General features: G+C 69.6%; 52 protein-coding genes, 1 tRNA gene and 4 pseudogenes (1 of these 57 only partly in view). 28 read left to right on the top strand and 29 right to left on the bottom strand.

Annotated elements, in window-relative coordinates:
- The 4 genes from ribD to GRI72_RS00235 form a co-directional block, all read left to right on the top strand.
- A protein-coding gene (gene ribD / locus GRI72_RS00250; protein WP_337191096.1) for a bifunctional diaminohydroxyphosphoribosylaminopyrimidine deaminase/5-amino-6-(5-phosphoribosylamino)uracil reductase RibD crosses the window boundary here: on the top strand, window positions 1-519 show its 3' portion. Its footprint begins 489 nt before the window's first position; 519 of the gene's 1008 nt are visible here — the last part of the coding sequence; its start codon lies off the left edge, out of view; its stop codon occupies window positions 517-519.
- Between the two features lie 5 nt (window positions 520-524).
- Complete coding sequence (locus GRI72_RS00245; RefSeq protein WP_160731949.1) at window positions 525-1142, top strand: riboflavin synthase; 618 nt, start codon at window positions 525-527, stop codon at window positions 1140-1142.
- A 209-nt stretch (window positions 1143-1351) separates the two neighbouring features.
- Window positions 1352-3721: a TonB-dependent receptor domain-containing protein gene (locus GRI72_RS00240; protein ID WP_160731948.1), complete on the top strand. Its 2370-nt coding sequence runs from the start codon at window positions 1352-1354 to the stop codon at window positions 3719-3721.
- Between the two features lie 137 nt (window positions 3722-3858).
- Window positions 3859-4344, top strand: a complete 486-nt coding sequence (locus GRI72_RS00235; protein ID WP_160731947.1) for a hypothetical protein — start codon at window positions 3859-3861, stop codon at window positions 4342-4344.
- A gap of 80 nt (window positions 4345-4424) precedes the next feature.
- On the opposite strand, the gene GRI72_RS00230 is transcribed toward GRI72_RS00235, so the two are convergent.
- Window positions 4425-5600 (bottom strand): amino acid aminotransferase, encoded by a 1176-nt coding sequence (locus GRI72_RS00230; RefSeq protein WP_160731946.1) that lies wholly within the window; start codon window positions 5598-5600, stop codon window positions 4425-4427.
- A gap of 90 nt (window positions 5601-5690) precedes the next feature.
- Window positions 5691-6542, bottom strand: coding sequence for a DUF1134 domain-containing protein (locus GRI72_RS00225; protein ID WP_160731945.1), 852 nt, complete (start codon window positions 6540-6542; stop codon window positions 5691-5693).
- A gap of 229 nt (window positions 6543-6771) precedes the next feature.
- On the opposite strand from GRI72_RS00225, the gene GRI72_RS00220 reads away from it, so the two are divergent.
- Window positions 6772-6863, top strand: a tRNA-Ser gene (locus GRI72_RS00220).
- 40 nt (window positions 6864-6903) lie between these two features.
- On the opposite strand, the gene GRI72_RS00215 is transcribed toward GRI72_RS00220, so the two are convergent.
- From GRI72_RS00215 to GRI72_RS00205, 3 genes are all read right to left on the bottom strand, one after another.
- On the bottom strand, window positions 6904-8403 hold the full coding sequence (locus GRI72_RS00215) for a methyl-accepting chemotaxis protein (RefSeq protein WP_160731944.1): 1500 nt from the start codon (window positions 8401-8403) through the stop codon (window positions 6904-6906).
- Window positions 8400-8720 carry a hypothetical protein gene (locus GRI72_RS00210; RefSeq protein ID WP_160731943.1) on the bottom strand — a complete coding sequence of 107 codons (321 nt, stop codon included), beginning with the start codon at window positions 8718-8720 and terminating at the stop codon, window positions 8400-8402. The genes GRI72_RS00215 and GRI72_RS00210 overlap by 4 nt, the downstream gene beginning before the upstream one ends.
- Before the next feature lie 100 nt (window positions 8721-8820).
- Window positions 8821-11244, bottom strand: a complete 2424-nt coding sequence (locus tag GRI72_RS00205; protein ID WP_160731942.1) for a PAS domain-containing protein — start codon at window positions 11242-11244, stop codon at window positions 8821-8823.
- A 206-nt stretch (window positions 11245-11450) separates the two neighbouring features.
- Between GRI72_RS00205 and GRI72_RS00200 the strand changes: the two genes are divergently transcribed.
- Both GRI72_RS00200 and GRI72_RS14975 read left to right on the top strand, forming a co-directional pair.
- Entirely contained in the window at window positions 11451-13358 is a 1908-nt protein-coding gene (locus GRI72_RS00200) for a cellulose biosynthesis cyclic di-GMP-binding regulatory protein BcsB (protein WP_160731941.1), read from the top strand.
- Window positions 13268-13738, top strand: a pseudogene (locus tag GRI72_RS14975) (GspE/PulE/PilB domain-containing protein); the annotation flags it as partial. The gene GRI72_RS00200 and the pseudogene GRI72_RS14975, both read left to right, overlap by 91 nt.
- Window positions 13739-13792: 54 nt before the next feature.
- Here the strand turns inward: GRI72_RS14975 and GRI72_RS14650 are convergent.
- Entirely contained in the window at window positions 13793-14038 is a 246-nt protein-coding gene (locus GRI72_RS14650; protein ID WP_237486625.1) for a hypothetical protein, read from the bottom strand.
- Between GRI72_RS14650 and GRI72_RS14970 the strand changes: the two are divergent.
- The 4 genes and pseudogenes from GRI72_RS14970 to GRI72_RS00185 form a co-directional block, all read left to right on the top strand.
- Window positions 13967-14875, top strand: a pseudogene (locus GRI72_RS14970) (glycosyltransferase family 2 protein); the annotation flags it as partial. The gene GRI72_RS14650 and the pseudogene GRI72_RS14970 sit on opposite strands and share 72 nt — an antisense overlap.
- 367 nt (window positions 14876-15242) lie before the next feature.
- Entirely contained in the window at window positions 15243-16706 is a 1464-nt protein-coding gene (locus GRI72_RS14640; RefSeq protein WP_237486612.1) for a hypothetical protein, read from the top strand.
- Window positions 16703-17674, top strand: coding sequence for a response regulator (locus GRI72_RS00190; RefSeq protein WP_160731940.1), 972 nt, complete (start codon window positions 16703-16705; stop codon window positions 17672-17674). The genes GRI72_RS14640 and GRI72_RS00190 overlap by 4 nt, the downstream gene beginning before the upstream one ends.
- Window positions 17671-18477, top strand: a complete 807-nt coding sequence (locus GRI72_RS00185; protein ID WP_160731939.1) for a transporter — start codon at window positions 17671-17673, stop codon at window positions 18475-18477. The genes GRI72_RS00190 and GRI72_RS00185 overlap by 4 nt, the downstream gene beginning before the upstream one ends.
- Window positions 18478-18480: 3 nt before the next feature.
- Here the strand turns inward: GRI72_RS00185 and GRI72_RS00180 are convergent, their stop codons facing one another.
- The 5 genes from GRI72_RS00180 to GRI72_RS00160 all read right to left on the bottom strand — a co-directional run bounded on the left by GRI72_RS00180 (window position 18481) and on the right by GRI72_RS00160 (window position 25597).
- A complete protein-coding gene (locus GRI72_RS00180; protein WP_160731938.1) occupies window positions 18481-19389 on the bottom strand; it encodes a glycoside hydrolase family 113 in 909 nt (302 codons plus the stop codon).
- Between the two features lie 199 nt (window positions 19390-19588).
- Window positions 19589-21247, bottom strand: coding sequence for an alkaline phosphatase D family protein (locus GRI72_RS00175; protein WP_160731937.1), 1659 nt, complete (start codon window positions 21245-21247; stop codon window positions 19589-19591).
- Between the two features lie 14 nt (window positions 21248-21261).
- Complete coding sequence (locus GRI72_RS00170) at window positions 21262-23589, bottom strand: TonB-dependent receptor (protein WP_160731936.1); 2328 nt, start codon at window positions 23587-23589, stop codon at window positions 21262-21264.
- Window positions 23590-23694: 105 nt separating this feature from the next.
- Complete coding sequence (locus GRI72_RS00165) at window positions 23695-24363, bottom strand: NHL repeat-containing protein (RefSeq protein WP_160731935.1); 669 nt, start codon at window positions 24361-24363, stop codon at window positions 23695-23697.
- Window positions 24364-24373: 10 nt separating this feature from the next.
- Window positions 24374-25597 (bottom strand): helix-turn-helix domain-containing protein, encoded by a 1224-nt coding sequence (locus GRI72_RS00160; RefSeq protein WP_160731934.1) that lies wholly within the window; start codon window positions 25595-25597, stop codon window positions 24374-24376.
- A 192-nt stretch (window positions 25598-25789) separates the two neighbouring features.
- On the opposite strand from GRI72_RS00160, the gene GRI72_RS00155 reads away from it, so the two are divergent.
- The 10 genes from GRI72_RS00155 to GRI72_RS00110 all read left to right on the top strand — a co-directional run bounded on the left by GRI72_RS00155 (window position 25790) and on the right by GRI72_RS00110 (window position 37437).
- The gene (locus GRI72_RS00155) at window positions 25790-26449 is read left to right on the top strand and encodes a glutathione S-transferase family protein (RefSeq protein WP_160731933.1); all 660 of its coding nucleotides are present in this window, start codon (window positions 25790-25792) and stop codon (window positions 26447-26449) included.
- A 134-nt stretch (window positions 26450-26583) separates the two neighbouring features.
- Window positions 26584-27018 (top strand): EF-hand domain-containing protein, encoded by a 435-nt coding sequence (locus GRI72_RS00150; protein ID WP_160731932.1) that lies wholly within the window; start codon window positions 26584-26586, stop codon window positions 27016-27018.
- Window positions 27019-27296: 278 nt separating this feature from the next.
- Window positions 27297-27701, top strand: a complete 405-nt coding sequence (locus GRI72_RS00145) for a DUF2946 family protein (protein ID WP_160731931.1) — start codon at window positions 27297-27299, stop codon at window positions 27699-27701.
- A gap of 75 nt (window positions 27702-27776) precedes the next feature.
- Window positions 27777-28340, top strand: coding sequence for a copper chaperone PCu(A)C (locus GRI72_RS00140; protein ID WP_160731930.1), 564 nt, complete (start codon window positions 27777-27779; stop codon window positions 28338-28340).
- A complete protein-coding gene (locus GRI72_RS00135; protein ID WP_160731929.1) occupies window positions 28333-28950 on the top strand; it encodes an SCO family protein in 618 nt (205 codons plus the stop codon). Before GRI72_RS00140 ends, GRI72_RS00135 begins: the two co-directional genes overlap by 8 nt.
- A 33-nt stretch (window positions 28951-28983) precedes the next feature.
- Window positions 28984-31002 (top strand): TonB-dependent receptor family protein, encoded by a 2019-nt coding sequence (locus tag GRI72_RS00130; RefSeq protein WP_160731928.1) that lies wholly within the window; start codon window positions 28984-28986, stop codon window positions 31000-31002.
- A gap of 14 nt (window positions 31003-31016) precedes the next feature.
- Window positions 31017-32375, top strand: a complete 1359-nt coding sequence (locus GRI72_RS00125) for a PepSY-associated TM helix domain-containing protein (RefSeq protein ID WP_160731927.1) — start codon at window positions 31017-31019, stop codon at window positions 32373-32375.
- A gap of 328 nt (window positions 32376-32703) precedes the next feature.
- A complete protein-coding gene (locus tag GRI72_RS00120; RefSeq protein ID WP_202388867.1) occupies window positions 32704-34086 on the top strand; it encodes a glycoside hydrolase family 140 protein in 1383 nt (460 codons plus the stop codon).
- Between the two features lie 121 nt (window positions 34087-34207).
- Window positions 34208-36397 (top strand): thiamine pyrophosphate-dependent enzyme, encoded by a 2190-nt coding sequence (locus tag GRI72_RS00115; RefSeq protein ID WP_160731926.1) that lies wholly within the window; start codon window positions 34208-34210, stop codon window positions 36395-36397.
- Window positions 36394-37437, top strand: a complete 1044-nt coding sequence (locus tag GRI72_RS00110) for an ACP S-malonyltransferase (RefSeq protein ID WP_160731925.1) — start codon at window positions 36394-36396, stop codon at window positions 37435-37437. Before GRI72_RS00115 ends, GRI72_RS00110 begins: the two co-directional genes overlap by 4 nt.
- Here GRI72_RS00110 and GRI72_RS00105 read toward each other — a convergent pair.
- Window positions 37431-39521, bottom strand: coding sequence for a TonB-dependent receptor (locus GRI72_RS00105; protein ID WP_160731924.1), 2091 nt, complete (start codon window positions 39519-39521; stop codon window positions 37431-37433). The genes GRI72_RS00110 and GRI72_RS00105 overlap by 7 nt on opposite strands.
- 110 nt (window positions 39522-39631) lie before the next feature.
- Between GRI72_RS00105 and GRI72_RS00100 the strand changes: the two genes are divergently transcribed.
- The 4 genes from GRI72_RS00100 to GRI72_RS00085 are packed head-to-tail and all read left to right on the top strand — an operon-like array spanning window position 39632 to window position 43866.
- Entirely contained in the window at window positions 39632-41146 is a 1515-nt protein-coding gene (locus tag GRI72_RS00100) for a flavin-containing monooxygenase (RefSeq protein ID WP_160731923.1), read from the top strand.
- A gap of 58 nt (window positions 41147-41204) precedes the next feature.
- Window positions 41205-41960, top strand: coding sequence for a competence/damage-inducible protein A (locus GRI72_RS00095; RefSeq protein ID WP_160731922.1), 756 nt, complete (start codon window positions 41205-41207; stop codon window positions 41958-41960).
- 35 nt (window positions 41961-41995) lie between these two features.
- The gene (locus GRI72_RS00090; RefSeq protein ID WP_160731921.1) at window positions 41996-42955 is read left to right on the top strand and encodes a polysaccharide deacetylase family protein; all 960 of its coding nucleotides are present in this window, start codon (window positions 41996-41998) and stop codon (window positions 42953-42955) included.
- Window positions 42955-43866: a GNAT family N-acetyltransferase gene (locus GRI72_RS00085; RefSeq protein WP_160731920.1), complete on the top strand. Its 912-nt coding sequence runs from the start codon at window positions 42955-42957 to the stop codon at window positions 43864-43866. Before GRI72_RS00090 ends, GRI72_RS00085 begins: the two co-directional genes overlap by 1 nt.
- Window positions 43867-43902: 36 nt before the next feature.
- Here GRI72_RS00085 and GRI72_RS00080 read toward each other — a convergent pair whose 3' ends face one another.
- From GRI72_RS00080 to secE, 5 genes are all read right to left on the bottom strand, one after another.
- Window positions 43903-44082, bottom strand: a complete 180-nt coding sequence (locus GRI72_RS00080; protein WP_160731919.1) for a hypothetical protein — start codon at window positions 44080-44082, stop codon at window positions 43903-43905.
- A gap of 168 nt (window positions 44083-44250) precedes the next feature.
- Window positions 44251-44946: a 50S ribosomal protein L1 gene (rplA, locus tag GRI72_RS00075; protein ID WP_160731918.1), complete on the bottom strand. Its 696-nt coding sequence runs from the start codon at window positions 44944-44946 to the stop codon at window positions 44251-44253.
- A 4-nt stretch (window positions 44947-44950) separates the two neighbouring features.
- Window positions 44951-45382: a 50S ribosomal protein L11 gene (gene rplK / locus GRI72_RS00070; RefSeq protein ID WP_160731917.1), complete on the bottom strand. Its 432-nt coding sequence runs from the start codon at window positions 45380-45382 to the stop codon at window positions 44951-44953.
- 218 nt (window positions 45383-45600) lie between these two features.
- Window positions 45601-46137, bottom strand: coding sequence for a transcription termination/antitermination protein NusG (gene nusG, locus GRI72_RS00065; RefSeq protein WP_160731916.1), 537 nt, complete (start codon window positions 46135-46137; stop codon window positions 45601-45603).
- A gap of 70 nt (window positions 46138-46207) precedes the next feature.
- Window positions 46208-46402: a preprotein translocase subunit SecE gene (gene secE / locus GRI72_RS00060; RefSeq protein ID WP_160731915.1), complete on the bottom strand. Its 195-nt coding sequence runs from the start codon at window positions 46400-46402 to the stop codon at window positions 46208-46210.
- Between the two features lie 260 nt (window positions 46403-46662).
- On the opposite strand from secE, the gene GRI72_RS00055 reads away from it, so the two are divergent.
- Window positions 46663-48201, top strand: coding sequence for an alanine/glycine:cation symporter family protein (locus GRI72_RS00055; protein WP_160731914.1), 1539 nt, complete (start codon window positions 46663-46665; stop codon window positions 48199-48201).
- Between the two features lie 84 nt (window positions 48202-48285).
- Here the strand turns inward: GRI72_RS00055 and GRI72_RS14505 are convergent, their stop codons facing one another.
- Together GRI72_RS14505 and GRI72_RS00050 are read right to left on the bottom strand one after the other, a co-directional pair.
- Window positions 48286-48435 carry a hypothetical protein gene (locus GRI72_RS14505; RefSeq protein WP_202388866.1) on the bottom strand — a complete coding sequence of 50 codons (150 nt, stop codon included), beginning with the start codon at window positions 48433-48435 and terminating at the stop codon, window positions 48286-48288.
- A gap of 155 nt (window positions 48436-48590) precedes the next feature.
- Window positions 48591-49334, bottom strand: coding sequence for an SDR family oxidoreductase (locus tag GRI72_RS00050; protein ID WP_160731913.1), 744 nt, complete (start codon window positions 49332-49334; stop codon window positions 48591-48593).
- A 102-nt stretch (window positions 49335-49436) separates the two neighbouring features.
- Between GRI72_RS00050 and GRI72_RS00045 the strand changes: the two genes are divergently transcribed.
- Window positions 49437-50054, top strand: coding sequence for a TetR/AcrR family transcriptional regulator (locus GRI72_RS00045; protein WP_160731912.1), 618 nt, complete (start codon window positions 49437-49439; stop codon window positions 50052-50054).
- A gap of 23 nt (window positions 50055-50077) precedes the next feature.
- On the opposite strand, the gene GRI72_RS00040 is transcribed toward GRI72_RS00045, so the two are convergent.
- A complete protein-coding gene (locus tag GRI72_RS00040) occupies window positions 50078-50497 on the bottom strand; it encodes a winged helix-turn-helix transcriptional regulator (protein WP_202388865.1) in 420 nt (139 codons plus the stop codon).
- An 88-nt stretch (window positions 50498-50585) separates the two neighbouring features.
- Between GRI72_RS00040 and GRI72_RS00035 the strand changes: the two genes are divergently transcribed.
- Entirely contained in the window at window positions 50586-51452 is an 867-nt protein-coding gene (locus GRI72_RS00035) for a pirin family protein (protein ID WP_160731911.1), read from the top strand.
- 74 nt (window positions 51453-51526) lie between these two features.
- Here GRI72_RS00035 and GRI72_RS00030 read toward each other — a convergent pair whose 3' ends face one another.
- The 9 genes and pseudogenes from GRI72_RS00030 to GRI72_RS00005 all read right to left on the bottom strand — a co-directional run.
- On the bottom strand, window positions 51527-51826 hold the full coding sequence (locus GRI72_RS00030; RefSeq protein WP_160731910.1) for a hypothetical protein: 300 nt from the start codon (window positions 51824-51826) through the stop codon (window positions 51527-51529).
- Window positions 51827-51839: 13 nt separating this feature from the next.
- Entirely contained in the window at window positions 51840-52907 is a 1068-nt protein-coding gene (locus GRI72_RS00025; RefSeq protein WP_160731909.1) for a Leu/Phe/Val dehydrogenase, read from the bottom strand.
- Window positions 52908-53058: 151 nt separating this feature from the next.
- Window positions 53059-53535, bottom strand: a complete 477-nt coding sequence (locus GRI72_RS00020) for an Lrp/AsnC family transcriptional regulator (RefSeq protein WP_160731908.1) — start codon at window positions 53533-53535, stop codon at window positions 53059-53061.
- A 381-nt stretch (window positions 53536-53916) separates the two neighbouring features.
- Window positions 53917-54168: an ATP-binding protein gene (locus GRI72_RS14965; RefSeq protein WP_419880232.1), complete on the bottom strand. Its 252-nt coding sequence runs from the start codon at window positions 54166-54168 to the stop codon at window positions 53917-53919.
- A 141-nt stretch (window positions 54169-54309) separates the two neighbouring features.
- Window positions 54310-54525: pseudogene (locus tag GRI72_RS14960) on the bottom strand (ATP-binding protein); the annotation flags it as partial.
- Window positions 54526-54645: 120 nt separating this feature from the next.
- Window positions 54646-54789, bottom strand: a complete 144-nt coding sequence (locus tag GRI72_RS14810; protein WP_199698831.1) for a hypothetical protein — start codon at window positions 54787-54789, stop codon at window positions 54646-54648.
- Between the two features lie 60 nt (window positions 54790-54849).
- Window positions 54850-55162 (bottom strand): annotated as a pseudogene (locus GRI72_RS14630) (hypothetical protein); the annotation flags it as partial.
- Window positions 55131-55511, bottom strand: coding sequence for a zinc-binding dehydrogenase (locus GRI72_RS14955; protein ID WP_160731907.1), 381 nt, complete (start codon window positions 55509-55511; stop codon window positions 55131-55133). The pseudogene GRI72_RS14630 and the gene GRI72_RS14955, both read right to left, overlap by 32 nt.
- On the bottom strand, window positions 55424-55848 hold a 425-nt coding region (locus GRI72_RS00005), incomplete at its 5' end, for an integrase core domain-containing protein (protein ID WP_237486609.1). The genes GRI72_RS00005 and GRI72_RS14955, both read right to left, overlap by 88 nt.

Below are 55848 nucleotides of genomic sequence, written 5' to 3'. Positions count from 1 at the left end.
CTCGACGGGGCGATCGCCACCGCCGGCGGGGAGAGCCGCTGGATCACCGGGCCGGCCGCGCGCGCCCATGTCCATTCGCGCCGCGCGATGGCCGACGCGATCCTGGTCGGCGGCGGGACCTGGCGCGCCGACGCCCCGCGGCTCGACGTGCGCCTGCCGGGGCTGGAAGCGCGCAGCCCGCGCCGCCTCGTCCTCTCGCGCAGTATCGCCGCGCCGGGGGTCGAGACCCTGCCCGCGCCCGCGGCGATCGCGGGGCTGGAGGCGGTGCAGTACCTCTACGTCGAAGGCGGGGCCGGGGCCGCGGCGGCCTTCCTCGCCGCCGACCTGGTCGACCGGATCGAGCTCTACCGCGCACCGATCGTCATCGGCGGGGGCGCGGGGGCGATCGGCGACATCGGCCTCTCCTCGCTCGCCGCCGCGCACGGCCGCTGGCGCCTCGCCGAACGCCGGCAGCTTGGCAGCGACACGTTCGAAGCCTATCGGCGGCAAGGGCAAGGCCAGCCGCAAGACGGGGATTAGCGACAATGTTCACCGGTATAGTCAGCGCCATCGGCACGATCGAGGATGTCCGCGAGGGCGGCGACCTGCGGCTGAAAGTGGCCTGCCCCTACGACCCGGCGCAGATCGCGATCGGGGCATCGATCGCCTGTTCGGGCGTCTGCCTGACGGTTGTCGAGCGCGGGGGCGAGCCGGGCAAGGCCTGGTTCGCGGTGGACGTTTCGGGCGAAACCGTCTCGCGCACGGTGCGCGGCATGTGGAGCAAGGGCCGCCGCCTCAACCTGGAAACCGCGCTGCGGCTGGGTGACGAGCTGGGCGGCCACATCGTCACCGGACACGTCGACACCGTCGGCGAAGTCCGGCTCGCCCGCCCCGAAGGCGGATCGACGCTGATCGCGATCCGCACCAGCGCCGCCTTCGCGCCCTTCGTCGCGCCCAAGGGATCGATCACCGTCGACGGCGTCTCGCTGACCGTCAATGACGTGCGCGACCGCGACGACGGGGCCTGCGATTTCCTGCTCAACGTGATTCCGCACACGGCCGAAGTGACCACGCTCGGCGCGCTTGCCGAAGGGGACCAGGTCAACCTCGAGATCGACGTGCTCGCGCGCTATCTCAAGCGGATGCAGAGCCTCCAGCGCTAGCGCGCCACGAACTTCTCCGAACCCGGCTTCCCCGCACCCGCCCCCTCCGCACCGGCCGCGGGCGCGGCCTCGCGGGGTCGCGTCCGGTCGCGTCGCCCCCCGGACCGACTTCGCTTGACGATACAGTATATCATTTCCTATCGGGCCCGCGCAGGCCGCAACGCGCGTTCGCCGCGCGGCCTTCCAACGGACAAGGGGTTACCGACAGCATGACATTCCCGATTTCCTCCCCCGCACGCGGGCGCTGGCTGGCCACGGCCGCCGCGATCGCGCTGCTTGCCCCGGCGAGCGCCCTGGCCGCGGACACGACCGAAGATGCGGACGCGGATACGGCTGAAGAAACGGCTGAAGAAACGGCCACCGGAACCGCCGAGGCCCGCACCGCGCGCGCCGATATCGTCGTCACTGGCCGTTCGCTGGGCAGCGACCAGGCGACCCAGCCGCTGCCGGTCCAGGTCCTGTCGGGCGACGAACTGGCCCACCGCCGGCGCGGCACGCTGGGCGAAACGCTGGACGGGTTGCCGGGCGTGCACATGGACAATTTCGGCGCCGGCGCCTCGCGCCCCGTCATTCGCGGGCAGACGATGCCGCGGATCGCGATTCTGACCGACGGGGCCGACCTGTTCGACGTCGCCTCCGTCTCCCCCGACCATGCGATCGTGACCGATCCCCTGCTGCTCGACGCGATCGAGATCCAGCGCGGCCCCGCCGCGATCCGTTACGGCGGCGGCGCAGTCAACGGCGCGATCAACCTGATCGACGGCAAAGTGCCCAAGGCCCTGCCCGAAGGCGGCGTCGACGGCGCGTACGAATTGCGTTACGGCACCGGCGACCAGGAAATGACCACCGCCGGGCGCGTCACGGCGGCCATCGGCCCGATCGCCTTCCACGCCGAAGGCTCCTATTCCGACCGCGAGAACTACGAGGTGCCCGACGCCTTCGGAACCGACAGGCTGCGCGATTCCTTCGGCGAAAGTTCGAGCTATGCCTTCGGTGCCTCGTGGATCACCGACAGCGGCTATATCGGTGCGTCCTACACCCGCAACGAGGCCGAATACGGCCTGCCGGGACACAGCCATCTGAACGGCGTGTGCCATACCCACGGCCGCGACCTGCACTGCGCCGCGCACGGCGGCTACGGCGATCCGTTCGGCTCGCCCGACGACCACACCGCCTATATCGACCTGAAAAGCGAGCGCGTGGACCTGCGCGGCGATTTCGCCGACCTGCTGCCCGGCATCGCCAATATCCGCCTGCGCGGTTCCTACACCGATTATGTCCATTCGGAGATCGACGGGCCTGCTCTGTTCAGCCGCTACACGAACGAGGTCTGGGATGGCCGGATCGAGCTGACGCACAAGCCACTGTTCGGTTTCACCGGCACGCTGGGCCTGCAATATACCGACGGAACTTTCTCCGGTCTCAACGTCAGCGACCTTCACCAGGTCGGACCGGGGCCCGACGACGCCCTGGCAATCGGCTTTCTGCCACCGTTCGAATACGTCACCGAGAATATCGGACTGTTTCTTGTCGAAAGGCGATCCTTCGGCCCGGTCGACATCGAACTGGCAGCGCGCAAGGACTGGCGCGAGATAACGCTTCCGACGCCGGAACTTTACTTCTGGGTCGACCCGGAGCGTGAAGCGATCTTTGACCGCATTTTCGAGCCCCTTTACGGGCCCGACTGGAAAAACGTCATGCGCGAACGCCGGATCGAGGCCTATCACGAGGACAGCCCGGATTCGCAGCACAACCCGTTCTCGGCCTCGATCGGGGCGACGTGGAACATCGCGAACGGCTATTCCGCGGCGCTGTCGCTGGCCCGCACCGAACGCGCGCCCAATGTCCGCGAGCTCTATGCCTATGGCAACAACCTCGCGACCAACAGCTACGAGGTGGGCCTGGCGCAAAGTTCGCGCGCGTCGATGTATTTCCCCGAATCGCGCACCGACGTCATGGAAACCGCGAAGACGGTCAACCTCACCTTCCGCAAGGCGGGCGGCCCGCTGGAATTCGAAGTGGGCCTGTTCCACCAGGACGTGGACGATTACATCTTCGCCCGGCTGGTGGAGACCGAGACCGAAACCGGCGTCCCGCACCACTACCTGCTCTACACCGCGTCCGATGCCAGCTTCACCGGGATCGACGGGCAGGTCAGCTATGCCTTCTCGCCCGAAGTGCGCGTCACCGTGTTCGGCGACTATGTCGGCACCGACCTGACGAGCGAGGAAGTGGACGTCGATCTCGACGCGTCGGGCGACAACCTGCCCCGCATCCCCCCGGGCCGGCTGGGCGCGCGGCTCGACCTCGCGGGCGGCCCGCTCAGCGCCGATATCGAGTATTACCACACGTTCGCGCAGGACAAGGTCGCGCTCTACGAAACGCCGACCGATGGCTACGGCATGCTCAACGCCACGTTCGCCTATCGCTTCGAAATTCCGGGCGGCGGCGATCTGGAAGTCTATGCCCGCGGCACCAACCTGACGAACCAGCTTGCCTACGTGCACACCTCGTTCGTCAAGGACCAGTCGCCGCTGCGCGGGCGCAGCGTCGTGCTGGGGCTGCGGCACAGCTTCTGATGGCTGACGGTGGGCGGCGCGGCAGGGGGCCGCGTCGTCCGCCGCCATCGGTGTCGCGCCCTGCCTCGCGGTCGAGGTTGCGGTCGAGGCGCGAAAACACTTTCCTACAGGCGGGCGCCTGTGCCTTATCCTGCGGGATGAAGCGTTATTTCCCTTCCCCGCCGCGCCGCTGGGTTCGCCCGCGCGGGCGCATTCCGCTGTTCCACGCGGTGCCCACGCGCCAGCGCGCCGATGGCTGGACGCCCGAGCGGCAGGCGCGTTTCATCGGATTCCTGGCGGAAACCCGCTCGGTTACCGAGGCGGCCCGGCGCGTTTCGATGGCGCGCGAAACCGCCTATCGACTGCGCGAGCGGCCCTGTGCCGAAAGCTTTGCCCGCGCGTGGGATGCGGCGCTGGGCAGGCCGGCGGGGGCGCAGGCGCGCGGAAAGTCACACCCGCCCGCGGCGCCCGGAAAGAGGCCGCGAAAGGTCACGAACGAAGAACTCGGCTGGCGCGTCGGCACCGGCCTGTGGCAAGTGCGGATCTATCGCGGGCGGTTCGTCGGGGTGATGCGGAAACCCGACAATACCGCGCTTTTGCGGCTGCTCGCCCGGCTCGATCGGGCGCGGGCCGAACCGTCGTGACGGCCCGCCCGCGCGCGAAAGGTCACGCGTTCAAGTGCCGCGTCGAGCGTAACGGCCGGCGGGCGGCGCGCGCCGCCGCGTCAGCCGGTCACGTCGGCCAGGGCCTTCACGAACTTGTCGATATTGCCCTGGTGCAGGCCGGCGACGTTGATCCGGCCCGATCCGGCCATGTAGATCGCGTGCTCTTTCCGCAGCCGCTCGACCTGCTCCTTCGTCACCGGGAGGGTGGAGAACAGGCCGTTCTGGTGCGCCAGCGGGGCGAGGTCCACCGAACCGGCGGTGCCGGCGGCGGCGAGCGATTCGCGCACTTCGCGCATCCGCGCGCGCATCGTTTCCAGCTCGTCCAGCCACAGCCGGGTCAGCCCGTCGTCGCGCAGGACCACGCGCACCGCAGCGCCGCCATGATCGGGCGGCATCGACCACGAAGCGCGCGCGAGCGCGTTGAGGTTCGACTGGATCGCCGGGAGCTGCCCCGCATCGGCGGCGAGGACGTAAAGCGCGCCGACCCGGTCGCGGTACATGCCGAAGTTCTTGTCGCAGCTATAGGCGACCAGCGCCTCGGGCACGGCGGCGAGCACCCGGCGCAGGCCATAGGCGTCTTCCTCGATCCCCTGCCCCAGCCCCTGGTAGGCGAGATCGAGGATCGGCAGCGCCGCGCCCTCGGCGAACGCCTTGGCGATCGCGTCCCATTCCTCGGGCGAATAGTCGATCCCGGTCGGATTGTGGCAGCAGCCGTGGACCAGCACGGCATCGCCCGCCTTCGCCCCGCGGATCACCGCCAGCAGGGCGTCGGCATCGGCCGTGCCGTCGGCCCGGGCATGGGGGAACGTCGCGGTCTCGACCCCGACGTCGGCCAGGATCTGCGCGTGGTTGGGCCACGAGGGCGTGCCCAGGTGGACCCGGCCCACGCCCGCGCGGCGCGCCAGCGCCACGGCCAGCCGCACGCCGCCGGTGCCGCCCGGGGTCTGCATCCCGGCCAGGCGGCCGCCCATCGCCGCATCCTTGCCGAAGGCATAGGGCATCAGCGCGTGGACGAAGCCCATGTCGCCTTCGGGGCCGAGGTAGGACTTCGAATCCTGCTCCTCGACCAGGCGCGCCTCGGCCTGCTTGATCGCGGCGAAGACCGGGGTGTCGCCCTGCCCGGTGCGATAGACGCCCACGCCGAGGTCGATCTTGTCGCTCCGCTCGTCGTCGGCATAGAGCTTGATCAGCGCGAGCAGCGCGTCGGGCGATTGGGGTTCGAGTCTGTCGAGCATGGCCAGCGCCATGCCCAGACGCGCGCGGGGCCGCAACAGGAAATCCCGCTACGGCCCCGGGGGAACGGCGCAGATTTTCTAATCGCGCGCCTAGAAGGGCAACCAGCGCTGCTTCTTGGAGAACTTCATGTACCCGGCGTTGACCCCCAGCCGCAGCCCGGCGCCGACGCGGATCGGGATCAGCACGACGTCGCCCTTGCGCAGGTAGGAGGCGGTGAGGCCGCCGACGACGTAGGCCTGCCCCTCGCCCGCGGGGTAGCGTTCGTAGAGCTCCTCGCTGTCGTAGAGGTTGTAGACGAGGACGAAGGTATTGCCCGCGTTGGCGCCCACGTCGAACCCGATCGACGGGCCGGTCCAGTAGACCGGGCGCTGGCCCTCGACCTTGTGGTAGAGCGTGCCCGAGCCGTAGCGCGCGCCGACCACGAAGGCTCCGCCGGCCTCGCGCCCGACGATATAGGCATTGGGTTCGCCCTGCTTCTCCAGCAGGTCCTCGATCATCCGCGCCACGCCCTCGGCCCCCTTGCCGAAGACCCCTTCGGCCGCGCCGATCAGGTCGTCTTCCTTGTAGGTGTCGCTGGCGGCGGCGACATGCGGGCTTCCGGCCCGGGCCGCCGGGGACACAGGGCCGATGCCCGGGGCCGTTGCGGCGGCGGGGGCGGTGGCGGCCGACGGGTCCGACCATGCCGGGGCCACCGGCGCATCGGCCGGCGGGGTCGGCGAATAGGTAACCGCGTCGTCGCCGGGCCCGGTCGCGGCCGTATCGGGCGTGGGCTGCGGTTCGGCATAGACCGGCTGGTCGCCGGGCCGTTCCATCAGGTCCCCGTCGATGGCGGTATCGGGATCGAACGTCTCGATCGTCTGCGCGCCGAGCGGCGCCGCGGCAAGTGCGGCGGCCCCGGCCAGCGCCGCGAACGTGCCGCGGATTGTGGCGATGATCTGCATGGGCCCCTCCTGGCTCGAAATGCGGGCCCGCGACGCGGACCTGTCCACGCGCGAACAGAATCCTTCGCGGCTGAAGCGGCAATGAACCGGCGACGAAGCGAATCGAAAACACGGCGAAACGAGTCGGAACGGGCCTTCGCACGCCCCGCGGCCACGCGCCGCGACAGGCGGCTTGCAGGGGCAGGCCCGGGCCGTTATAGCGCGCCCCTCGCACGGCCCCCGGGCATGCGGAGACGTGGGTGAGTGGCTGAAACCAGCTCCCTGCTAAGGAGCCATACCTGGTAACGGGTATCGAGGGTTCGAATCCCTCCGTCTCCGCCACCGGGCCGGCCCTTCCCCCCTCGTCGCGGCTCCCGTCGCTTCAGGCGCTTGCCGGGCGGTGGTCGCTCGCTGCGCGGTCGAGGCGCTGGAGGAAGTCCCTCGCCGACCGGTCGAGCTCGCCGACATTGCGGACCAGCGTGGCGGAGGCCGACTTGAGATCGGTCGAAAGCCGCTCCGTCAGCCGGGCGCTGCGGGCCAGCTCGTCGCTTCGCGCCGCCATCTGCCCGGTCTCCGCCGCCGCCTGGCGGGCGTTGACCTCGATATCGGCCGAAAGCACCCGCTGCCGGTCGACGTCGTGGCTGATCGCGGTCGCGGCGGCGGCCAGTTCGCGCACCGAGAGGCTGATCTGCGAGAAGTGGCTTGCCGCGTCGTGCGACCCGTCGCGGAGACGGTTGAGCAGGGCCTCGATCTCGCCGGTCGCGTCCGCCGCCTGGCGCGCCAGGGTCTTCACTTCCTGCGCCACGACGGCGAACCCGCGCCCGCTCTCGCCGCCGCGCACGGCCTCGATCGTGGCGTTCAGGGCCAGCATGTTGGTCTGGTCGGCAACTTCGGTGATCGCGCGGGTGACGTCGCCGATATCGGCAGAGTACTCGGCGAGCCGGGTGACCGAGTGCCCGCCGGACTGCGACTGCCCCTGCGCCTCGTTGGCGAGGGTGTCCTGCTGCGAGGCGGTGACCGCGATGCTGGCGATCGAGGACGAAAGGTCCGCGATGTGGTCGGCGACGAAGGCCACCGCCCTGGAGGCCGCCGCGGCCGCCTGCGCCGCCCCGTCGGCGCCGCTGCCGGTGTCGCGCGCGACCCGGTCCAGTTCCTTCGTCGTCTCGTCGAGCACGCCGGCGGTCGTCGCCACCGCCGCCGTCACGCGCGAGACGGTATCCTCGAACGCCTGCCCGATCTCGGCCAGTTCCGCGCGCCGCCCTTCCGCCTGCGCGCGTTCGAGCGCCTCGCGCCGCGCGCGTTCGCTGCGGCTCGCCTCCAGCGCTTCCTGCGCCTTCCCGCGCGCGAGCGCCGACTGCACGAGCGTGCGGGTCAGGCTGCGCGCGATCGCGCCGAGGATGGCGGCCTGGAGGACGACCGCGAGCGCGTGGACGAGCACGCGCGGAATGCCGCCCCCGCCGGAAAAGACCCAGGCGGGCGCGATCATCGCCAGGAGGAGGTGATGCAGCGCGATCGCCGCCGCGGCGGCCATGATCGGCCGCAAGTCGCACAGCACGGTCAGGCTCGCCAGCGCGACGAAGAAGTACATGTGCATGTCGATCTGCCATTCCGACCCGCGCGTGGCGTAGAGCAGCAGGGCCGGTTGCGAAGCGGCCATCAGGCCCACCGCGAGCCGGGCCACGGCGTCGGAGCGGCGCTGCAGCGCGAGGATGCTGGTCGGTACGTTGACGAGAGCGCTCGCCAGCAGCGCCTGCCATGCATAGTCGCCCGACCACAGCGCCACGAGCAGGAACGCGAAGCTCGCCGCCCACCCGGCCAGCGTCAGCCACCGCACCCCGCGTTCGCGCAGCGTGCGCAGCTCCTCCGTCACCACCGCGCTCATGCCGAACACCCCATGTCCGGGACGCCGAGGACGAGCACGCCCTTGCCGCCCACGCGGTCCCAGATCGAGCCGCGCGGACCGCGCAGCACGAGCGAGCCGGGAATCGGCCCGGCGGCGATCAGGCGGGTCGAGCGATCGCCGAGCGCCGCGACCAGCGAGCGCGAGCCCTCCTCGGTCAGGGGAACGAGCAGCATCTCCCCTTCGGCGGGCGGGGCGAGGATCACCGCGAGAACGACGACCGGGATCCACACCGGCATCGTCACGACAGAAAGGATGCGCGGCACGGCACCGGCAGGAAGAGGGCGCGATCGGATCATGCCCGCCCCTTGCGGCGATATGGTTTAACCGCGGTTAACTCTGGCCGCGCCGCGGGCGCATCTTTCGTCCCGGCGCGGACCGCCGCGGACGCGGGCGCGCCTAGCGCGCTAGCCGGCCGCGCAGGTCGGCGAGGTCCCGCGCCAGCCTTTCGCGGTCGGTCCCGTCCTTGAGGTTGCGATCGATCCGCCGGGCGAGATCGCCCAGTTCGCCGTCTCCGAAATGGGCCGCCACCCCGGCCATGACATGCAGCTGCTCGCGCAGTTCGCGGCCCTGCTCGCTATCGGCCAGGCGCCCTTCGTCGAGCGATTCGACCAAGGCCCGCAAGTCCGCCTTGCGCCGCTCGTACATCCGGCGGGCATCGTCGATGTCCTGCCCTTCGCCATTCTCGCCGGGCGCGGACGCGCCGTCGTCGCGCACCAGCCATTTTTCGAGCGACCGGCCGAGCCGCTCGATCGAGATCGGCTTGGCCAGGTGGTCCTGCATCCCGGCCTCGAGGCACTGTTCCACGTCGTCGGCATAGGCATTGGCGGTGATCGCGATGATCGGCAGTTCCTCCCCTGAGACGCCGCGCGCGCGCAGCAGGCGCGTCGCCTCGAGCCCGTCCATCCCGGGCATCTGCATGTCCATCAGCACCGCATCGAACAGCTGCCCGCGGGCCTTCGCCCCCTCGACCTGCTCGACCGCCTCCTTCCCGTCCTCGGCAACCTCGACCGCGACGCCGAGGCGCGCGAGCATGGCGATCACCAGCTTGCGGTTGATCTCCGCGTCTTCGGCCAGAAGCACCCGGCGGCCGGCCAGCGTCCGCCGGAAGGAGGCCGCGTCCTTCGCCGCCGGCTCGGGCGCGACGCCCGCGTCGCACCTGACGAGCGGAAGGCGCAGTTCGAACGTCGAGCCGCGGCCGAGCGCGCTGCGGGCGACCAGTTCACCGTCCATCAGCTCGGCCAGCTGGCGCGCGATGGCGAGGCCCAGCCCGGTTCCGGTGCCGGCCGCCGTGCCCGGCGCCTGTCCATCGAGCTGCGTGAACTCCTCGAAGATATAGGCCAGCTTATCCTGCGCGATCCCCGGCCCGGTGTCGATCACCCGGATGACGACCACGCCGTCTTCCTCGCACGCCTCGATCCGGACCGACCCGCTTTCGGTGAACTTGATCGCGTTGCCGACGAGGTTGAGAATGATCTGCCGCACGCGCAGCTTGTCGCCCACCCCTTCGGGCAGGTCGGGCGCGATGTCGGTTTCGAGCGCCAGGCCCTTGGCCCGGGCATTGGGTTCGAACAGGCGCACGCTGCTGCGCACGAGGTGCCCGAAATCGACCGATTCGCGCGACAGCTGCATCCGCCCCGCCTCGATCTTGGAAAGGTCGAGCAATTCGTTGAGCAGGCGCAGCATCGCCTTGCCCGAATCCGAGATCATGCGGACATATTCGCGGTGCTCGTCGGCGAGGTCGCTTTCGAGCAGGAGATCGGCAAAGCCGATCACCCCGTTCATCGGGGTGCGGATCTCGTGGCTCATGTTGGCGAGGAAGTGCGCCTTGGCCTGCGATGCACGCTCCGCCTCGTCGCGCGACCGGCGCAGGCGTTCCTCCGCCATCACGGTCTGGGTAATGTCCTTGAACACGCCGAAGACGGTGATGACTTCGCCCGTGGGCGAGGTTTCGGCATGGCCGACGCTGGCCACGTGGCGGATCTCCCCATCGGGACGCACGATGCGCGCGCGGAACTGGAAATCCTTCCCTTCGGCAAAGGCCTTCTCGACCATCTCGGTCACCATCGGCCGGTCTTCTTCGTGATAGAAGTCGATCCCCTGCTCGACGTTAGGGACGAAATCGTCGGGCATTCCATGGATGCGATAGACCTGGTCCGACCAGATCAGCGTCCCTTCCTGCACGTCGACGCGCCAGTGGCCGATATTGGCGATCTTCTCCGCCATCTGCAGCAGCCGGTTGTTCTCGCGCAGCTGGGCGTTGCGCTCCGTATCGCGCAGCTTGTCGCGCCGCCGCGCGCCGATGTCGCGCACGACGCCGACGAAATCGCGCAGTTCGCCCGCGTCCGTGTGGCGGGCGGTGAAGTTCGCTTCCAGCCAGACGTAGTGCCCGTCGGCATGGCGATGGCGATAAGTCGAAAGCACGCTCGGCACTTTGCCCTGGAGCAGCTTCTCGCTTGCTTCCATCGTCGCGGCGCGATCGTCGGGATGGATGCCGTTGATCGGCGACTGGCCGATCATCTCCTCCGGCCGATACCCAAGAAGCCACTGGCACGCGGGGCTGATATAGCGGCGGACCCGGTCGGGGCCGACGACGACGACCATGTCGGGCACGGCATCGGCCAGGCCGGCGAAGATCCCGTCTTCGACCGCGGGGCTCGGCATGGCCGAGGCGACGGCGGAAGGCGGCGCGTCCTCCCGCGCCCGGTCCGCAGCGGCGCGCGAACGCAGCCAGACGGCCGCCACCGCACCCATGACGACCATCCCCAGAACGAGGCCCAGCAGGACCGAGAGAACGTCCATAGCGATGATAACCCTGCTCAACGTGTCGTGCGACGGGGGCTGCCCGACGGGTATGCAAGAAAGCCGATCCGGGCACAATCCCGCCCCTCGCGCGTTATACACTGCACGTCGCGCACCTGCGGAAAGTTCGCCCCACCGGCTTGAATTTGGCCGATAGTTTTGCGCTTCTGTCGCGTGAACGACGCCGGCCAGCGCCGGCAGGATGCAAAGCGAGCCAGGGCATTTCCATGACGAGACACGCATTCCTGGGGGCCGTCGCGGCAACCGCCATGGCGGCGTCGGCCGCGGCGTCGGCACAAGTCGGGGCGCCAATCGCCCCGACTGTGGCGGCCGCCACCGACGAGCCGGCCCCGTCCGTCGCGCGCACGATCACGCTGCGCGAACTCGGTTTCGAAAGCGGCTTCGAAATCGCCGGCCTTTCGGGCGCGCGCGACCTCTATTTCCCGGTACCCGCAGGCGCGGAAGTGGAAGAGCTGCGGCTGGTCCTGCCCTATCGCGCCGATTCCGCTTTCGGCAGCCGGCGATCGGTGGCGATCGAGATCGGCGGACGCACCCAGTATACTGCCGCCCTGCCGCAAGGCCCGTCGCAGGGGATGATCGACATCCCGGTCGATCCCGCGCTCGCGGACCGGGGCTACCTCGCGGCGCGGATCATCTACTCGGGCGCGATTACCGAGGATCGCTGCGTCGACCAGCGCCTTTCCGGCGCCTATCTCGCCTTTGCCGGCGACGGCGGGCTGCAAGCCCGGTTCGACGGCGACAGCCTGCGGCGCGTCTCCACGCTGGCGGCGGCCATGCCTGCCGCGCTCGACCTGTCGCTGCCCGACGGGGCCAGCGCCCGCCAGGCCGCCGCCGCCCTCACGCTGATGCTCGGCGGCGGCGATGCGCGCCTTGCCGGATCGCCGCCGCGCGGGGGCACGCAGGGGAACGGCTGGCAGGTCGCGCGCGTCGGCTTCGCCGGGCCGGCGGCGCCGGCAATGGCGGTGCGAATGGACGGAGGACGGCCGGCGCTCGACCTGGGCGGAGAGGACCCGGTCGCCGGAGCCCGCCTGTTGCGCAGCGACTGGAAAGCCGTCGCCGCCGCGCCCAGCCTCGCCGCTGCAGGGCGCGATGCCCGCAGCGCAGCGCGCGGCCTGACGATCGCCGACCTCGGCGCCGACACTTCGGTGCAGGCCATTTCCGATCGGGGCGAGTGGAACGTGGCCATTCCCGCCTCGGCCATTCCGGCCGGACAGCGCATGACCGGCCTCGTGCTCGACGTCGCCGTGGCCGAGGACGGCGGCGCCTCGCCGCCGGTCATCACGGTGCTGTTCAACGGCGTCCTGCTCGCCAGCGCCGAGGCGGAGGAAGACGGCCGGACGCAGATCGCGGTCGACCTGCCCGATGGCCTGGCGAACACGCAGAACAGCCTGGATGTCAGCGTCGTCCGGCAGACCGCGAGCGGCGACTGCAAGTACGCGCCGCAGGGATACCCGGCGCAACTCCTGCCTTCGAGCCGAATCGAACTCGGCCCCGCGGAAGCGCCGGACGATTTCTCCGACCTGCCATCCGCTCTGAATGACGGGTTCACGCTGGTCATGCCCGATGCCGCCGCCCTCGGTCCGGCGGCCGCACTGCTGGGTCCGCTCGTCAGCGGCGAAGGCGCGGTCGGCGTTTCCTACGACGCCATCCCCGACGCGGGGCCGGTGGTCTATGTCGGCGCGCAGGCCCCTGCAGGCACCGAGCCAATCGTGCGGTTCGACCGGGGCGCGATCGCCATCGCGGGCGAGGACGGCCGGACCATCCTCGACCGCGAGGCGATCGAGAACCTGACCACGGTGCAGATTCTGGAACAGGGTGGCCGCCCGGTCCTGTGGATACGCCCCGGCGCCGACTTCGCCGCGCTCGGCGCCAGTGAGGAACCGCCGGTGCTTGGATATGGCAATGCCGCCTTCCTCGCCGGCGACCAGATCGCGTTCGCGTTCCACGACGCGCGCGAGCGGCTGATCGACATCCGCTACCCCGATGAAAGCTCCTTCGCCCAGTTCCTCCAGCGCTACCGCCTATGGTTGATCGGCTTCGGCTGGGTCCTGCTGACGCTCGGCTTCGTCTACCTGCTGCGCCGGGTGATTGCGTCGAACAAGGCCAAGGGCTGACGGTGGCCCGGTTCGTCTCGGCCGACAGCTGGACCGGCGACTACCTCGCCGAGCGCAACCTCGTCACGCCGCGGCAACTGAACGAGGCCAGCGAGCTGGCGGCGCAGTGGGGTTCGAACCTGGTCGATGTCATGTTGACCAGGAACTGGATCGAGGCCGACGAATACTACGCCGCGCTGGCCGAGCGCTTCGGCGTCGAGCAGGTGGACCTGGAGAAGGAGCCGCCCGACCCCGCGCTGCTGGAGGAAGGGGAGGTCGCCCGCTACATGCGCGAGCTGACCGTGCCCTGGCGCGAAACCGGCGGGGTGGTGACGATCGTGACCGCGCGCCCCGGGCCCGATGTCGTTCTCTATGCCCGGCGCAAGTGGGGCAGCGGCGTCAGGATCGGGATCGCCCCCAAGAAAGACATCCAGCGCGCGGTGCAGAAGGTCTTTTCAGACCGCTATCTCGATGCGGCGGTGTTCGACCTCGCGAACCACGATCCCGTGATGTCGGCGCAAACGGCCTTCACTCCGGTCCAACTGGTCGTCGCCTGGGGGCTGGTGACCGCGATCGCGGCCGGGCTGGCGCTGGCGCCGATCGCCACGCTGATCGCGATCAACCTGGTGATGACGCTGTTCTACCTCGGCAACTTCGTCTTCAAGAGCGTGCTGATCTGGTATGGCGGCAAGAACCAGCACGCGAGCGAACGCCAGCTCGACGCCGCGGTCAGACTGCTTCGCGACGAGGACCTGCCGATCTACACCGTGCTGGTGCCGATGTTCCGCGAGCCGGACGTCCTGCCGATCCTCGCCAACGCGCTGCGCGAACTCGACTATCCGACCAGCCGGCTCGACATCAAGATCGTGCTGGAGGAAGGCGACCGGCTGACGATCGACGCGGCGACGGCGCTAGGGCTGGAGGACATCTTCGAGATCATCCTCGTCCCGCCCTCGCAGCCGCAGACCAAGCCCAAGGCGTGCAATTACGCGCTGCAGTTCGCGCGCGGAGAATATCTCGTCATCTACGATGCCGAGGACAAGCCCGAGCCGGACCAGCTGAAGAAAGTGGTCGTCACCTTCGATCGCGCGCCCGAGAACGTCGCCTGCGTCCAGTGCCGGCTGAACTATTTCAATCGCGACGAGAACTGGCTCACGCGGTTGTTCACGCTCGACTATTCGCTGTGGTTCGATCTCATGCTGCCCGGGCTGGAAAAACTCAAGGTGCCGATCCCGCTCGGCGGGACGTCGAACCACTTCAAGATGGACGTGCTGCGCGAATTGCGCGCCTGGGACCCTTTCAATGTGACGGAGGATGCCGACCTGGGCATCCGGCTGACGCAGAAGGGATACGAAGTGCGGCTTGCCGCCTCGACCACGTTCGAGGAAGCCAATGTCTCGCAGAGCAACTGGATCCGGCAGCGCTCGCGCTGGATCAAGGGCTATATGCAGACTTTCCTCGTGCACACGCGCCGGCCGCTGCACCTGGTGAAGACGATCGGCCCGCTGGGCGTTTTGGGCTTCGTTTTCTTCATCGGCGGCACGATGCTGTCGGGCCTGCTGAACCCGCTGTTCTGGCTGATCTTCGCGCTCTGGCTGGTGACCGAAACGGGCGTGTTCGACCCGCTCTTCCCCCCAGTCCTGCTCTACCTGTCGCTGTTCAACCTTCTGGCCGGGAACGGGCTGTTCATCTTCGTGATGATGCTGGCGCCCTTCCGGCGGAATTGGCTCTCGCTCGCGCCCTACAGCCTCACGGTGATCTGGTACTGGGTGCTGATGTCTGTGGCGGCATGGAAAGGCGCGTGGCAGCTGATCACCAAGCCGTTCTATTGGGAAAAGACCGAACACGGCCTGTCGAAGCACACGGCATCGGAAGTCAGCAAGGCGCAGGCGGGCAGCTCGCCGGATGACGGCGCGCAGGGCGGCCCCCTACCTGGTCCCGCTGGCCCTGGCCGCGGCGGTCCTGGCCTTCGCGCTGGTCCTCCACGCCCGCGGCTACGTCTCGGCGAGCAACCTCGACCTGCACGGGCGCACGCTGTTGAGCCTGGGGGGCATGATCCGTTTCGAGAACGTCGTCACGGCTTTCCCGCCCCTGCCCTATATCGCTGCGATCGCCGTCAGCTATCTCTTCCCCCAGGCGGGAACGGCGGGCTTGGCGACGCTGAGCGCGGCCATGGCGGGGCTGCTCGTCGTCGCCTGGTTCGCCGCCTTTCGGGCCAATGGCCTGTCGCTTGCCGAAGCAGCCGCGGCGAGCGCCGCGCTGGGCCTCAACCCCGTGTTCCTGCGCGCCGCGACCGAAGGGGCCGGGTTCATGGCGATACACTGGGGGCTGTGGCTGACCGCGCTCGGGACGTTCAGCCTGCGCCGCGGCGAACGCGTCAACGACCTGATGCTGGTGTCGCTGGGGCTGGCGCTGATGGCGTTCGCCCACCCCTTCGGGCTTCTGCTCGTCTTCGCCAGCCTGCCCTTCCTGGCGCTGGTCATGCCTGCCGACCGCTTGCGCAACGCGCCCGCCCCGATGTACCTGATGCTGCTGTTTCCGGTGGCCTTCAGCCTTCTCGCCTTCATGTACGTCAACTGGGTCTTCCTGGGGAACCCGGCCGCGTTCGTCGACACGATCAGCCGCGAGGCGGCGGGCCTGGGCGCGCGCCTGCCCGGGGGCGAAAGCTCCGGCTGGCGACCTTTCGCCCTTTCGATCATCGGGGTCTTCGCGGTCGGCCCGGTGCTGATGGCATTCTTCTTCGCCGCACGCGGCCGCGCGCCCTTGCGCTACGCCGTCCTCGCGATAGTCGCCACGCTTTTGGCGAGCATGGTTCTGGCGCTGGCCTTCGGCCTGCTCCCGTCGGCCGCGCTGGCCGCCAGTCTGGCGATCACCGGCGCCGCGGCCTGCGTCGCCCGCTGGCCGGCGGGCCGCCTCGACCGGGTCGAGCTGAACCTGCTTTCCGCCGGCCTGCTCGGCGGGTCGATCCTGGTCCTTGCCGACCGGGCACCCGAGAACCAGCGCTGGAAGGCGGCGATAGCGGACCGGCCGGCCGGCTACGGCGATCCCGAAGTGGCGGAACTGGCCCGTGCCCTGGCAGGCAAGGACGATGTCCTGTTCGATGCGGAGGCCGTCCCGGCGGTCATCGCCCTGCGCGGCGATGCGCGGGGAATCCGCAGCAGCGGAACCGAGGCATTCCGCCTTGCCTCGCTGCGCAACCGGACCGAGGCGCAGGTCCTTGTCGTCCGCAACAGCGCGTCGGGCCTCGGCAGCGACCGCGTTGGCCGGATATTCCCTACACTCTATGATAACGGTGCGGCGGGATACCGGCTGACCTACGACGGAGACCGCTGGCGCGTGTACGAGATGAACGACGAGGTCGGGCCATGACGCAGAACGGGCGATCGCGAATTCTGGTCGTGGACGACGTTCCCGAAAGCGCACTGATCACGAAATCGCTGCTGGCGAAGGGCAATTTCCACGACATCGACATTGCCCGCGGCGGGCACGAGGCGCTGCGCAAGTGCGGCGTTCCGGAGGCGGGGGAGAGCGATCTGCAGGTGGTTGGCGGCGAGGTGGACTACAGCCTCGTCATCCTCGACATCATGATGCCCGATATCGACGGGCTGGAAGTCTGCGCGCGGATGCGCCTCTCGCCGCGCACGCGCTACCTGCCGATCCTGATGCTGACGGCGACCAACGATACCGAGCTGCTCAACCAGGCCTACATGGCCGGGGCGGACGATTTCCTGACCAAGCCGATCGACGAGATCAGGCTGCTGGCGCGCGTGCGCACGCTCCTGCGGATCCAGCGCGAACGCGAGCGCCGGGCGCTGCGGGAGGAGGACCTGAAGGTTCAGAACGCGGCCTTGCGCCAGGGCCAGGCGGGCATGAGCCTGATCGATCCGCAGACCGAGCTGCTCAAGCGCCGGATCCTCGACCTCGTCATCTCCGACTGCCGGGCGCAGGATCGCCCGGCGGCGATCGGCCTGCTCCAGGTCGTCGACTTCGAAGCTTACGCCGCGCTCCACGGAGAGGCGGCAGCACGACGCCTGTCGCAGGATCTGGCCCGGCGGTTCCAGGCCATCCCCGCCCCGCTGAACATGCTGGTGGTCGCGAACGGGCCCGGCTCCTTCATGCTGATCCACCCCGGCGCCCCGCAGGCGCAGGCGCTGGAAGCATGGAACCGCCGGGCCTGCGCGGCGGTTGAAGAAGCGCAGATCGCCCACGGCAACTCGATCGAGTCCGAACATGTCACGCTTTGGGCGAAAGCGGCCTGGGCCGGGCCGCACGAACTGGCGCTGACCGCAGACGCCCTCGTCGATACGACCCGACAAGCACTCCTGGAGCGACAATGACCGGTAGATCCAACGCCTTCGCCATCGCCTTCGCCGGCATGTTCGCCCTCGCCCCGGCCGCGGCCGCGCAGGACCTTCCGCCCCCGGCGGCGGAGCAGGCGGACAAGGGGCAGGTCATCGCCACGTTCTACTATTCCAGCAGCGCGCGCGGCTTCGACGCGGACGGCGAGAACATCGACATCGCCGATTACCAGAAGGTCGAGCTCTACCTGCTGGCCGAGTACGAGATCGCCCCCGATCTCACGCTCATCTTCAAGCCGAGCCTGCGCGACGTCTCGGTCGAAGGCGGGGAGGACGACAGCGGGCTGGGCTATACCGACATCGGCGGCCGGTACCGCTTCGCCGACAGCGGAGAGGGCTGGTTGGCGCTGGAAACAACCGTGCGCATCCCGGGTGTCTCGCGCGACGACAAGCTGGCCCAGGTCGGCAGCACCGATACCGAGTACGACCTGCGCCTGCGCGGCTTTCACAATCTCCGCTTGGGGCAGGACAGCGGCTTCATCGACGGGCAGGCCAGCTATCGCCTGCGCGACGGCGATCCGCCGAACGAGTTCCACGCCGACCTGACGCTGGGCTATCGCCCGCGACCGAACGTCCTGCTGATGGTGCAGTCGCTCAACACGATCAGCGACGGCGCGGGCCGGGGCATCTTCGACGAATACCGCTATCACAACCTCCAGCTTTCCGGCGTCGTCGATGTCGCCCCCGCGGTCGCGCTGCAGGCAGGCCTGCTGGGCACGATCGCAGGCGAGAACGCACTGCGCGAGCGCGGTTTCTTCGGCGGGGTGTGGATTTCCTTCTGACCGCTATCTGCCGGCGAGAAGGCCCTGCGCCGGCTTGTTCTGGATCGTGAAATCGGTATCGGCTGGGCCGCCGCCCGCCGGATCGCTCAGCCAGCGCCAGACCAGCGCCGTCTCGATGCCGCCTCCGCGCGCCACGTCCAGCCACAGGCGCAGGACGTCGCGCTGCAGGGCCGGGTCCGGCGCTGCCGCGCGCTCTTCGGCGCTTTCCCAGGGCCTGGCGGTCGCCCCCTCGGCAGAACGCAGGCCGATCTCGCCCAGCCAGGCCGCCTTCCCATGGCGCTCTGCAAGCGAGCGCAATGCGCCGACCTGCGCCGTCATCGCCCGGCGCCAAGCCTGCCGCTGCGTCGGCCGGCCGAGTGCGGGATAGGCCGAGAGCGCGACGATATCGAGCCGGTCCCAGAACCCGATCCGCTGCGCCTCCTGTGCGTTGTGCGCGACATACGTCAGCCGGCCCGGAAACGCCTCGCGCACGCGCGCGATCATGTCGTGCCATTCGGCGCGCGCGCTCGTCTGCGCCAGCTCCGTCCCAACGCTCAGCACCTGCGCCCCACCCTCACGCGCGGTATCGGCGCAGTCCAGCAGCGCGCGTTCATAGGCCGCGAACCATTGGCGCCAGGCCTCTTCGCGATCGAATGCGATGCTCCCGGCCCAGTTCCCGGGAACCCAGACATGCGGCTTGACCACGATCTCCAGCCCGACGCGCGCGGCCTCGGCCATGCCGAGCCGCAGGCGTTCGGCCGGCAGCGCGCTGCCGCGCACCAGCGCCGGATCACCGGGATGCGACTGCCAGAAGAATGGCACCAGCGCGACCACGCGCGCGCCCGCCCGGGCGAGGCGTTCGAAACTGGCCCGGGCGGCCCCGCTTCCGAAGTGCGCGGACGCCGTCTCGATCATGTTGACGCCGGTTTTCATTGCCGGCCGGCCCGCGGCCGAAAGACGTGCGACCGCGCCGGTCGCGAGGCTCACTGCGGCAGCCGCAGCGATGACGTCGCGCCGCCGGGGGCCCGCCCCATGCCACGATCTGCCGCTATCGCCCCGATCCACGCTCGCCTTCCTTCGCCGCACCCCCCTCTATCGGCGGTTTCGGCGCGGACCGCCAGCGGGCAGGGGGTCAGGCGTTCACATGTCGCAGCGGGCCGCCTTTCGCGCTGGCGTGGTGGCGGGCGGTGATGCGCCGGTCGAAAGGCCGCTCCAGCACGGTGGAGACGGCGACGTGCTCAGCCCGCATCGCGTCCGGCGTCAGGGTGACGAGGGCATAGCCCTTGTTGTCCTGGTCGCAGAAGACGACTTCCTCGTTCGCCGCGGCCAGTGCGCGGCCGATCCCGGGCAGGATCGATCCGTAGGACGGGCTGGAGATCGCCGTGCAGCCGACCTCGATCCCCGTCAGCCGGCCGGCGGTATCGTGCAGGTTGTTGCTCCAGGCGGCATGGCTGTCGCCCGACAGGACGAGCGGCCGTGCCCCGGCCCGGGCGAAGAGGTCGTAGAGCCGCTCGCGCGCATGGGGGTAGCCATCCCAGCTGTCGAGGTTGAACGGCACCCCGGCGCGATAGCCGGCCAGCGCCTCGTCGATCCGCGCGCGAAACTGTTCCGGCATCCGGGCCCGCATGGCGGCATAGGCCTCGGCCCCCAGGCTCGCCTCCAGATCCGGCCCGGCGACCCGCGCCATCACCACCTGATTGCCGATCACCTGCCACGGCTTGCCGGCATCGACCGAGGCGGCGAGGACGCCTTCCAGCCACTCGCTCTGCCCGCGACCCAGCAGCTCGCGTTCGGGGCGGTCGCGTTCGGCCAGCACGGCCTCGACTCGGTCGGCCTGAGGCAGTTCCCCCTTGGGCGTGACCTGCCTGTCGCGCGCGAGCAACCGGGTCTCGACCATCGCCAGGGTGGCGAGATCGCCGAATTCGAAGCTGCGGAAGATCGCCTCGTGCGCGCGGAGCGGATCGGGATCGCGAATGGGCATCCATTCGAAATAGGCCTGCATGGCCACCGCCTTGCGCCCGGCCCAGTCGCCCTCCGTCTCCGGCTGGTGGTTCTGCGCGCCGCCGATCCATCCGTCGTTGGTGACCTCGTGATCGTCCCACACGCAGATGAAGGCGGCGCGCGCATGGGCGGCCTGGAGATCGGGGTCCGATTTCACCTGGGCGTGGCGCCGGCGATAGTCGGCCAGGGTCACGATCTCGTGCGGGGGGTCGGGCAGGCGCCCCAGCCGCTCGCCGATCTCGGCGCCGTAGCCCGCTTCGCCGTATTCGTAGATGTAATCGCCCAGGTGCACGACCGCATCGAGCCGGGGCAGCGCCGCCATGTCGGCATAGGCGTTGAACAGTCCGCCGGGATAGAGCTGGCACGAGGCGACCGCGAGGACCACCTGGTCCACCGCGCCCGCCGGCAGGGTGCGGAAGCGCCCCGTCGGCGAGCGCGTCCCGTCGGCCGCCTCGAACCAGTAATGGTACTCCGCCCCGGGTCGCAGCGAAGCGACCTCCACTTTCGCCGTATGGTCGGCCGCGGCCCGCGCCCAGACCTCGCCGCCGGCGACGGGGGAAGCATCAGGCGCAGTCTCAACGTGCCAGCGCAAGGCGATGTCGCCGGCGAAGCCTTCCTCCGCCGTCGCGCGGGTCCAGATCACCGCGCCGTCCTGCGCCGGGTCGCCGCTCGCGACCCCGTGCGCGAAACGCACCCGGGCAGGCGCCTGGCGCGCGATGGTCGCGGACGGCAGGGTCAGCGCGCTGCCCGCGCCCAGCAGCCTCAGGACAGTGCGGCGATCGATCGACATGGCTCAGCCTCCCCTCAGAAAAGTCGCGCGGTCAGCTCGATGCCGTAGAAGCGCGGCTCGGCCGGAATGAACGTCGGGTAGCCGAAGGCCCCGCCGGTATTGCCGGCGTCGAGCAGGTAATCCTCGTCTGTCGCGTTGCGGATGAAGCCCGCGATCTCGAACCGGTCCTCGGCAAAGGCAATGCCCGCACGGGCATTCAGCAGGGTGACCGACCCTTGCGATGTGACCGGGTTGTTCGGCAGCTCGAAATAAATCCTGCTGCGATGGGTCACGCTGGGCGTTGCGAAGAACCGCATCCCCTCGCCGATCGGCGCGTCGACCGTGAAGCCGGCCGCGGCCTGCCACTTGGGCTGGAGGCGAAAGCGCGCGCCCGAATAGGCGTCCGCCAGCGCCGAGTCTTCGTCCACCTTGGCGTCGATATAGGCGCCGTTGGCAAACAGGCTCAGCCACGGTGCCGCCTGGACGGCCAGCTCCGCCTCGATCCCGAGGTTCGAAGCCGATCCGGCGCTTTCGGTGCGGGTCGTGCCGTCATCCTGGATCACGCTGACCTGGAAGCCGGAATAGTCAAGGTAATAGGCACCGAGCGAGGCCGAGACCGGGCCCCTGCTCAGCTTCGCGCCCAGCTCGTAGTTCCACACGACTTCTTCGGGCACGAGCTGGTAATTGGGCACCGCTATCCCGTTCTCGTCGCGCGTCGCGCCCAGTTGCACGACCGCGGAACGGCGCCCCTTCGAGACGGTGGCGTAGAAGTTGAGATCCGGGCTCGCGCGATAGAGCGCGTTGAAACGCGGGAGAACGTCGAAGAAGTCCTCGCGGGCCGTGAAGGTCCGCCCGTTGGTGTCGGTCTGGCCGGGGATCAGCGACGGCCCGCCGGTCAGGACCGAGGGAGCGACCTCGGCGAAATAGCCCGATTCGCGGTCTTCCCACAGCAAGCGCACGCCGGCGGTCAGCTCGAGCGCGCGGGTCGCGATCCAGGTGGCATCGGCAAAGACGGAATAGCTGTCGTTCTGTCCCTGGTTCTCGAACACCGACTGGTAGGGCAGCCGGGCGACCTGCCCGCCGGTGAGCAGGCCGGTCACCTGTTCGGCCGGCACGGTGCCATCGGGGCCGACGCAGGCGATGTCGGGCACGACCCCGGCGGCGCATTGCAGGAAGATCCCTTCCTCCGACGAGAAGGGGACGTTCTGCCGCCCGTCTTCGGTAAAGACGTTCCAGCCGAACGATCCGCGCAGGTCCATGCCCGAATAGGAGAAGCGGCCTTCGTGGCTGAACTGCCACCCCTCGGCGATCTCGGCGAATTCGAGGAACCAGGCCGCCGAACCGTCGGCATCGAACGTCTCGAGGCTGTCGAACTCGCGGTATCCGTTGACCGTGGTGAAGGCCCAGTCGTCGGCGAACCGGTATTCGGCCGTCAGGTTCAGGTCGTAGATTTCGCGGTCGAGGCCCAGCTGGTCCTTGCCCAGCACCTCGCGCGAGAACGGCGATCCACCGAGGTTGGCCGGGCCGAAGGGGTCGGCCGGCCCCGCCTCGGTCGGGAAATTGCCCGAGATGAACGGCGTGCCGCCGTTGCGCTGGCGATCGAAGGTGCCGACCAGGTCGATCGTGAAATCCGGCCTGGGCCGCACACGCAGCGAGCCGCGCAGGCCGAGGTTGTCGAGCGCGTAGAGCTCGTCCTCCTGCGAGGCGCTGAGGTTCTCGACATAGCCATCGCGCCGCTTCCATTCGAAGGCGATGCGGCCCGCCACCTGGTCGCTGCCCGCGTTCAGGTAGCCGGTGAGCAGGGTATAGTCGTAATTGCCGTAACCGCCGGTCAGCTCGGCCGACAGGCCCGGCTCGGGCCGCGCGGGCACGATGCTGATCGCGCCCACCGCCGATGCGGTGCCGAACAGCGTGGCCTGCGGGCCCTTGATCACCTCGACCCGGTCGAGGTCGTAGATCGACTGATAGCTCCCGCGCGAGCGCGAGATATCGACGCCGTTGTAATAGAGCGTGACGCGCGGCCCCTGCTGGGCGGAACCGGAATCGGAGGTGACTCCGCGGATCACGATGCCCGGGTTGTTCGCGCTCTGCTCCTGCACGTTGAGGCCGGGGATGTAGTTCGACAGCTCGTCGAGATCGCCGACGCCCAGTTCCTCGATCCGGTCGCCGCGCAGCGCGGAAATGGTGATCGGCACGTCCTGCGCGCGCTGTTCGATCTTCTGCGCGGTGACGACGATCTGGTTGCCCGCCTGCGCGGCCCCGTCGCTGCCGGCCTGACCCCCGGCTTCCTCGGCCATGGCGGGGACGGCGGCCAGGGCGGTGGACAGGAAAATGGCGCGTGCGCTTGCATAACGAATGTTCATGGCGGCTCCCGAATGTTGCGTTCGGGATGGGCAGCTAGGTCCGCCGTGTGACGCGCCCGCGGCTGTTCGGTTGCAAAATCGTGAACCGGCCGCGGGCGGCGAATATCAGGACGTCGCGGCCGCCCCCCGGTCCCCCGGCTGCGCGCGCGGGAGACGGACGGCCCGCACGCCCCCTTCGGGGCCGCCGCCGCAGAAAAAGCGGCCTTCGCCATCGGAATCGAGCCCGGAGACGACGGCGCCGCGCGGCATCTCCAGGCATTCGAGCACCGCGCCGGAGCGTGGATCGACGCGCCGCAGGTCGCTCCGTTCGTCCTGCCAGGTGCCGTGCCAGAGCTCCGCGCCGACCCAGCAGACCCCGGTCACGAAGCGATCCGATTCGATCGTGCCGAGGATTTCGCCGGTGTCGGGATCGACCCGGTGGATCTTCTTCCCGCGGTGCTTGCCGACCCACAGCGAGCCTTCGGCCCAGGCGAGGCCCGAGGCGCCGTCGTCGCCGGGGGTGGGAATCTCGCGCACGATCTCCCCGCTGGACGGGTCGATCTTGCGGATCGTCAGCTCGGCGATCTGGTACAGGTAAGTGCCGTCGAACGTCGTTCCCGCGTCGGCGAGCTTGGGCAGCTCCGCCCCGATCTCGCCGGTTTCCGGGTCGAAGGCCCGCAGGCCCTGCGCCGATGCGAACCAGACGCGCGTGCCGTCGAATGCGACCCCGGCGACATTGTCCGCGCCGGGAAAGGGGCCGTAATGGCCGACGATATCTGCCTTGCTCTGTGTCATGCCCGACTGCCTAGCCCAGCCCCAGCGAACCCGGGAGTAACAAGCCTGTCGGGAAACCGGGCGCCTTGCGGATGACCCAGCGGCGGCCGCGCCCGCGCCCGAACGGTTCCGCCTCGCCGTCGTGCGCGAGCCTTTCCAGCGCGCGCTGGACCGTGCGGGCGCTGACGCCCAGCGCGAGCGCGAGGGCGGAGCTGGACCAGGCTTCCCCGTCGGCCAGCAGGGCCAGGACATCGCCGTGCCGGTGTTCGCGCAGCGGCGCGAGGACCACCGGCTCCCGCCCGCCCCGCGGTGCAAGGGCGAACCCGCGCGCCGTCGCCCCCACGTCCGCCAGATCGCCCAGCGCGCGCCGCAAGCGACCCACTTCGACCCTCAACCGCGCGCGGTGGCTCTCGTCGGCGTGGCGCGCACGACAGGCGCGCAGCAGCAGATCTTCGCGCGAGACATCGGCCGGCCAGGCCTCCGCCAGCGCGCGCACCAGGGCAAAAAGCACCGGCCGGCTCGCCAGGGGCACGACGGTCGCCCCACCGCGGACGGCATGGCGACAGGCATCGACCACCACCACCGCGCCGGAACCGAACAGCGCCTCCACTTCGGCCAGCGCGAGGGGGTGCCGCCGATCGCGCGCGATCCTGCAGGCGGCCGGTTGCCCGAAGGCATCGCGCGCCCGGTCGACTTCCGCCTGGAGCGCGGGAATCGCGAGGTGGCGGGCGATGCGATCGGCCTCGTCCAGCGCCTCGCGCGCGGGCGCCGCACGTATCCGCCGCATCGCGATGCCTGCCCTCACCAGCCAGTACCCGACGCGGGAGACGGCGGGCAGGCAGCCGGGATCGACGCCGTCGATAGCCTGCTCCGCCTGCCCGATCCGGCCGATCAGCAGCAGGCGGCGGGCGGCAAGCGCCCCGGCGTGGGCGGCATTACGCGTGTCGCCGCGCGATTCGAGCGTCGCCCTGGCCCGGGCCAGCCGATCCGCCGGGCCGGCAAGATCGCGCGAGACGAGCGCGATCTCGGCCTCGGCCACGGCGCACCGGGCCTGCGCGACCGCTTCCCGCGATCCGAAGGCGCGCCCCGCCTTGCGCAACAGCGCGCGCGCCCGGGCAAGGTCGCCGAGCTGCGCCATGCCCATCCCCCGCAGGGCCAGCGCGGGCGGATCGCCGCGCAGGCTCACGCGCTTCAGCGCGGAGAGCGGGTCCCCTTCCCCCAAGGAGCGCGCGGCAGCGGCGATCTGCGAGTCCATCCTAATCCCGTCACACTTGTCACTCTCGGCCCGGCGCTCCGCCGGTTAGCCCGAGCGAGGCCAAGGCATGCCGATCGCGGCAGTGTCGGCAGGCAGGGGGAAAAGCGCAAGCGCCGCGAATGCGCGGCCCCCTCGCGCCGCTGCCGGTCGATGCCCGCACGCGCCCGCCGGATAACCGACAGGAGAACCACGATGACCGAATTCACCGTAACCGGCTTTCGCCAGGTGCCCCCGTTCGCGCGCGGGATCGTGCGCGACCTGCGCGTGCGCTGGGCCCCGGAAGAGGCGGGCCTGCCTTACGAAGTCGACCTGGTTGACCCATCGGAACGCAAGGCCCCGGCCTACCTGCGCAAGCAGCCGTTCGGCATGGTTCCCGCCGCGATTATCGACGGGACGGCCCTGTTCGAATCGGGTGCGATCGTCCAGCTCGTCGCCGAAGAGAGCGAAGCCCTCATGCCGACGGAGACGGCCCCGCGGCGCGAGGTCGTCGTGTGGATGCATGCCGCCCTCAATACCCTCGAGCCGCCGCTGGACGCGCTCTTTGCCCTCGACATGCTGCACGGCGCGGAAAGCTGGGCACCGGCGCGCCGCCCCGGCCTGGTCGAGACGGTTCGCGACCGGCTGGCGGTGGTGGCGGGGCGGCTGGAAGGGCGCGCGTATCTCGTCGATCGCTTCAGCGCGGCGGATATCCTGATGGCGAGCGTCCTGCGGCTGGCGGGCCATACCGACTTGTGCTCGGCCGATCCCGTGCTCGGGCCCTATCTCGCGCGGTGCGAGGGGCGGCCGGCGTTTCGCGCAGCGCTGGACAGCCAGCTCGCCGACTATGCCCGGCACGAGCCGGCGGGCGCCTGACAATGGCCGGCATCCAGCGCGTGCAGCCGCGACACCCGCGGAAAGGCAGCGGAACCGCCCCCCAATCGTCCACGGCCCGATCGGAAGGGAGAGACGTGATGAAAGGACTTAGCACGATGACAGGACGAAGCACGATGGAACGCACTGTGTGGCCCGTCGTGCTGGCCGGCAGCGCAATGGCCCTCGCCCCCGCCGCCGAGGCGCAGTCGCGCGACCCCGCGCAATTGCTGCTGCGCGCCGATGCCAACGGCGACGGCCGCGTCACGCGGGAGGAGTTCACTGCCGGCAAGGCCCGGCTGTTTGACCGGCTCGACAGGAACCGCGACGGCGCCCTCGACAGCAGCGACCGCGGTCGCCGCGGGCTGCTCCGCCGCCGGTCGGGCGAACGGATCAGGCAGTTGATCGACGCGATGGACGAGGATGGCATCGGCAAGGTCGAACGCCATGAATTCGTTCATGGCCGAGCGCGCGTGTTCGACATGGCCGACGGCAACCGCGACGGCGTGGTCGATCGCGAGGAACTCGCCGCATTCCGAAAGCGCGCGGAAGAGCGGCGCCACCAACGCTAGAAACCCTTCCGCAAGCGTCCAGCGTGCCGGCCGCGGCTCCCGGGCCGGCATGCTGGTTCTCGCCTTCGGCCCCAGGCAGCGGGCACTGGGGACCGGGCACCGGGCACCGGGCCACCACCCTGAACGCTGGACCGGCCAGACCGAACGCGAACCAGGGGCGCGGCGCCGGGGTCGGCCCGTCCGAGGACCGATACGAACAGGGCCAGTTGACCGGCCGGGGCGGGCGCGCCGGCTGGGTGGATGACAAGCGCGGGCGGGGGCGATAAGGGGCGCGGTCGATGACGCAGTTGCGCGCCTTGATTCGACGGCATCGCCGCCTGGCGATCGTGCTGCTCGTCGCCGCGTTCTGCTTCAAGATCGCCGTTCCCGCCGGGATGATGGTCTCCGCCGCGCCCGACCGGGTGCTGACCGTCACGATCTGCACCGGCGGGCTGGACCAGGGCCAGACGGTGGACATCGTCGTGCCGGGCGCGGGACAGGGCCACGCGGACGACGCCGGGGCCGGCGATCACTGCGCCTTCACCGGGCTTTCCAAGGCGGCGCTCGGCGGCGCGGACCCGGTCCTGCTCGCCGCCGCCTTCGCCTTCATCCTCGTGCTCGGCCTCGCGCCGCGCACCGGCGCGCCGCTCGCGCGCATTCCCTATCTCCGCCCGCCGCTGCGCGCGCCCCCGGCAGCCGCCTGACGATCTGAACCGATCCTTCCTGGCGATCCGGCCGCGCGCGAGGCGCATGGCCGGGCTGTGCGGAGCAATAGTGACATGACCAAGCATATTGGCCGCCTGCGCGGGCGGCATCGGGTATCCGGCCGTGCCGGGCCCGTTCGTACCCACTGGGCGGCAGCCGCCCTCCTTGCCCTTTCGATCCCGCTCGCCGGCTGCGGCGCGGACCCTGCCGACGAACCGCCGGGCGAGGCACCGGGCGCGGCCGTCGTGGCCGTGCAGGCCGCCTGGTCGCGCGAGACCGCGCCCGGACAGGACGCGGGCGGCGCCTTCCTGACGCTGGACAACCGCGGCGCGGAGCCCGACCGCCTGCTGGGCGGCAGCACCCCCGTCGCCGAGGATGTCCAGGTGCACAGCGTCGACATGGCCGGCGGCGTCATGCGGATGCGCGAGATCGCCGGCGGGCTGCCGATCCCCGTGGGCGGCACGGTAACGCTGGAACCCGGCGGCTATCACATCATGCTGATGGGCCTGCGCGAGCCGCTGCGGCAGGGGGCCGAAGTGCCCCTGACGCTGACATTCGAGCGCGCGGACGCGGTCACGGTCGCGCTCGACGTCCGCCCGATCGGGGCCGAGGGGCCGGGGGAGGCGCACGATGACTGACCGCCCCGCGCAGCCCCGCGGCTGGCTGAAGCACCTGCGCCGCGCGCTCTGGCTGGCGGTGTTCGCAGCCGCCGGCATCGCCCTCTATGCAGCGACCAACCGGCCCGAGGGCCCAACGAGCGACTTCGCCGACAGCGTCGGCGGGCCGTTCACGCTGACCGCCGCCGACGGTTCGACCGTGACCGAGCGGACGCTGGCCGGCAGGCCCTTCGCGATCTTCTTCGGTTTCACCCGCTGCCCGGACGTCTGCCCGACGACCCTCGCCCGGCTGGCCCGGCTCCGCGAGCGGATGGGGGACGAGGGCGACGAGTTCGAGATCGTCTTCGTCTCGGTCGACCCGGAGATCGACCGGCCGGAGGACATCGGCAACTACGTCGCGCTGTTCGACACGCCCATCATGGGCCTGACGGGCACGCCGGAGCAGGTCGAGGCGATCACGCAGGCCTACCACGTGTTCTACGAGCAGGTGCCGATCGATGGCGGCGGCTATACCGTCGATCACTCGGCCTCGGTCTTCCTGATGGACCGCGACGGCCGCCTGCAATCGATCATCGACCATCACGAGGACGCCGACAGCGCGCTCGCCAAGCTCGAGCGGCTCGTCGCCTGATCCTCGCTCCCTTTCTTCCAGGATAGCCGAACCATGACCATTTCACGCATTGCCCTCGCGGCATCGCTCGCCTGCTTCGCCCTGCCCGCCCACGCCGAAACCGCCACCGAAACCGCGACCGCGGAAGGCGCCGGGGGGGCCGAGGGCCGCACGATCATCGTCACCGGCGCTCGCGCGGCCGACGCGGCGCAGGACCGCGCCGACGCCACGCCCGGGGGCACCGACGTCGTCACGCACGAGGATTACGCCGACAAGTCGCCCGTCTCGCTGCGCGACGTTCTCGCCTTCTCGCCCGGCGTCTATCTCCAGCCGCGCTACGGCCAGGAAGTGCGCATCTCGATCCGCGGTTCCGGCCTCTCGCGCGGGTACCACATGCGCGGGATCACGCTGTTGCAGGACGGGGTGCCGATCAACCTCGCCGACGACAACGGCGATTTCCAGGAACTGGACCCGATCTTCTTCGACCACCTTGAGGTCTATCGCGGGGCGAATGCGCTGCGCTTCGGCTCGGGCACGCTGGGCGGCGCCATCAACGGGGTGACGCCGACCGGCGAGACGGCCGGCGGCCTCTACCTGCGCGCCGATGCCGGCAGCTTCGACACCCTACGCGCGCTCGCCTCCGCCGGGCTCGAGGCCGGGGCGGGCGATGCCTGGGCGGCGATCGCCTTCGACCGGTCGGACGGCGACCGCGACCATGCCGCGCGCCGATCGTTCCGCTTCCACGGCAATGCCGGGATCGACCTGGCCGAGCGGGTGGAGACGCGCTTCTACGCCAGCGTCAACAACATCAACCAGGAACTGCCCGGCGCGCTGGACCTCGAAACGGTGCGCACGGCGCCGGAGACGGGCAACTTCGCCGGCGACATGGCGCGCGACATCGATTCGCTGCGTCTGCAGAACCGCACCCGCCTGCGCCTCGACCGGGGACAGGTCGATGCCGGCGTGTTCGTGAATGCCAAGTCGCTCTACCACCCGATCTTCCAGATCGTGGACCAGGAATCGCTCGACCGGGGAGTCTATGCGCGCTTCGACTACGCGGCCGGCCGCTTCGCCCTGACCCTGGGCGGGGAGGCGCGTTTCGGCGACACCCGGTCCAAGCGCTTCGTCAATCTCGAGGGCGAGCGCGGCGATCTGACCTTCGATGCCGACCAGGACGCGCGCAGCGCCAGCGTCTACGGCGAAGTCCGCTATCGCCCGCTCGACGCGCTGCAACTGATCGCCGGCGGGGTCTATGCCGACGGCTACCGCCGGCAGCACTTGCGCTACAACGCCTTCATGGGCGGCGCGGTCGATGTCACCGGGCGGGCGGACTACGACGCGTTCTCCCCCCGCTTCGGCCTGCTCTACGAGCCGGCGCCGGGCGTCCAGGTCTTCGCCAACTACAGCCGCTCGGTCGAGTTTCCCGGCTTCATCGAACTGGCCCAGATCGCCGGCTTCGTCGATCTCGACCCGCAGCGCGCCTGGACGCTGGAGGCCGGCACGCGCGGCCGGCGCGGGATCGTGCAGTGGGATCTCAGTGCCTACCGCGCCGATCTGAAGGGCGAGCTGCTGCAGTTCGACATCGGGCCCGACATCCCCGCCGCCACCTTCAACGCGGGCGAGACGCGGCACCAGGGGATCGAGGCGGCGCTGTCGCTCGATCTCGCGCCCTGGGCCCGGCTGCGGCAGATCTACCAGTACAGCGATTTCCGCTTCATCGACGACGCCCAGTACGGCGACAACCGCCTGCCTGTCGTGCCCGAGCACCTCTACCGCGCGGAGCTGCGCCTCGGCACCGATGCCCTGCACCTGGCCCCCAGCGTCGAATGGGTCCCGCGCGGGGCCTGGGCCGACTATGCCAACAGCCTGCGAGTGGACGGCTACGCCCTCGTCGGCCTGACCGCGGGCGCGACCGTGGCCGAGGGGATCGACCTGTTCCTCGATGCGCGCAACCTGCTGGGCGAGGCCGCGGTGGGCGACATCAGCGCGGCGATCACCGCGACGCCCACGTCCGCCATCTTCTACCCGGTCGAGCGGCGCGCCGTCTTCGGCGGCCTTCGCGCGCGGTTCTAGGGGGGGAGGCGACGATGGCCGATCCGGCGCTCTATCGCAGGGTATGGCGATGGCATTTCTATGCCGGCCTGCTCGTCCTGCCCTTCGTCCTCCTCCTCTCGGTCACGGGCGCGATCTACCTGTTCAAGCCCCAGATCGACCGGTGGGAGGAACGGGCCTATCACGGCCCGGCCGGTGGGGCGCCGGTCTCGCCCGACGCGCAGCTCGCCGCCGCGCTCGCCGCGCACCCGGGAAGCCGCTTCGTCCACTATCGCCTGCCCGAACGGGCCGGCGACGCGGCGATGGTCAGGCTCGCCCTCCCCTCCGGCGAAGCGGCGGAGGTCTTCGTGTCCCCTGCCGGCGACGTGCTCGGCACGCTGGCGCCGGAGGGGCGCATCTCGCCCACCGTGGCACGGCTGCACGGCTCGCTGCTGATGGGCACCTGGGGCGACCGGCTGGTCGAACTGGCGGCGAGCTGGACGATCGTGCTGATCGTCAGCGGCCTGTACCTGTGGTGGCCGCGCCCCTTCCGCGCGGCGGGCACGCTGTGGCCCCGGCTCTCGCTGCGCGGGCGGCCCTTGCTGCACGACATCCACCGGGTGACCGGCTTCTGGATCGCGGGGCTGGTGCTGGTCATGCTCGCCAGCGGGCTGCCCTGGGCCGGGGTCTGGGGCAGCGCGTTCAAGTGGGCGCGGGCCGAACTGGGCGTGGTCGAAGGGCCGCAGGAGTGGAAGATCGGCAGCGGGGCCGCCCCCGCCCAGGCTCACGACCATGCCCACGGCCCCGCGGCGCCCGCGGCGAAGGTGCCCGCGGCGAAGGTGCCCGCGGCGACGGGGGCCGCGCCCGGGGGCACCCTGCCCCTCTCCGCCTTCGTCGCGCGGGCCCGGGAGGAGCGGCTGGCCTTCCCCGCTCTCGTCCTGCCGCCCCATGCGCCGCAGGCCTTCGGCCCGCCGACCGGCAACGAGTGGACGGCCACTTCGATGACGCAGAACCGGCCGCGCGCGCTGACGGTGACTTACGATCCCGCGACCGGGGCGGAGACCGGGCGTCGCGGCTTTGCCGACAAGCACCCGATCGACCGCGCGGTCAGCTATGGCATCGCCTGGCACGAAGGACAGCTGTTCGGCCTTCCCAACCAGCTGATCGGGCTGGCGACGGCGATCGCGCTGATCGCGGTCAGCCTGCTCGGCGCGTGGATGTGGTGGAAGCGCCGCCCGCGCGGCCAGCTCGCCGCGCCGCCACGGGTCGAACACCGCGCCGGCTGGGGCCTGCGGGCACTGGTGATCGCCCTCGCGATCCTCCTGCCGCTGTTCGCCCTCTCGCTCGTGGCGGTCCTGATACTCGACCGCGCGGCGACCGCCTGGCGCGGGAAGCGAAGGGTCGCCAGCGCGTGACGCATAACGCACGTATCGAAAGCGTGACCTTGCGGGAAAAGCCTCGCCTTTCCCGCAGGTTACGCAGCCCCGGCACGAGCCGATGTGACCTTTCAATCGCCCCCGGACCGGAGCCGGCGGCCCGCCTGTGACCTTTCGGGCCGGGCGGAAGACAAAGCGGATAGCCAACGATGCGAAAGACCGATTGCACAAGGGCTAGCAAGCGCGCGGCCCTGTAGGAAAGCGGTTTGCGCGCCCGCCGCCCGCCGGGTCGTCGCCGGCGATGGGCAGCGATCTGGACATAGGTGATGACACCGGTTACCTTTCGCGAAAAATGGGGAGGAACGACTTGTCGAAGCTGCTTTCACTGCGATCGGGGCTCGTCGCGGCGGCGCTGGCCGCGCTGCATCCGGGGCCGGAGGCCCAGGCCCAGGGCCGGATCGAGATCGCGCCGGACCAGCGCCATCTGCAGACCGAAGACGGCAAGCCGTTCTTCTACCTCGGCGACACGGCCTGGGCCCTGTTCCATCGGCTTACCCGCGAAGAGGCCGAACGCTATCTTCGCGATCGCGCCGACAAGGGCTTCAACGTCATCCAGGCGGTGGCCCTGGCCGAACTGAGGGGGCTGGACGAGCCGAACGCCTATGGCGAGCTGCCGCTGCTGAACCGCGACCCGGCGACCCCGAACGAGGCCTACTTCGCCCATGTCGACCACGTCATCGCGCGGGCCAATGCCCTGGGGCTGACGGTCGGCCTCCTGCCATCGTGGGGCCGTTACTGGCGCGATGGCGATTCGCAGATTTTCACGCCCGAGAACGCCCGGGCCTACGGGCGCTTCCTCGGCCGGCGATACCGCGACGCGGGCATCATCTGGATACTGGGCGGGGATTCGAACGTGCGATCCGCCAACGAGCGTTCGATCATCGATGCCATGGCGAAAGGTATTGCCGAGGGCGACGGCGGACGGAACCTCGTCACGTTCCATCCGCGCGGTCCCGGCCTGTCGTCGGCCCAGGTGGGCAATGCCCCGTGGCTGGATTTCTACATGAACCAATCCTCGCACGCGGCGCGCGATCTCGATACGGGCCTCTACGTCGAAAACGACCTGGCGCTGCGCCCGAGGCGCCCGGTCATCGACGGAGAGCCCCGTTACGAAGGTATCCCGGTGGGCTTCTACAACCGGGGCCATGACCCGCGGCTGCGGTTCGACGACGACGACGTGCGACAGGCGGCGTGGTGGTCGGTGATGGCTGGCGCGGCCGGACATACCTACGGCAACAACAACGTCTGGCAGATGTGGGCCCCGGGCCGCGAACCCGCGATCGGCGCGAACCGGCCCTGGCACGATGCGATCGAAGACCCCGGCGCGCGCCAGATGGGCCTGCTCCGCCGCTTCATGGAAGAACACCGGTTTCACCTGCTCGAGCCGCGACAGGACCTGATCCTGGACGGCCCGATGCATGGCCCTGCCAAGCTGCGCGCTGCACGCGCAGCCGACGGGTCGAGGATCATCGTCTATTCGCCCCGGGGCGAACCGTTCACCCTCGACCTCGGCGAACTGGAAGGCGGCATGCACACGCAGACCTGGTTCGATCCGCGCTATGGCGCGAAGTACCCGTTCCGCACCGAACAGAGCCAGGGCATCCAGGGGTTCGTGCCGCCGTCGAGCGGCGAAGGGGAGGACTGGGTCCTGGTTCTCGAAGCCGAGACCGAGCGAGAGGGATCGCCCTAGCCCCCCCCCGCCCCGGGCCGCCCCGGGCCGCCCCGGGCCGCCCCGCGCTAGCGCCGGCACCGGGGGCGACACGCCTTCACGCCCCCTTTTCTTTTGCGGCAAAGGGGCTAGCACCGCGGCCATGGATCGCGCTTCGATCGTGCATGAGAACTTCCTGCGCCGGGTGGCCGCGGGGGACCTTCCGCAGGGGCGGGCGCCGGGCGGGCCGCTGGAGCCGCAGGCGGCGGTGCAGCTCTATCGTTCGGGGTGCCTGACGCGCGCGCTCGATATCGTCAGCCGGCGGATGCAGGCGGCGGGCGAAGGGTTCTACACCATCGGTTCTTCCGGCCACGAGGGGATGGCGGCGGTCGCCGCCGCGCTGCGGCCGAGCGACATGGCCTTCCTCCATTACCGCGATGCCGCGTTCCAGATAGAGCGCGCCAACCAGGTGCCCGGCCAGTCGATCCTCTGGGACATGCTGCTGAGCTTCGCCTGTTCGCGCGAAGACCCGATCTCGGGCGGGCGGCACAAGGTCCTGGGCTCGAAGGCGCTCAATATCCCGCCGCAGACGTCGACCATCGCCAGCCACCTGCCCAAGGCGGTCGGCGCGGCCTATTCGATCGGCCCGGCCCGCCGCGTAAGGCCCGAGCACCAGGCCCTGCCCGACGACGGCATCGTCATGTGCAGTTTCGGCGATGCCAGCGCCAACCACTCGACCGCGCAGGGGGCAATCAACACCAGTTGCTGGACCGCGTTCCAGAACGTGCCGATGCCGCTGCTGTGGGTGTGCGAGGATAACGGGATCGGCATTTCGACCAGGACCCCGGCGGGCTGGATCGCCGCCAGTTTCGCGAACCGCCCCGGCCTCGGCTATTTCGCCTGCGACGGGCTGGACATCTACGACACATATGCCACCGCCCGCGCGGCGGCGGAACATGTCCGCACGCGGCGCAAGCCGGCCTTTCTCCACGTGCGCACGGTGCGCCTCCACGGCCATGCCGGGGCCGACATGCCGACGACCTACATGGCCCGGCACGAGGTGGAGGCGGAAGAGGCGAACGACCCGCTGCTCCATTCGGTCCGCCTGCTGGACGCGGCGGGCGCCCTGTCCCCGGCCGAGGCGCTGGCGATCTACGAGCAGACGCTGGAACGGGTCGAGCGCGTGCGGGCCGAGGCGGTCACCCGCCCGCGGCTGGAAACGGCGGGCGAGGTCATGGCCAGCCTGGTCCCGCCCGCGCGCGCCCATGCGCCGGGCAACGGCCCTTCGGCCGAAGCGCGCGCGGACGCCTTCGGGGCCGACCTGAAGGCGATGGAAAGCCCCCAGATCATGAGCCGCCTGATCAACTGGGCACTGACCGACCTGATGCTGGAACACCGCGAGATCGCGCTGATGGGGGAAGACATCTGCGCCAAGGGCGGCGTCTATGGCGTGACGCAGAAACTGGGCCAGCGTTTCGGCCGGGCGCGGGTGATCGATACCCTGCTCGATGAACAGTCGATCCTCGGCCTCGGCCTCGGGATGGCGCACAACGGCTTCCTGCCGATCCCGGAAATCCAGTTCCTCGCCTATTACCACAACGCCGAAGACCAGATCCGCGGCGAAGGGGCGACGCTGCCGTTCTTCTCCAACGGGCAATACACCAACCCGATGGTCGTGCGGATCGCCGGCCTCGGGTATCAGAAGGGGTTCGGCGGGCACTTCCACAATGACAATTCCTTCGCCGCGCTGCGCGACGTGCCGGGCGTGATCCTGTGCTGCCCCTCCAACGGGGCCGACGCGGCCAGGCTGCTGCGCGAATGCGTGCGGCTGGCGCGGGAGGAACAGCGGCTGGTCGTGTTCCTCGAACCGATCGCGCTCTACCCGATGCGCGACCTGCACGAGCCGGGCGACGGCCTGTGGCTGCGCCGCTATCCCGCCCCGGACGAACGGATCGCGCTGGGCGAAGTGACCACCCACGGCGACGGGCGCGATCTCGCCATCGTCAGCTATGCCAACGGCCTGCATCTTTCGCTCCAGGCGCAGAAGCGGCTGGCGGAGGCGGGAATCGCGAGCCGGGTGATCGACCTGCACTGGCTCAATCCCCTGCCCGCCGATGCCCTGATCGACGCGATCGGCGATGCCGCGCGGGTCCTGGTGGTGGACGAGACGCGGCGCACCGGCGGCCTGGCCGAAGCGCTGATGGCGCTGATGGCCGAACGCGGCGGCAGGCCGCATGCGCGCTATTGTGCGGAGGACAGCTTCATCCCCACCGGCCCGGCCTATGCCGCGACGATGCCGGGCGTGGAGGGGATCGTCGCCGCGGCGCGGGCGCTGGCGGGGGACGCGGCATGAGCCGGCGCAGGACCGCCGTGGTCGTGTGCCCGGGCCGCGGCACCTACAACAAGGCGGAGCTGGGCTATCTCGCCCGCGATTTCCCCGATGCCCGCCTGCTGGCGGCCTTCGACGCGCAGCGCGAGGCGGCCGGGCAGGACAGCCTGAGCGCGCTCGACGGGGCGGAGCGGTTCAGCCTCGCGCGCCATACCCGCGGCGACAATGCCTCCGCCCTGATCTACGCCGCGACGCTGGGCGATTTCCTCGCGATCGACCGCGACCGGGTGGAGATCGTCGCCGTCACCGGCAATTCGATGGGCTGGTATTCGGCGCTCGCCTGCGCCGGGGCGACATCGCCCGAAGACGGTTTCGCCATCGCCAACACGATGGGCACGCTGATGCAGGAGGCGCTGATCGGCGGCCAGCTGGTCCACCCCTTCCTGGGCGAGGACTGGCGGCCCGACCCGGCGCGCAAGGCGCAATTGCTGGCCATGGTGGCGGAGATCGACGCACGCGCGGGCCACACACTGGCGCTGTCGATCGATCTGGGCGGAATGCTGGTCCTGGCCGGCAACGCCGCCGGGCTGGAAGCGTTCGAACGCGCGGTCGAGCCGGTCGACGGGCGTTTCCCGATGCGGCTGGGCAATCACGCGGCCTTCCACACCGCCTTGCAGGAACCGGTGGCGGCGCGCGGGCGCGCGGCGCTGGGCCCCGGCCTGTTCGCCCAGCCCGCCCTGCCGATGATCGACGGGCGCGGGGCGATCTGGTGGCCCGGCGCGACCGATGCGGGGGCGCTGCGCGACTATACCCTGGGCCACCAGGTCACGCGCAGTTACGACTTCACCCGCGCGATTACCGTCGCCGCGCGCGAATTCGCGCCCGACGTGTTCATCGTCACCGGCCCGGGCGCGACGCTGGGCGGCGCGGTGGCGCAGTCGCTGGTGCTCGCCGGCTGGCGCGGCATGGGCGACAAGGCCGCGTTCAAGGCGCGGCAGGGGGAAGAGCCGCTGCTGGTGTCGATGGGCCTTGCCGAACAGCGCCCGCTCGCCGCCGGTCAGTAACCCCAGCGCAGGCCCGCCCACAGCGTGCGCGGCGCGCCGAGGTCGATATTGCCGCCCGAGCTGCGCGTCACCACCGTCTCGTCCGTCAGGTTCTCGCCCCGCAGGACCAGCGCGAGGCGCCCGGTCAGCGGCACTTGGGCATAGGCGCCGAGCGTGGTCGCCGCGGGCAGGACCTCGCTCTCGCGGTCGTCTTCGAACTGCGCGCCGACATGGCGCAGCGAGGCGCCGAGGACCCAGCCGGGCGCGGGGGTCCAGGCGAGCGAGGCGCCGGCGGCCCAGCGCGGGGTCTGCGCCGGGCGATTGCCGTCGAGATCGGCCGAGGGGCCGCGCCCTTCGACTGCGGCATCGGTATAGGCGACCGTCGCGTCGAGCCGCAGGTCGCCGCGCGTGACCGCCAGGGCGCCTTCGACCCCGCGCGCCTCGATCGCGGGCAGGTTGCGCCGCTGGCGCAGGTTGGGGGCCAGGGTGACATTGGCGATCGCCCCTTCGACCCGGTTGTCGAAGGCGGTCAGCGCGATCTCGATCCCTTCGGCCGGGGCCAGGTCGATCCCCGCCTCGAAGCCCTCCAGCCGCTCGTTGTCGAGCGCGGCATTGGCCTGGGTCACCACCGGGAAGACGACGAAGGGGCGGTAAAGCTCGTTCAGCGTCGGCTGGCGCAGGCCGGTATAGGCCGCCGCGCGCAGGCGCAGGCGCGGATCGGCGGCATAGGTCGCGCCGGCGCGCCAGCCCAGGGTCCAGTCCGCGCGGTCGGGCGCGATCGTTTCCGCCACGACCGCGCCGGCCGCGTCGCGCGCGCGGTAGAACCCGTCGGACACCGTCGTCCGGTCGAGCCGAAGGCCGCCGGTCAGCACGAGGCCGGGGGCCGCGGTCCAGTCGTTTTCCGCGAACAGGCCGAGATCGCTGTTGGTCCCGCCCGCGCGGCGCCGTTCGGTCAGCGCGCCGGAGAAGGCGCTATAGGCTTCTTCCTGCAACTCGCCCGAGGCGCGGCGATAGTCGAGCCCCAGCCGCAGGACATGGTCCCGCCCCATCGGCGGGCGCAGTTCGAACTTGCCGCCGAGGCCGGTGGACGGGGTGTTGCGCTGGTCCAGCACGCGGGTGAAGCGGCTGGAGCTGATCACGACGTTGGAGAAATTGCGCGCCTGGACATAGCCGAGCGCCTCGAACTGCCAGGCCCCCCGGCCCACGATCCGCAGGCTCGCATCCTGCCCCTCGCTCGAGGAATCGGCCCCGTCGAAGCGCAATGTGCGATCGTCGCGGAAGACCAGCATCCGCGCCTGCAGCTCGACCGCCTCGCCCAGCGGCGCCCCACCGCGCAGCGCGGCGGACCACGAATCGAACGCTGCGCGCGCGGTGGCGGGAACGCGCTGGTCGGCAGGCGTGGTGTAGAACCCCTTGCCCCGGTCCCACCGCGCATCGGCGACGACGAAGCCCGCGCCCAGTTCGCGCGCGAGGCCAAGGCTCGCCTCCGTCTCCCCGCGATCGTTGGCGAGCAGCGAGGCGGATAGCGGCGCGAGCGCGCGCGGGTCGGCGCTTTCGAGCGCGATCCGCCCGGCCAGCGCGCCCGCGCCGAACGGGCCGGACCCGCCGCCGCGCGCGACGCGCACCGCGCCGAGGCGGTCCGGCGCGATCGCGCTGAGCGGGATATAGCCGAAGAACGGATCGGCCATCGGCACCCCGTCGAGCGTGACGAGCGCGCGGCTGGTCGCGTTGCCGCCCAGCGCGCGCAAGGTCACCCCCTGGGCAGAGGGGTTGGAGGAGCGGCTGTCCGACCGGCGATACTGCTGGAAGCCGGCGACCGCGCCCAGCACGTCCTCGATCCGGCCCGAAGGCGCGGCGAGGATCTGCGCGCGGCCGATTTCCAGGCTGTCGTAGGCCGGCGCGGCGGGCGTGGGATCGAGGCCGAAGCCGTGGACCACGATCTCGCGCCGCCTTGCCCGTTCATCCGGCCCGGTCCCATCCGACGCAGCGGGCACGGATTCGGCCTCTTGCGGATCGGGCGCCTCCTGCGCGGACGCGGGCCAGGCGACGGGGAGCGAACAGAGGGCGGCGAGCGCGGCGGTGCGAAAGGGAACGGTAACGGGCATGGGGCGGGCCCCTAGCCGATCGCGCGGGCCCAGTCAGTTTCAAATTGCCATCGGGACTCGCCAATCGCGACGGGATGATTTACGTTCGCGTCAAGAGGAGAGAGGATGCCATGCTAGCAACACCGCCGGACCACGAGGTCCTGATCGTCGGTGCCGGAATCTCCGGCATCGGCATGGCCGCGCACCTGGAAATGCACTGTCCGCAGCGCAGCTACGCGATCGTCGAGCGGCGCGCGAACCTCGGCGGCACCTGGGACCTGTTCCGCTACCCCGGCATCCGCTCCGACAGCGACATGCACACGCTGGGCTTCAACTTCGAACCGTGGAAGCACGAGAAATCGATCGCCGATGCCCCGGCGATCCTCGATTACCTGAACCGGATCGTGGACGAGCGCGGCATTCGCGAACACATCCGCTTCGGCCACCGCGTCGTCGCCGCCGACTGGCGCGGGGACGAGGCGCGCTGGCACGTCGAGATCGCGCTCGACGACGGCACGACCACGCGGATGACGGCGCGCTTCCTCTACCTCGGTTCGGGCTATTACGATTACGACCAGCCTTACGATCCCGGGTTCGATTTCGGCGAGTTCGAGGGCCGGGTGGTCCATCCCCAGTTCTGGCCCGACGATCTCGATTACGATGGCAAGCGCGTGGTCGTGATCGGATCGGGCGCGACCGCGGTCACGCTGGTCCCGGCGATGGCGAAGCGCGCGGGGCACGTCACGATGCTGCAGCGCACGCCGACCTGGATGTTCTCGCGCCCGGCGAAGGACGCGGTCGCCAATTTCCTTCGCAGAATCCTGCCCGAAGAGCTGGCCTATCGCATCACGCGGTGGAAGAACATCAAGATGCAGGACATCGGCTTTCGCCGCGCGCGCACGCGGCCCGAGAAGGTCAAGCAGTTCCTGCACAAGCGGATCGACAAGGTCTTCGGCGATGCGCCCTACGACCCCGCCGACTTCACCCCGCCCTATAATCCGTGGGACCAGCGGCTGTGCCTGGTGCCCGACAACGACCTGTTCGAAGCGATGAAGCGCGGCGATGCGGCGATCCGGACGGGCCGCATCGCGCGCTTCGTGAAAGGCGGGGTGGAACTGGAAGACGGCGAAGTCCTGCCGGCCGACGTGGTCGTGACCGCGACCGGCCTGCGCCTGGCGATCGCGGGCAAGATCGCCTTCAGCCAGGACGGCGCGCCGGTCGATTTCGCGCAGCGGTTCTATTACAAGGGATGCATGTTCTCGAACCTGCCCAACCTGGCGGTGGTGTTCGGTTATCTCAACGCCAGCTGGACGCTGCGGGCGGACCTCAATTCCGAATATGTCTGCCGCCTGCTGAACGAGATGGAGCGGCGCGGGGCCGATGTCGCGGTGCCGGTGCTGACCGCCGCGGACGAGGCCGCGCTGGAGGAAGACGACATCTTCGATTTCTCTTCCGGCTATATCCAGCGTTCGAAACACATCATGCCGCGCAACGCGGTCGCCTATCCGTGGCGGCTGAACCAGGAATACGTCACCGACCGCAAGCGCATGGCGCAGGACCCGGTGGACGACGGGATCATCGCCTTCGGCCGCGCGGGGGACGACCTGGCCGGTGCGCGCGAACGGCAGCTGGAGGCGGCCGAATAGGCCGCGCGGTGCCCTTGGGGCTGGCACAGCGACGGGCAATCGAATACCCCCGCGGGCCATGAGCGAGCGCATCTATACCGCCGGGCTGGTCGTGATCGGCGACGAGATCCTCTCGGGCCGCACCCACGACCGCAATATCGCGCAAGTCGCCTCGTGGCTGCAGGTCCAGGGCATTCGTCTGGCCGAGGTGCGCGTCGTGCCCGACGTGATCGAACGGATCGTCGAGGCGGTCGATGCCCTGCGCACGGCGAACGATTACCTGTTCACCACCGGCGGGATCGGCCCGACGCACGACGACATCACCGTCGATGCGATCGCCGCCGCGCTGGGCGTGCCGGTCGTGATCCACCCCCAGGCGCGCGCGATCCTCGAACGCTATTACGCCGACAAGGGCGGGCTGACCGAAGGGCGGCTGCGCATGGCGCGGGTGCCCGAAGGGGCGGAGCTGATCCCCAACCGCATGTCGGGCGCGCCGGGCATCGCGATCGGCAATATCCGCATGATGGCGGGCGTGCCGCACATCGCCGCGCAGATGCTCGATTCGCTGACCGGGACGCTGGAAGGCGGGGCCCCGCTGCTGAGCGAGACGGTCGGCGGCTATATCCCCGAAAGCGAAGTCGCCGTGCTTCTGCGCGAGGTCGAGAAGGCGCACGAGAACTGCCAGATCGGCAGCTACCCCTTCTTTCGCGAAGGGCGGGTCGGGGCGAACTTCGTGATCCGTTCGACCGACGCCGACGCGCTGCAAAGCTGCCTGCACACGCTGTGCGAAGGGCTGGGCGAACTGGGCTTCGATTTCACCCCGGGCGGCATCTAACCGCGTTTTAACCCCGATCCCCTATTGCGCCGCGCATGACCGCGGTTTTCATCACGATCGACACCGAATATGCCGCCAGCCTGGCCGCGCGCGGGCGGGCGGAGAACTTCGCGCGCTCGATCGCCTGCGAAACGCCCTCGGGCCCGGCCGGCCTGTTCTACAAGATGGCCCTGATGGACCGCCACGGGCTGAAGGGGGTGTTCTTCGTCGACCCGATGCCCGCGCTCCTCTGGGGGCAGGAGGCGATATCCGACATCGTCGGCCCGATCGTCGCGGCCGGGCACGAGGTCCAGCTCCACTGCCACACCGAATGGCTCGCGCTCGCGGGCGCGAACAATCGCTTCGGCGCGACCGGGCAGAACATCGCCGATTTCCCGTTCGAACGGCAATGCGCGATCCTCGACTGGGCGCGCGGCGTGCTGGTCGCCGCGGGAGCGCCGGCGCCGGTCGCCTTTCGCGCCGGCAATTACGGCGCCAACGACGATACCCTGCGCGCGCTTGCCCACCTTGGCCTGCACTACGACAGCAGCCACACGCCCGGGATCGCGGGCGGGGCCTGCCGGATCTCGCTCGGCCGCGACGATCGCCGCCCGGTGCGCCATTGCGGGGTGACGGAAGTTCCGGTGGGTTGCATCCGCACGTTCGGCGGCGGCCTGCGCCATGCCCAGGTGACCGCGATCTCCGCGCGCGAGATGCTCGCCGCGATCCGCCACGCGCGCGACCACGGCCTGTCGAGCTTCACCATGGTCTCGCACAGTTTCGAGTTGCTGTGCCGCGCGCGGGCGCGGGTCAACCGGGTCGTGCGCCACCGTTTCGAACGCCTGTGCCGCGGGATCGCCGCGATGGAGGGGGTCGAAAGCGGCACTTACGCCAGCCACCCGCCGCGCCCCTCCTCCCGTCAGGAACCGCGCCCCGTCCTGCCCGCGGCCGGGCTGCGCGAGGGGCTGCGCCTGGCCGAACAGTTCGTGTCCAACCGGCTTTACGGCGCGCGCTGATGCTGCGCGAGACCCCGGTGCGCTTCGTCGTCGGTTCGCGCCAGCTGCTGGCCGTGCCGCGGCGGCTGATGGTGGTCGGCCACCGACTGGACCAGCTCGTCGCGGGCGAGGCGGCGCCCCTGCCCCCGCTGGCGGACGACGCCGACGGCTACCGCGTCCTCTCGGCCCCGGCGGCGACGGTCGCGGGCACGATCGCGGCCCATGGCGACATGATCCCGGGCGGCGTGCAGCATTACCGGCGGCACTACATCGCGATGGAGGGCGGGTTCGATCACTACATGGCCCGTTTCTCGGGCAAGACGCGTTCCACCCTGCGGCGCAAGCTGCGCAAGTTCGCGGCGGACGACGGCGGCACGCTGGACCTGCGCGAATATCGCGGGGCCGACGGGTTCGACCGGTTCATCGCCGCCGCGCTGCCGCTCTCGCGCAAGACGTACCAGGGCCGCCATCTCGACGCCGGGCTGCCCGAAGATGCCGATCGCCTGGCCGCGCTGCGCGCCGCGGCGGGCGAGGACCGGCTGCGCTGCTTCCTGCTCCATCGCGCCGGCCGCCCGTCGAGCTACCTGTGCCTGCCGGTCGAGGGGCGCACGCTGGTCTATGCCTGGCTCGGCTACGACCCGGCCGACGCGCCGCTTTCGCCCGGCACCGTGCTGCAGCTCGCCGCGCTCGAACGGCTCTTCGCCGAGGAACGCTTCGCCTATTTCGATTTCACCGAGGGGGAAGGCGCGCACAAGGCGCTGTTCGGCACTGCCTCGGTGGAAGCCGCGAGCTTCCTGCTCCTGCGCCGGCAGGCTTCCAACCGCCTGCTGCTGGGCGCGCTCGAGGCGTTCGACGGCTCGGTCGCGCGGGCCAGGGCGCTCGCCCGGCGCAGCGGCGCGCTGTCGGGCGCGCGGCGCCTGCTCAAGCGCTAGCGCGCGCCTGCCCGGGGCCGGGCGTCGGCGCCGCGGCTAGAGATCGACCGTCCGGTCCTGCTTGTCCTCCAGGTCGTCGCGCAGTTCGCGCGCGCCGCGTTCGGACCGGGCGACCGTGCCGCGGCTCGCCTGGCGGTTCCGCGCCCAGACGTAGATCGCCACGGCGAGGAGAAGGATCGGGCCCGCGACGAGGGCAACGGCCCAGAAATTACCCATGGGTTTGCTCCTTGAAAGCTCTTCCCCCGGGCAACGCGCGAGCGGGGCAATCTTTCCGCCCCGGCCGGCCGGGCGGCGCCCGGCGCGAACGCGAACGGCCCCGCCCGAACGAAAAAGGGCCGGGAAGATATCCTCTTCCCGGCCCCTTTTGCGTGGCAGTGCGAAGGATCAGGCGCCTTCGACTTCGCCCAGGTCGAGCTTGAGGCCCGGGCCCATCGTGCTGGTCAGCGAGACCTTGCGCACGTACTTGCCCTTGGCGCCGCTCGGCTTGGCCTTCACGACCGCGTCGGTCAGCGCCTTGAAGTTCTTCTTCAGGTCCTCGTCGTTGAACGACAGCTTGCCGATGCCGCTATGGATGATGCCCTGCTTCTCGACGCGGAATTCGACCTGGCCGCCCTTGGCGTCCTTCACGGCCTGTTCCACGTTCGGGGTGACGGTGCCCAGCTTCGGGTTCGGCATCAGGCCCTTGGGGCCCAGGATCTTGCCGAGACGGCCGACGACGCCCATCATGTCCGGCGTGGCGATCACGCGGTCATAGTCGAGGTTGCCGTTCTGCATGTCTTCCATCAGGTCCTCGGCACCGACCTTGTCGGCCCCGGCGGCGGTCGCCTTCTCGGCATTGTCGCCGCGCGCGAAGACCGCGACCTTGACGTCCTTGCCCGTGCCCGAAGGCAGCGAGACCATGCCGCGCACCATCTGGTCCGCGTGGCGCGGATCGACACCCAGGTTCATCGCGACTTCGACCGTTTCGTCGAACTTCTTGCTGGCGAACTGGCGCAGCGTGGCCAGCGCCTCGTCGACGCCGTAGAGCTTTTCCGAATCGAGTTCGGCCAGCGTCTTCTGCTTCTTGGTCAGCTTTGCCATCGGATCAGCCCTCCACCACTTCGAGGCCCATCGAACGCGCGGAGCCTTCGATGATCTTGGTCGCCTGATCGATGTCGTTCGCGTTCAGGTCCTTCATCTTCGTTTCGGCGATCTCCGCCAGCTGCGAGCGCTTGATCGTGCCGGCCGAGACCTTGCCCGGCTCCTTCGAACCCGACTTGAGCTTGGCCGCGCGCTTGATCAGGAAGCTGGCGGGCGGAGTCTTGGTGACGAAGCTGAACGAGCGATCCGCATAGACCGTGATGATGGTCGGGATCGGCATGTTCTTTTCGAGATCCTGCGTCGCGGCGTTGAACGCCTTGCAGAATTCCATGATGTTGACGCCGCGCTGACCCAGCGCGGGGCCGATCGGCGGGCTGGGGTTGGCAACGCCAGCCGGCACCTGCAGCTTGATATAGCCGTCGATTTTCTTGGCCACGTATGGCCTCCTTTCTCACTGTCGCCCCGGCCCGGGGCCGAAGCTCATGGTAAGCGGTCAGACAGCCTGCCCAGCTTGCTGGAAAATGCAGGCCTTCCGCACGGATTTCCCCCTGCCCCGGGGAATCGGGACGGGCGGGAAGGCGCGCCGATAGGCGCAAACGCTTCGAAATTCAACTCATCGATGCATGGCCGGCGCGGGGGCAGCCCCGCGCCCGGTCACTTGACCAGTTCGACCTGTTCGAAATCGAGTTCCACCGGAGTGGCGCGGCCGAAGATCGAGACGCTGACCTTGACCTTCTGCTTGTCGAAATCGAGCTCTTCCACCACGCCGTTGAAGCTGGCGAAGGGGCCGTCGAGCACCTTGACCTGGTCGCCGATCTCGTAATCGACGCTGATGTCGCGCTTGGGCGCGGACTTGGCTTCCTCGACCCCGCCGAAATAGCGCGCGGCCTCTTTCTCCGAAATCGGCTGCGGCTTGTTGTTCGAGCCGAGGAATCCGGTCACCTTCGGGGTGTTCTTGACCAGGTGATAGACATCGTCGGTCATCTTCAGCTTGGCGAGGACGTAGCCGGGCATGAACTTGCGTTCGACCTGGACCTTCTTGCCGCGCTTCAGCTCGGTCACCGTCTCGGTCGGGACCTGCACTTCCTCGACCGCCTCGGACAGGCCCAGCCGCTCGGCCTCGGCGATGATCGCATCGCGCACCTTGTTCTCGAAGCCGGAATAGGCGTGAATGATGTACCAGCGAGCCATTGTGATCCTTAAGTCCAGTCGTGTTGTGCCCGTATCAGGTCCGTGTCGGCCCCAGTATCAGGTCCCGGTATCAAGCCAGCGTCAGCAGCCAGCGCACGACTGCGCCGAAAGCCGAATCGATCCCGAGGAAGAAGAGCGACAGGAGCACGACCATGATGCCCACGAAGATCGCGGTGCGGACCGTCTCCTCGCGAGTCGGCCACACGACCTTGCTGCCTTCGCTGCGGACCTGGCGGATGAATTCACCGGGGGTCGTCTTGGCCATCTGTGCTCGTATCCCGTTGCAAAACCTGTCGTGCCTTCCGGGATGGGGCCATCGCCGCCCCGGTTCAAGTCCGGGAGGGGCTGTCGTGGGCTCCGATGTCGGAAAGCATCGCCGCATTTAGGCCGCGCGCCGGGCAAAAGCAAGGCACAGGAAAATGCGCGCGGGCGGTTGCAAACGAAACTTGGGGCTGGTCTTGCGTGCCGCGCGCTACTAGCGTGCCCGGTTATTCCAAGTTGACGGATCTAGGGGGAATATCGCGAATGGCAACGGGCCAGGCATCCACGCTGGGCGAACGACTGGTGCAACCGGTCACCAATGTTTCCGACTTCATCTGGGGCGGCACGTGGAACGGGGAACAGCTGATTCCCATCCCGCCGCTGGCCGTGATCCTGCTGGGCATCGGCCTGTGGATCATGGTCGGCCTGCGTTTCTATCCGATCGTCAAGCTGGGGGCCGCGATTCGCGGCCTTTTTGCTGGCCGCAAGGGGTCCGGTTCGGGCGAGATCAGCCCCTTCGCCGCGCTTTCCACCGCGCTTTCGGGCCAGGTCGGCACCGGCAACCTGGCCGGCGTCGCCACCGCGATCGCGCTCGGCGGGCCGGGCGCGGTGTTCTGGATGTGGGTCACGGCGCTGTTCGGCATGGCGCTCGCCTTCGCCGAGGGCAGCCTCGCCATCCGTTACCGCGAGACGACGTCCGACGGGGTCCAGCGCGGCGGCCCGATGAGCTACATCATGCTCGGCCTCGGCCCCAAGTGGACCTGGCTGGCGATCGTCTTCTGCCTCGGCACGCTGTTCTCTGCGCTGGTGACGGGCAACTCGATCCAGGCGAACGAGGTCGCCAGCGGCCTCAACGAACTGTTCGGCTTCGAACGCTGGCTGGGCGGCCTGATCGTCGCGATCGCGGTGTTCGTGGTGATCATCGGCGGCATCAAGTCGATCGGCAGCGTGGCGGAAAAGATCGTGCCCTTCATGGCCGCCACCTACCTGGTCATGGCGATCACCGCGCTGATCCTGAACTTCGGCGACCTGCCCGAGACGTTCGGCCGGATCTTCGCCGGCGCGTTCAATTTCCAGAGCGCCAGCGGCGGTTTCGCCGGGGCCGCGATCATCCTGGCGATCCGCGCCGGCGTGGCCCGCGGGCTGTTCTCGAACGAGGCGGGCCAGGGCTCGACCCCGATCGCCCACGCCGTGGCCCAGACCGACGACCCGGAACAGCAGGGCCGCATGGCCATGCTGGGCACGTTCATCGACACGATCGTGATCTGCACGATGACGGCGCTGGTGATCCTGACCGTCCAGGGCGACTTCACCTACCAGGGCCAGCCGGTCGATCACGTCTGGCAGTCGGACCTGGGGACGACGGCCATGTCGGGCTTCGTCACCACCTCGGGCGCCTTCGCCGCGGCCTTCCCGTTCGAAATCGCCTCGATCCCGCTGGGCACGCTGGTGGCCAGCACGGCGCTGATCCTGTTCGTCTTCACGACCCTGCTGACCTGGTCGTATTACGGCGAGCGCGCGATCACCTTCATCTACGACCGGTTCCCGGGCTCGACCCGCGGCGGGGAGAAGGCGCTGCACATCGGCTGGCGCGTGATCTGGTGCGTGGCCATCTTCATCGGCGCGACCCAGCCTTCGCAGCTGGTCTGGCGGCTGGGCGACATCTCGAACGCGACGATGGTCCTGCCCAACCTGCTCGCGCTGACGCTGCTGTCGGGCGTGGTCTTCAAGCTCGCGCGCGGGGAACGCAACGCAGGGCGCGATTTCCGCCGCGAAACGCCGGAGGAGCCGGAAGAGTACTGACCGGCCCGGTCGCGGCGCGGGCCGCGGACGTGAAAAGGGGGCCGGCTGCCGGTGGCGGTCGGCCCCCTTCGCGTTTGCGGTAAGTCAGCGAAGCCCGAACAGGCGGGCGAAGAATCCGGGCTCCTCCATCGGCTGGATCGGCCCGTGGGTCATGTATCGCAGCGAGGCGTCGCGGTGCGGGCGGGGCTGGACCCACCCGTCGGGACGGCTGCTGCGGAAGGAATAGCTCGACATGGGATTACCTCCATGAACTGACATCTTCCCTCCGTCCGTCCCGTGTAATGCCCGGTTCGCCGCATGGTTCCCGCAAAGTTCACCAAATGCGGCCCCGCTGCCCAACCGGCGCGCGGCAACATGGTTCCGCCGCGGCGGGCGGCGGGCGGCGGGCGTCAGGCATTGGCCCCGTTATCGACCAGGATCGAGGTTCCCGTCACCGCCGTCGCTCCCGGACCGGCGAGGTAGGCGACCGCCGCGGCGACATCCGCTGGACGGCCGAACCGCCCCAGCGCAGTGCGCGCCACCTGGGCCGGGGCATGGTCGCCGTCGGCCGGGTTCATGTCGGTATCGGTCGAGCCGGGATGCACGGTGTTGACGGTGATGCCCCGCGGGCCGAGATCGCGCGCCAGGGCCCGGTTCATCATCGCCAGGCCGGCCTTGCTCGCGGCATAGGCGGCCAGCCCCGGCTGCGGCGCCTGGGTGGCAAGGTTGCTGCCGATCCCGATGATCCGCCCGCCTTCGCCCATGTGCGGCAGCACGGCCTTCACCGCGACGAACGGCGCCCGCAGGTTGATCGCCAGGCTCGCGTCGAAATCGTCGATGGCCAGGGCATCGACCGGGCCGACCGCGAAGATGCCGGCGTTGTTCACCAGAATGTCGATTCCGCCGAACGCACCGGCCGCGCGGTCGATCGCAGCGGCCAGCGCCTCGGCCGAACGGCTGTCGGCGGCGATCGCCAGCGCGCGCCGCCCCAGTCGCTCGATCTCGCCCGCGACGCCTTCGGCCGCGTCGCGTGCGGCGGCATAGGTGATCGCGACATCGGCCCCCTCGCGCGCCACCGCCGCGCCGATCCCCCTGCTGCCCCCGGTCACGAAGGCGCGTCTGCCAGCCAGTGCCGTTCCCGCCGGTGTCGTCATCGCGAATCTCCATATCTGTAATGCTCGATACAAATATGTGCCGCTTGGCGCGCCGGGTCAATTATTATATAGCAGACGCTATAAAAAAGGAGGCAGCGGCACATGGGCGAGCGCGGCCGGCCGCGCGGGTTCGACCGCGAGGCGGCGCTGGAACGGGCGATGGAGCTGTTCTGGCGCAAGACGTACGACGGCACCTCGGTGGCCGACCTGACCGCGGCGATGGGGATCGGCGCGCCCAGCCTCTATGCCGCCTTCGGCAGCAAGGAGAGCCTGTTCCGCGAGGCGGTGGACCGCTATACCCGCACCCGCGGCGGCGGCATCTGGGAAGCGCTGGAGGAGAACGCCGATATCCACGCCGCGATCGCGCGTTTCCTGCTCGCCACTGCCGATGCCTACACCGCCCCCGGCGTTCCGCCCGGGTGCCTGGTCGTCCTCGGCGCGCAGCACGAAGTGGACGGCGCGAGCGCGGCCCACGAGGATTTGCGCCGCCGGCGGCGGGACAACCTCCGCACGCTGGCCGATCGCTTCGCCCGCGCGGTGCGTGAAGGCGCCCTGCCACCCGCTTTCCCGGTCGAGGCGGCAGCGGCCTACTACCTCAGCGTGCAGAACGGGATGTCGCTGCTCGCGCGCGACGGCGCCGACCGGGCGACCCTGCGGGCCGTCGCGCGCGCGGCGATGTTCGGGTGGGACCGGTGGATGGCCGGGGACGCGGCGGGCTGACGCGCCCTCGCCGCCTGGTTCGGTCAGGCGTGCGGGCCCGGGGCGGGGGCGGGCGCGGAGGTCGTTTCGTCCGCTTCGTGCCGGTCGGCGGCCCATTCGGCCATGGCGTCGAGCACCGGCCGCAGGCTGCGCCCCCTGGCGGTGAGCGAATAGTCCACCCGCGGGGGAATCTCGCCGTAGTCGCGGCGCGCGACCAGCCCGTCGCGCTCCATTTCCTTCAGCGTCTTCGACAGCGTGCGATGGGTGATCCCGCCCAGCCTGCGCTGCAAGGCGTTGAAGCGCAGCGGCCCGTCGAGCAGCCAGAAGATGACCATCGGCCGCCACTTGCCCGCCAGGAATTCCAGCGTCCGTTCCGCCGGGCAGCGCCAGCCGTCGGCCGGCGCGCCGGAGCCGGTTTCGCCGCGGGCGGGTTCAGTATCCATCGGGACCGTACTTGTTGCCATGTCAGTGCAGCTCTATCTTGCCTGCAGGACGAAGGCAATGCCCCCGGGGCGGGGCCGACCAATACGCCCCCTTGTGAAAGGCAGTGACATGAAGACACTCGATACGATCCTGCGCAACGACAGCGCCCACTGGGTCGGCGACGGTTTCCCGGTCCGCTCGCTGTTCAGCTATCACGGCGATACGGCCGCGATCAGCCCGTTCCTCCTGTTCGACTATGCCGGGCCGTGGAACTTCGAGCCGGTCGAGGGCCGCCCGCGCGGCGTGGGCCAGCATCCGCACAAGGGGTTCGAGACGGTGACCATCGTCTATGACGGCGAAGTCAGCCACCGCGATTCCACCGGCGGCGGCGGCACGATCGGCGCGGGCGAGGTGCAGTGGATGACGGCCGGTTCGGGCGTGCTGCACGAAGAGTTCCATTCCCCCGGCTATTCGAAGACCGGCGGGCCGTTCCGCATGGTGCAGCTGTGGGTCAACCTGCCGGCGAAGGACAAGCTGGTGCCCGCGCGGTACCAGGCGATCACGCGCGACACGATCCCCGAAGTCGCGTTCGACGGCGGCCGCGCGCGGATCATCGCCGGCGCCTTCGGCGAGGTCGAGGGACCGGCGCAGACCTTCACCCCGATCAACCTGTGGGACGTGCGGCTCGACGCGGGCGCCACGGCCACCCTGCCCCTGCCCGATGGGCACACGACGATGATCGCGGTCCTTTCCGGCCATGTCACGATCGATGGCGAGGGCGTGGGCGAGGCCGAGATCGCGCGCCTCTCGCGCAGCGGCGACGCGGCCCGCATCGCCGCCGACGGCGACAGTATCGTGCTGGTCATGACCGGCGAACCGATCGACGAACCGGTCGTCGGCCATGGCCCCTTCGTGATGAACACCGAGGGGGAGATCCGCGAGGCGATCGCCGCATTCAACGCGGGCAAGTTCGGAACCCTCGCGCCGGCCGGATAGGGCCGACGGGAGAACAAGGGCAACGGCACGGAAGGGGCGGGCGCCGCGGCGGCCGCCCCGTTTCCCGCCTCGCGTCAGCCGCTTGCGGCCAGGCCCGGGCAGCGCGCGGCGTCGCCCGCCCCCACCCCCGCCCCCGCCCCCGCGTCCGGCCCCGTTTCCGGCCTGCCCGTCCGCACGGTCATCCCGACGATCCGCCCGGTCAGCGCGGCCAGCCGCCCGGCCTCGTGCGCGGTGAGCGCGGCGGTGTCGATCGTCACGCGCATTCGCGCGCCCTCCACCGCGACCGTCATCGCCGCCGGAGCGAAGCCGAGACGGGCATGGATGTCGACGACCCGCGCCAGCAGCGCGGTATCGGCCGGGCATTCGAGGACCATGCGTCGCGCGCGGTCAGGCGGCGACCGGCCGGGCATCGCCCGCGCGCCGCTCCAGCCGCCGGCGCGCCAGCAGGTCCGCCGCGCGATGCGGGGCCAGCCCGTGCTCCTGCGCGTGGTCGAGCACCGCGGCAAGGCGCTGCCCCGTCTCGCGCACCCGCCGCTCGGCCTGCGCGCTGTCCCACCCCAGGTATTCGGCGCAGACGTTGACGATGCCCCCGGCGTTGACGACGTAGTCGGGCGCATAGAGCACGCCGCGGCGCGCCAGCGCATCGCCGTCTTCCGCGCGCGCCAGGACGTTGTTGGCCGAGCCGCAGACGACCCGCGCCCGCAGCCGCCCCACCCCCGCGCCGTCGAGCACGCCGCCCATCGCGCAGGGGGCGAAGACATCGGCCCTGGCGGAAAGGATCGCGCGCGGGCTGGCGATTTCCGCCCCGTATCGGCAGGCGATCTGCGCCGCGACGTCGGAACGCGTCTCCGCCACGATCAGCCGGGCCCCGGCCTCGTGCAGGAGCCGGCACAGCGCCGCGCCGGTATGGCCCAGCCCCTGGACCGCGACCGTGACCCCGGACAGGTCGCCGCCGAACGCGCGGCGCACCGCCTCCTGCATCGAGAGGAACACGCCCAGCGCGGTCCACGGCGAAGGGTCGCCGCCGGGCCGCCCTTCCTGCTGGGTCAGGCCGGCCACGTGGCGCGTCTGCCGGCGCACGGCCTCCATGTCCTCGACCCCCGTGCCGACATCCTCCGCCGTCACGTACGAACCGCCGAGATCGGCGACCGCGCGGCCGAACGCCGCGAACAGGGCGCGCCGGTCGAACGGTTCGGCGGGCAGGTTGATGACCGACTTCCCTCCGCCCAGCGGCAGGTCCGCCATCGCGTTCTTGAACGCCATCCCTTCCGCCAGGCGCAGCGCGTCGCGCGTCATCGCCCGGCTGTCGGGGTAACGCCATGCGCGGCACCCGCCGGCCGCCGGGCCGAGCACGGTGGAATGGAGAACGATCACGCCGTCGAGGCCGCTCGCCTCGTCTTTCACGAGATGGACGGCCTCGGGCACGCCGGCGGTGGATTGGGTCTGCTCGCTCATCGGGAAACTCCTGTCTGCCGGGCAGCATCTGCCCCAGCTTGCGCGAAATTTCCTGTCTGATTGGCGCGAAAGTACCGCGTGAGAGAAAAGTATTTTCGATTCCGGCGCAAAACCGGGTCGATCTTGCCCCCAGGGCATTCACGGCCGGGCGCTAGAGCGGCAGCGCGGTCGTCGTCTTGATCTCCGACAGGGCGACGGTCGAGTGGACTTCCTGCACCCCGGGCACTTGCGAGAGGCGGTTGAAGAAGAACGCCTCGTAAGCCTCGATGTCGGGGGCGACGATCCGCAGCAGGAAATCGACGTTGCCCATCAGGACATAGCATTCGAGCACTTCGGGAAAGCTTCGGATCGCCTCGGCGAACTCGTCGAGGTTCGCCCGCCCGTGGGCGTTGAGCTTGACCTGGGCGAAGATATGCGCGTTGAGCCCGACCTTGCGCCGATCGACCAGCGCGACCTTGCGGGTGATGAACCCGTCGCGCTCCAGCCGGTCGATCCGGCGCCAGCAGGGCGAGACCGACAGGCCGACCCGCTCGGCCACCGCGGCGGTCGAGAGCGAGACGTCCTCCTGCAGGATCCGCAGGATCTTCTTCTCGTAACGGTCGAGACTATCGCCGCCGGGCGCCGTCATGGCGATAATCTTCCCTCCTGCCCCGCCCCCTCCGCCGCGCGGAGGACACGGATCACGTTGCCGCTCGTCATCTTCTCGATCTGCGCCGGCGTCTAGCCGGCCTCTTGCGAACCTTCTGCGTACATTGCTGAATGAGAAAATGGTGCCAGAAGAGGCATCAAATTCGTTCTTTTTTCCATTTTAGTTTCAGAGACTTAGTAAATTCGCTCTGGCCAAAAAGCCCTCAAAAGGCCCGCAAATGGCGCTTAATGTACTGGTTTGATGCCTTCTTAGGGACTCGAGAAAGCATCTTTACTTCCGGGAAACTAGCCAAGATCGATGCCCGCTAAGAGCCCGTATTCCGTTGAAAACTCCCGCATTCGCTGGGGCTGAAGTCCTTAATTACCCTTCATGGGCAAAGCACAGACGTTGCGATGATGGATGAGAAGACAGTGATGCAGGAGGTGTCAAACGAACTAAGGATTTGCCCCCGTGGACGAAGTGAAGAACTGCCCCCCTTTCGTGGAGCAGTTGCGTTGCTGGTTCTGAGCGAAGCCCATAGCTGTCACTGCGGATGGTAATGACTGTGGAACGGTGCACCAGTCTGTCGAGCATTGCCGAGGCAGCGACAGGATCGCCGAAGACGCAGCCCATTCGCCCACCAATCAGTTTGAAGTGATCAGGATCGAGCCTTTTTCGTAGCGCCGTGAGACAGGTGGAAGAACAGATGGGCGGCGTGGCCTCGAACGGCAGATAGCCCAATTAGTCGACGACCTGCAACTTAGGGTGGTTGAACTAGGTCAGTTGCTCGTCAAACAGGCCCTCGTCATGCGCCTTGACCAGCATCGCCACCAAGTTGCTGCGGTAACGAACTGGGCCGAGTAGTTCTGCCGACTGGCTTCCCGGGTCCAATGCGACCGCGAGGTATGCTTTGCCGGTTCCCGGCGGGCACAGCAGTAGCGTCGGGTCGCCATGCGTGATCCACCGGCAGGTCGCCAGTGCCCGTATCTGGCCGGGATCCGACGAAGCTTAGGCATCAAACTCGAAGCCGTCGAGCTCATGCACGAATGGGAACTGGGCGATTTTGCTGGCCATGGTGATACGCTGCTCGTCAAGCGAGGCAATCTCGTGCTAGACGAAGAAGGTCAGAGACTCGCGCAAGGTCATTTCCGAGCGGGCGGCTTCGTCCAGTAGCGTATTAAGCTGGTCGCGGATCGCAGTAAGCTTGAGCCGGTCGAGCATCGCTAAAACCGCGTCATGATCGATCGGCGCCATCTCCAGCCTCCCCCCAACAACCGCTTCATAATCTCCGAGCGGCCGCAACAAAGCCGACGTCTACACGGGCGGGGGCGGTAGTTCGCGGATGGGACAAGCGCCGACCGACCCTGTTAAGTGGGCTCTGTCAGAGACCGGCTGACGGTACCCTTCGCGAACCGGGAGGTCGGCGGCTATTCCGCCGGCATGCCGCACGATAACGCGGCCTGCCAACCCCATGACCTGCACAGTCTCTCCGACCAGGTGCCACCGGACCGATTGGTCCAGATGGGCGACAAAGACGGACTAAAAGGAATCGGCGACCGGCGATCGCATTGTGCTTCAGATAATTGACGCCAAGTTCATCCTTGCCTTTGGTGCGGGCCTGACGTGGCAATTATCACTTTGCCTACTGTTCGCCGTGAGCGCAGCGATTCCATAGCTGCCACGAGATCTTCCATTGGATACAAATCCCGGATCAAGGGGCGAATTTCACCTCGGGAGCATTGCTCGACAAGTTTCTGCTGTATGGTGCGGATCGCTTCCGGCGCGCGGTCGAAGCTCCAGTATACACCGTGCACACTGGCGGATCTAACCAGCATGTAGTTCGCCTTGAGAGCCTGTGACGTGACCCCCAGCTTTCCCCCAGCTGGGATTAGAGCCGGGCGGTTGTTTCGCGCATGAGCGCGGTTGAAGCAATGGGCTGCGTAGCGGAGCCCGTAGGGCGTAGTGAAGCAGGCCATTGCTTATCCAGTTCGGCGGCGAACGCCGCCGGTGTTGCGTAGCCAAGCGATGAGTGCGGTCGCTCCCGGTTGTAATCGTCCACCCAGGCGGCGATCTCGACACGGGCATGGGCCATGCTCAAGAACAGCGTCTCGTTGAGCAGTTCGTCCCGCATGCGACCGTTGAAGCTCTCGACATAGCCATTCTGCATCGGCCTTCCGGGCGCGATATAATGCCACTCGACGCCGATCTCGCCGCACCATGCCAGCACGGCGTTGCTGGTGAGCTCGGTTCCGTAGCACATTGGGAAGCTGGCTCTCGAAGGCAGCGCTCGCCTTGATGGAGACAAGGGCGCGT

It is taken from the genome of Pelagerythrobacter marinus (assembly GCF_009827515.1).
Lineage (GTDB): Bacteria > Pseudomonadota > Alphaproteobacteria > Sphingomonadales > Sphingomonadaceae > Pelagerythrobacter > Pelagerythrobacter marinus.
This window is presented reverse-complemented; position numbering and strand designations above follow the sequence as displayed.

Coding starts and splice junctions, on each gene's coding strand:
- GRI72_RS00245 (WP_160731949.1), top strand. CDS start 525: ATGTTCACCGGTATAGTCAGCGCCATCGGCACGATCGAGGATGTCCGC.
- GRI72_RS00240 (WP_160731948.1), top strand. CDS start 1,352: ATGACATTCCCGATTTCCTCCCCCGCACGCGGGCGCTGGCTGGCCACG.
- GRI72_RS00235 (WP_160731947.1), top strand. CDS start 3,859: ATGAAGCGTTATTTCCCTTCCCCGCCGCGCCGCTGGGTTCGCCCGCGC.
- GRI72_RS00230 (WP_160731946.1), bottom strand. CDS start 5,600: ATGCTCGACAGACTCGAACCCCAATCGCCCGACGCGCTGCTCGCGCTG.
- GRI72_RS00225 (WP_160731945.1), bottom strand. CDS start 6,542: ATGCAGATCATCGCCACAATCCGCGGCACGTTCGCGGCGCTGGCCGGG.
- GRI72_RS00215 (WP_160731944.1), bottom strand. CDS start 8,403: ATGAGCGCGGTGGTGACGGAGGAGCTGCGCACGCTGCGCGAACGCGGG.
- GRI72_RS00210 (WP_160731943.1), bottom strand. CDS start 8,720: ATGATCCGATCGCGCCCTCTTCCTGCCGGTGCCGTGCCGCGCATCCTT.
- GRI72_RS00200 (WP_160731941.1), top strand. CDS start 11,451: ATGACGAGACACGCATTCCTGGGGGCCGTCGCGGCAACCGCCATGGCG.
- GRI72_RS14640 (WP_237486612.1), top strand. CDS start 15,243: ATGACGGCGCGCAGGGCGGCCCCCTACCTGGTCCCGCTGGCCCTGGCC.
- GRI72_RS00190 (WP_160731940.1), top strand. CDS start 16,703: ATGACGCAGAACGGGCGATCGCGAATTCTGGTCGTGGACGACGTTCCC.
- GRI72_RS00185 (WP_160731939.1), top strand. CDS start 17,671: ATGACCGGTAGATCCAACGCCTTCGCCATCGCCTTCGCCGGCATGTTC.
- GRI72_RS00180 (WP_160731938.1), bottom strand. CDS start 19,389: ATGAAAACCGGCGTCAACATGATCGAGACGGCGTCCGCGCACTTCGGA.
- GRI72_RS00175 (WP_160731937.1), bottom strand. CDS start 21,247: ATGTCGATCGATCGCCGCACTGTCCTGAGGCTGCTGGGCGCGGGCAGC.
- GRI72_RS00170 (WP_160731936.1), bottom strand. CDS start 23,589: ATGAACATTCGTTATGCAAGCGCACGCGCCATTTTCCTGTCCACCGCC.
- GRI72_RS00165 (WP_160731935.1), bottom strand. CDS start 24,363: ATGACACAGAGCAAGGCAGATATCGTCGGCCATTACGGCCCCTTTCCC.
- GRI72_RS00160 (WP_160731934.1), bottom strand. CDS start 25,597: ATGGACTCGCAGATCGCCGCTGCCGCGCGCTCCTTGGGGGAAGGGGAC.
- GRI72_RS00155 (WP_160731933.1), top strand. CDS start 25,790: ATGACCGAATTCACCGTAACCGGCTTTCGCCAGGTGCCCCCGTTCGCG.
- GRI72_RS00150 (WP_160731932.1), top strand. CDS start 26,584: ATGGAACGCACTGTGTGGCCCGTCGTGCTGGCCGGCAGCGCAATGGCC.
- GRI72_RS00145 (WP_160731931.1), top strand. CDS start 27,297: ATGACGCAGTTGCGCGCCTTGATTCGACGGCATCGCCGCCTGGCGATC.
- GRI72_RS00140 (WP_160731930.1), top strand. CDS start 27,777: ATGACCAAGCATATTGGCCGCCTGCGCGGGCGGCATCGGGTATCCGGC.
- GRI72_RS00135 (WP_160731929.1), top strand. CDS start 28,333: ATGACTGACCGCCCCGCGCAGCCCCGCGGCTGGCTGAAGCACCTGCGC.
- GRI72_RS00130 (WP_160731928.1), top strand. CDS start 28,984: ATGACCATTTCACGCATTGCCCTCGCGGCATCGCTCGCCTGCTTCGCC.
- GRI72_RS00125 (WP_160731927.1), top strand. CDS start 31,017: ATGGCCGATCCGGCGCTCTATCGCAGGGTATGGCGATGGCATTTCTAT.
- GRI72_RS00115 (WP_160731926.1), top strand. CDS start 34,208: ATGGATCGCGCTTCGATCGTGCATGAGAACTTCCTGCGCCGGGTGGCC.
- GRI72_RS00110 (WP_160731925.1), top strand. CDS start 36,394: ATGAGCCGGCGCAGGACCGCCGTGGTCGTGTGCCCGGGCCGCGGCACC.
- GRI72_RS00105 (WP_160731924.1), bottom strand. CDS start 39,521: ATGCCCGTTACCGTTCCCTTTCGCACCGCCGCGCTCGCCGCCCTCTGT.
- GRI72_RS00100 (WP_160731923.1), top strand. CDS start 39,632: ATGCTAGCAACACCGCCGGACCACGAGGTCCTGATCGTCGGTGCCGGA.
- GRI72_RS00095 (WP_160731922.1), top strand. CDS start 41,205: ATGAGCGAGCGCATCTATACCGCCGGGCTGGTCGTGATCGGCGACGAG.
- GRI72_RS00090 (WP_160731921.1), top strand. CDS start 41,996: ATGACCGCGGTTTTCATCACGATCGACACCGAATATGCCGCCAGCCTG.
- GRI72_RS00085 (WP_160731920.1), top strand. CDS start 42,955: ATGCTGCGCGAGACCCCGGTGCGCTTCGTCGTCGGTTCGCGCCAGCTG.
- GRI72_RS00080 (WP_160731919.1), bottom strand. CDS start 44,082: ATGGGTAATTTCTGGGCCGTTGCCCTCGTCGCGGGCCCGATCCTTCTC.
- rplA (WP_160731918.1), bottom strand. CDS start 44,946: ATGGCAAAGCTGACCAAGAAGCAGAAGACGCTGGCCGAACTCGATTCG.
- nusG (WP_160731916.1), bottom strand. CDS start 46,137: ATGGCTCGCTGGTACATCATTCACGCCTATTCCGGCTTCGAGAACAAG.
- secE (WP_160731915.1), bottom strand. CDS start 46,402: ATGGCCAAGACGACCCCCGGTGAATTCATCCGCCAGGTCCGCAGCGAA.
- GRI72_RS00055 (WP_160731914.1), top strand. CDS start 46,663: ATGGCAACGGGCCAGGCATCCACGCTGGGCGAACGACTGGTGCAACCG.
- GRI72_RS14505 (WP_202388866.1), bottom strand. CDS start 48,435: ATGTCGAGCTATTCCTTCCGCAGCAGCCGTCCCGACGGGTGGGTCCAG.
- GRI72_RS00050 (WP_160731913.1), bottom strand. CDS start 49,334: ATGACGACACCGGCGGGAACGGCACTGGCTGGCAGACGCGCCTTCGTG.
- GRI72_RS00045 (WP_160731912.1), top strand. CDS start 49,437: ATGGGCGAGCGCGGCCGGCCGCGCGGGTTCGACCGCGAGGCGGCGCTG.
- GRI72_RS00040 (WP_202388865.1), bottom strand. CDS start 50,497: ATGGCAACAAGTACGGTCCCGATGGATACTGAACCCGCCCGCGGCGAA.
- GRI72_RS00035 (WP_160731911.1), top strand. CDS start 50,586: ATGAAGACACTCGATACGATCCTGCGCAACGACAGCGCCCACTGGGTC.
- GRI72_RS00030 (WP_160731910.1), bottom strand. CDS start 51,826: ATGGTCCTCGAATGCCCGGCCGATACCGCGCTGCTGGCGCGGGTCGTC.
- GRI72_RS00025 (WP_160731909.1), bottom strand. CDS start 52,907: ATGAGCGAGCAGACCCAATCCACCGCCGGCGTGCCCGAGGCCGTCCAT.
- GRI72_RS00020 (WP_160731908.1), bottom strand. CDS start 53,535: ATGACGGCGCCCGGCGGCGATAGTCTCGACCGTTACGAGAAGAAGATC.
- GRI72_RS14965 (WP_419880232.1), bottom strand. CDS start 54,168: ATGGGCTGCGTCTTCGGCGATCCTGTCGCTGCCTCGGCAATGCTCGAC.
- GRI72_RS14810 (WP_199698831.1), bottom strand. CDS start 54,789: ATGGCGCCGATCGATCATGACGCGGTTTTAGCGATGCTCGACCGGCTC.
- GRI72_RS14955 (WP_160731907.1), bottom strand. CDS start 55,511: ATGGCCTGCTTCACTACGCCCTACGGGCTCCGCTACGCAGCCCATTGC.